54 protein-coding genes, 1 tRNA gene and 2 pseudogenes are annotated in these 56,049 nt (G+C 59.6%); 29 read left to right on the forward strand and 28 right to left on the reverse strand.

From position 1 onward, the window contains the following. The first annotated feature begins 79 nt into the window (after positions 1-79). From trbF to HB860_RS07350, 4 genes are read left to right on the forward strand one after another with little or no spacing between them, the layout of a single operon-like run. Positions 80-397, forward strand: coding sequence for a conjugal transfer protein TrbF (trbF, locus tag HB860_RS07335; RefSeq protein WP_223177685.1), 318 nt, complete (start codon positions 80-82; stop codon positions 395-397). Beyond that, on the forward strand, positions 394-1,443 hold the full coding sequence (gene trbG, locus HB860_RS07340; protein WP_011191356.1) for a P-type conjugative transfer protein TrbG: 1,050 nt from the start codon (positions 394-396) through the stop codon (positions 1,441-1,443). Before trbF ends, trbG begins: the two co-directional genes overlap by 4 nt. Further along, the gene (locus tag HB860_RS07345; RefSeq protein WP_011191355.1) at positions 1,440-2,660 is read left to right on the forward strand and encodes a TrbI/VirB10 family protein; all 1,221 of its coding nucleotides are present in this window, start codon (positions 1,440-1,442) and stop codon (positions 2,658-2,660) included. The genes trbG and HB860_RS07345 overlap by 4 nt, the downstream gene beginning before the upstream one ends. Before the next feature lie 2 nt (positions 2,661-2,662). Next, positions 2,663-2,899 (forward strand): DUF2274 domain-containing protein, encoded by a 237-nt coding sequence (locus HB860_RS07350; RefSeq protein WP_026227538.1) that lies wholly within the window; start codon positions 2,663-2,665, stop codon positions 2,897-2,899. On the opposite strand, the gene HB860_RS07355 is transcribed toward HB860_RS07350, so the two are convergent. Then, positions 2,896-3,792: a LysR family transcriptional regulator gene (locus HB860_RS07355; RefSeq protein ID WP_011191354.1), complete on the reverse strand. Its 897-nt coding sequence runs from the start codon at positions 3,790-3,792 to the stop codon at positions 2,896-2,898. The genes HB860_RS07350 and HB860_RS07355 overlap by 4 nt on opposite strands. A gap of 364 nt (positions 3,793-4,156) precedes the next feature. Here HB860_RS07355 and HB860_RS07360 point away from each other — a divergent pair, with 364 nt between their 5' ends. Then, positions 4,157-4,582, forward strand: a complete 426-nt coding sequence (locus HB860_RS07360; RefSeq protein ID WP_223944064.1) for a MarR family winged helix-turn-helix transcriptional regulator — start codon at positions 4,157-4,159, stop codon at positions 4,580-4,582. A 26-nt stretch (positions 4,583-4,608) separates the two neighbouring features. After that, positions 4,609-5,568 carry a YeeE/YedE thiosulfate transporter family protein gene (locus HB860_RS07365; protein WP_004099025.1) on the forward strand — a complete coding sequence of 320 codons (960 nt, stop codon included), beginning with the start codon at positions 4,609-4,611 and terminating at the stop codon, positions 5,566-5,568. Positions 5,569-5,606: 38 nt separating this feature from the next. Here HB860_RS07365 and HB860_RS07370 read toward each other — a convergent pair whose 3' ends face one another. Continuing rightward, positions 5,607-5,966 carry a DUF6314 family protein gene (locus HB860_RS07370; protein ID WP_166479491.1) on the reverse strand — a complete coding sequence of 120 codons (360 nt, stop codon included), beginning with the start codon at positions 5,964-5,966 and terminating at the stop codon, positions 5,607-5,609. 290 nt (positions 5,967-6,256) lie between these two features. Between HB860_RS07370 and HB860_RS07375 the strand changes: the two genes are divergently transcribed. Together HB860_RS07375 and HB860_RS07380 are read left to right on the forward strand one after the other, a co-directional pair. Beyond that, positions 6,257-6,745 carry a YkgB family protein gene (locus HB860_RS07375; protein ID WP_004099027.1) on the forward strand — a complete coding sequence of 163 codons (489 nt, stop codon included), beginning with the start codon at positions 6,257-6,259 and terminating at the stop codon, positions 6,743-6,745. Between the two features lie 557 nt (positions 6,746-7,302). Then, on the forward strand, positions 7,303-7,797 hold the full coding sequence (locus HB860_RS07380) for a MarR family winged helix-turn-helix transcriptional regulator (RefSeq protein WP_004099028.1): 495 nt from the start codon (positions 7,303-7,305) through the stop codon (positions 7,795-7,797). Between the two features lie 396 nt (positions 7,798-8,193). On the opposite strand, the gene HB860_RS07385 is transcribed toward HB860_RS07380, so the two are convergent. From HB860_RS07385 to HB860_RS07395, 3 genes are read right to left on the reverse strand one after another with little or no spacing between them, the layout of a single operon-like run. Next, positions 8,194-9,216, reverse strand: coding sequence for a zinc-binding alcohol dehydrogenase family protein (locus HB860_RS07385; protein WP_004099029.1), 1,023 nt, complete (start codon positions 9,214-9,216; stop codon positions 8,194-8,196). A gap of 2 nt (positions 9,217-9,218) precedes the next feature. Continuing rightward, positions 9,219-9,908, reverse strand: coding sequence for a peptide-methionine (S)-S-oxide reductase MsrA (gene msrA / locus HB860_RS07390; RefSeq protein WP_425267728.1), 690 nt, complete (start codon positions 9,906-9,908; stop codon positions 9,219-9,221). Next, positions 9,815-11,047 carry a bifunctional alpha/beta hydrolase/OsmC family protein gene (locus HB860_RS07395; RefSeq protein WP_004357650.1) on the reverse strand — a complete coding sequence of 411 codons (1,233 nt, stop codon included), beginning with the start codon at positions 11,045-11,047 and terminating at the stop codon, positions 9,815-9,817. Before HB860_RS07395 ends, msrA (HB860_RS07390) begins: the two co-directional genes overlap by 94 nt. A gap of 228 nt (positions 11,048-11,275) precedes the next feature. Between HB860_RS07395 and HB860_RS07400 the strand changes: the two genes are divergently transcribed. The 8 genes from HB860_RS07400 (at position 11,276) to HB860_RS07435 (ending at position 16,793) form a co-directional block, all read left to right on the forward strand. Further along, positions 11,276-12,151, forward strand: coding sequence for a LysR family transcriptional regulator (locus HB860_RS07400; protein WP_011191349.1), 876 nt, complete (start codon positions 11,276-11,278; stop codon positions 12,149-12,151). A 146-nt stretch (positions 12,152-12,297) separates the two neighbouring features. Continuing rightward, positions 12,298-12,741, forward strand: a complete 444-nt coding sequence (gene msrB, locus HB860_RS07405) for a peptide-methionine (R)-S-oxide reductase MsrB (RefSeq protein WP_004099035.1) — start codon at positions 12,298-12,300, stop codon at positions 12,739-12,741. A 1-nt stretch (position 12,742) separates the two neighbouring features. Further along, the gene (gene msrA / locus HB860_RS07410) at positions 12,743-13,282 is read left to right on the forward strand and encodes a peptide-methionine (S)-S-oxide reductase MsrA (protein ID WP_004099036.1); all 540 of its coding nucleotides are present in this window, start codon (positions 12,743-12,745) and stop codon (positions 13,280-13,282) included. A gap of 132 nt (positions 13,283-13,414) precedes the next feature. Continuing rightward, entirely contained in the window at positions 13,415-14,119 is a 705-nt protein-coding gene (locus HB860_RS07415) for a glutathione S-transferase N-terminal domain-containing protein (RefSeq protein WP_004099038.1), read from the forward strand. Next, positions 14,116-15,084, forward strand: coding sequence for a magnesium and cobalt transport protein CorA (locus HB860_RS07420; protein ID WP_011191347.1), 969 nt, complete (start codon positions 14,116-14,118; stop codon positions 15,082-15,084). Before HB860_RS07415 ends, HB860_RS07420 begins: the two co-directional genes overlap by 4 nt. Positions 15,085-15,175: 91 nt before the next feature. Then, positions 15,176-15,748 (forward strand): hypothetical protein, encoded by a 573-nt coding sequence (locus HB860_RS07425; RefSeq protein WP_004099040.1) that lies wholly within the window; start codon positions 15,176-15,178, stop codon positions 15,746-15,748. A gap of 87 nt (positions 15,749-15,835) precedes the next feature. Continuing rightward, positions 15,836-16,285, forward strand: a complete 450-nt coding sequence (locus HB860_RS07430) for a hypothetical protein (RefSeq protein WP_004099042.1) — start codon at positions 15,836-15,838, stop codon at positions 16,283-16,285. 106 nt (positions 16,286-16,391) lie between these two features. Further along, the gene (locus HB860_RS07435) at positions 16,392-16,793 is read left to right on the forward strand and encodes a RidA family protein (RefSeq protein ID WP_004099044.1); all 402 of its coding nucleotides are present in this window, start codon (positions 16,392-16,394) and stop codon (positions 16,791-16,793) included. Between the two features lie 30 nt (positions 16,794-16,823). On the opposite strand, the gene HB860_RS07440 is transcribed toward HB860_RS07435, so the two are convergent. The 8 genes from HB860_RS07440 to HB860_RS07475 form a co-directional block, all read right to left on the reverse strand. After that, positions 16,824-18,095 (reverse strand): MFS transporter, encoded by a 1,272-nt coding sequence (locus HB860_RS07440; protein WP_004357638.1) that lies wholly within the window; start codon positions 18,093-18,095, stop codon positions 16,824-16,826. Continuing rightward, the gene (locus tag HB860_RS07445) at positions 18,083-18,595 is read right to left on the reverse strand and encodes a DM13 domain-containing protein (protein ID WP_004357637.1); all 513 of its coding nucleotides are present in this window, start codon (positions 18,593-18,595) and stop codon (positions 18,083-18,085) included. Before HB860_RS07445 ends, HB860_RS07440 begins: the two co-directional genes overlap by 13 nt. A 3-nt stretch (positions 18,596-18,598) precedes the next feature. Next, positions 18,599-19,069: a TlpA family protein disulfide reductase gene (locus HB860_RS07450; protein ID WP_011191345.1), complete on the reverse strand. Its 471-nt coding sequence runs from the start codon at positions 19,067-19,069 to the stop codon at positions 18,599-18,601. A gap of 151 nt (positions 19,070-19,220) precedes the next feature. Further along, complete coding sequence (locus tag HB860_RS07455) at positions 19,221-19,511, reverse strand: DUF1330 domain-containing protein (RefSeq protein ID WP_011191344.1); 291 nt, start codon at positions 19,509-19,511, stop codon at positions 19,221-19,223. Positions 19,512-19,573: 62 nt separating this feature from the next. Continuing rightward, complete coding sequence (locus tag HB860_RS07460) at positions 19,574-20,005, reverse strand: GlcG/HbpS family heme-binding protein (protein ID WP_004357630.1); 432 nt, start codon at positions 20,003-20,005, stop codon at positions 19,574-19,576. A 73-nt stretch (positions 20,006-20,078) separates the two neighbouring features. Continuing rightward, positions 20,079-21,089 carry a zinc-binding alcohol dehydrogenase family protein gene (locus HB860_RS07465; RefSeq protein ID WP_011191343.1) on the reverse strand — a complete coding sequence of 337 codons (1,011 nt, stop codon included), beginning with the start codon at positions 21,087-21,089 and terminating at the stop codon, positions 20,079-20,081. Between the two features lie 609 nt (positions 21,090-21,698). Continuing rightward, positions 21,699-22,967: an IS4-like element ISApu1 family transposase gene (locus HB860_RS07470; protein ID WP_011191342.1), complete on the reverse strand. Its 1,269-nt coding sequence runs from the start codon at positions 22,965-22,967 to the stop codon at positions 21,699-21,701. A 317-nt stretch (positions 22,968-23,284) separates the two neighbouring features. Continuing rightward, a complete protein-coding gene (locus HB860_RS07475; protein WP_004099020.1) occupies positions 23,285-23,656 on the reverse strand; it encodes a hypothetical protein in 372 nt (123 codons plus the stop codon). A gap of 156 nt (positions 23,657-23,812) precedes the next feature. Between HB860_RS07475 and HB860_RS07480 the strand changes: the two are divergent. From HB860_RS07480 to HB860_RS07490, 3 genes and pseudogenes are all read left to right on the forward strand, one after another. Continuing rightward, positions 23,813-24,769: pseudogene (locus HB860_RS07480) on the forward strand (IS4-like element ISApu2 family transposase); the annotation flags it as partial. Between the two features lie 76 nt (positions 24,770-24,845). Next, positions 24,846-25,796, forward strand: a complete 951-nt coding sequence (locus tag HB860_RS07485; RefSeq protein WP_005342491.1) for an IS1595-like element ISKpn3 family transposase — start codon at positions 24,846-24,848, stop codon at positions 25,794-25,796. Beyond that, positions 25,797-26,126, forward strand: a pseudogene (locus HB860_RS07490) (IS4 family transposase); the annotation flags it as partial. Here the strand turns inward: HB860_RS07490 and HB860_RS07495 are convergent. Both HB860_RS07495 and HB860_RS07500 read right to left on the reverse strand, forming a co-directional pair. Continuing rightward, complete coding sequence (locus tag HB860_RS07495) at positions 26,123-26,320, reverse strand: hypothetical protein (RefSeq protein WP_127904553.1); 198 nt, start codon at positions 26,318-26,320, stop codon at positions 26,123-26,125. The pseudogene HB860_RS07490 and the gene HB860_RS07495 overlap by 4 nt on opposite strands. 1,173 nt (positions 26,321-27,493) lie before the next feature. Next, on the reverse strand, positions 27,494-27,799 hold the full coding sequence (locus HB860_RS07500; protein WP_223943999.1) for a helix-turn-helix domain-containing protein: 306 nt from the start codon (positions 27,797-27,799) through the stop codon (positions 27,494-27,496). A 53-nt stretch (positions 27,800-27,852) separates the two neighbouring features. Here HB860_RS07500 and HB860_RS07505 point away from each other — a divergent pair, with 53 nt between their 5' ends. The 3 genes from HB860_RS07505 to HB860_RS07515 are packed head-to-tail and all read left to right on the forward strand — an operon-like array spanning position 27,853 to position 30,134. After that, positions 27,853-28,089 carry a hypothetical protein gene (locus tag HB860_RS07505; protein ID WP_053288475.1) on the forward strand — a complete coding sequence of 79 codons (237 nt, stop codon included), beginning with the start codon at positions 27,853-27,855 and terminating at the stop codon, positions 28,087-28,089. Continuing rightward, a complete protein-coding gene (locus tag HB860_RS22270) occupies positions 28,082-29,263 on the forward strand; it encodes an Arm DNA-binding domain-containing protein (RefSeq protein WP_053288476.1) in 1,182 nt (393 codons plus the stop codon). The genes HB860_RS07505 and HB860_RS22270 overlap by 8 nt, the downstream gene beginning before the upstream one ends. A 16-nt stretch (positions 29,264-29,279) precedes the next feature. Further along, positions 29,280-30,134: an HDIG domain-containing metalloprotein gene (locus tag HB860_RS07515; protein ID WP_160317946.1), complete on the forward strand. Its 855-nt coding sequence runs from the start codon at positions 29,280-29,282 to the stop codon at positions 30,132-30,134. A 44-nt stretch (positions 30,135-30,178) separates the two neighbouring features. Here HB860_RS07515 and HB860_RS07520 read toward each other — a convergent pair whose 3' ends face one another. Genes HB860_RS07520 through HB860_RS07530 form a run of 3 tightly spaced genes read right to left on the reverse strand, consistent with a single transcriptional unit; the run spans position 30,179 to position 36,263 of the window. Further along, the gene (locus tag HB860_RS07520) at positions 30,179-33,358 is read right to left on the reverse strand and encodes a tyrosine-type recombinase/integrase (protein WP_053288478.1); all 3,180 of its coding nucleotides are present in this window, start codon (positions 33,356-33,358) and stop codon (positions 30,179-30,181) included. Further along, on the reverse strand, positions 33,328-35,844 hold the full coding sequence (locus HB860_RS07525; protein ID WP_053288479.1) for a hypothetical protein: 2,517 nt from the start codon (positions 35,842-35,844) through the stop codon (positions 33,328-33,330). The genes HB860_RS07520 and HB860_RS07525 overlap by 31 nt, the downstream gene beginning before the upstream one ends. Next, complete coding sequence (locus tag HB860_RS07530; protein ID WP_053288480.1) at positions 35,844-36,263, reverse strand: hypothetical protein; 420 nt, start codon at positions 36,261-36,263, stop codon at positions 35,844-35,846. The genes HB860_RS07525 and HB860_RS07530 overlap by 1 nt, the downstream gene beginning before the upstream one ends. Positions 36,264-36,728: 465 nt before the next feature. Between HB860_RS07530 and HB860_RS07535 the strand changes: the two genes are divergently transcribed. Then, positions 36,729-36,805, forward strand: a tRNA-Val gene (locus HB860_RS07535). A gap of 104 nt (positions 36,806-36,909) precedes the next feature. Here HB860_RS07535 and HB860_RS07540 read toward each other — a convergent pair. Next, on the reverse strand, positions 36,910-39,339 hold the full coding sequence (locus tag HB860_RS07540) for a DNA polymerase II (RefSeq protein ID WP_247626212.1): 2,430 nt from the start codon (positions 39,337-39,339) through the stop codon (positions 36,910-36,912). Positions 39,340-39,528: 189 nt separating this feature from the next. On the opposite strand from HB860_RS07540, the gene HB860_RS07545 reads away from it, so the two are divergent. The 3 genes from HB860_RS07545 to HB860_RS07555 all read left to right on the forward strand — a co-directional run bounded on the left by HB860_RS07545 (position 39,529) and on the right by HB860_RS07555 (position 41,868). After that, entirely contained in the window at positions 39,529-40,023 is a 495-nt protein-coding gene (locus HB860_RS07545; RefSeq protein ID WP_247626213.1) for a prolyl-tRNA synthetase associated domain-containing protein, read from the forward strand. A gap of 272 nt (positions 40,024-40,295) precedes the next feature. Further along, positions 40,296-40,946: a hypothetical protein gene (locus HB860_RS07550; RefSeq protein WP_247626214.1), complete on the forward strand. Its 651-nt coding sequence runs from the start codon at positions 40,296-40,298 to the stop codon at positions 40,944-40,946. 43 nt (positions 40,947-40,989) lie between these two features. Next, entirely contained in the window at positions 40,990-41,868 is an 879-nt protein-coding gene (locus HB860_RS07555) for a pirin family protein (RefSeq protein WP_247626215.1), read from the forward strand. A 67-nt stretch (positions 41,869-41,935) separates the two neighbouring features. On the opposite strand, the gene HB860_RS07560 is transcribed toward HB860_RS07555, so the two are convergent. The 4 genes from HB860_RS07560 to HB860_RS07575 all read right to left on the reverse strand — a co-directional run bounded on the left by HB860_RS07560 (position 41,936) and on the right by HB860_RS07575 (position 46,323). After that, entirely contained in the window at positions 41,936-42,796 is an 861-nt protein-coding gene (locus HB860_RS07560) for a PA4780 family RIO1-like protein kinase (RefSeq protein ID WP_202045499.1), read from the reverse strand. Between the two features lie 174 nt (positions 42,797-42,970). Continuing rightward, a complete protein-coding gene (locus tag HB860_RS07565; RefSeq protein WP_247626354.1) occupies positions 42,971-43,966 on the reverse strand; it encodes a lauroyl-Kdo(2)-lipid IV(A) myristoyltransferase in 996 nt (331 codons plus the stop codon). 152 nt (positions 43,967-44,118) lie between these two features. Continuing rightward, a complete protein-coding gene (gene lpxM, locus HB860_RS07570) occupies positions 44,119-45,108 on the reverse strand; it encodes a lauroyl-Kdo(2)-lipid IV(A) myristoyltransferase (protein ID WP_247626216.1) in 990 nt (329 codons plus the stop codon). A 225-nt stretch (positions 45,109-45,333) separates the two neighbouring features. Next, positions 45,334-46,323, reverse strand: coding sequence for a TDT family transporter (locus HB860_RS07575; RefSeq protein ID WP_202045494.1), 990 nt, complete (start codon positions 46,321-46,323; stop codon positions 45,334-45,336). Positions 46,324-46,426: 103 nt separating this feature from the next. Between HB860_RS07575 and HB860_RS07580 the strand changes: the two genes are divergently transcribed. Beyond that, entirely contained in the window at positions 46,427-47,317 is an 891-nt protein-coding gene (locus tag HB860_RS07580) for a LysR substrate-binding domain-containing protein (protein ID WP_247626217.1), read from the forward strand. A gap of 97 nt (positions 47,318-47,414) precedes the next feature. Here HB860_RS07580 and HB860_RS07585 read toward each other — a convergent pair whose 3' ends face one another. From HB860_RS07585 to HB860_RS07600, 4 genes are all read right to left on the reverse strand, one after another. Further along, positions 47,415-48,401, reverse strand: a complete 987-nt coding sequence (locus tag HB860_RS07585; protein ID WP_247626218.1) for a Gfo/Idh/MocA family protein — start codon at positions 48,399-48,401, stop codon at positions 47,415-47,417. 81 nt (positions 48,402-48,482) lie between these two features. Next, the gene (gene nfo, locus HB860_RS07590; protein ID WP_202045490.1) at positions 48,483-49,328 is read right to left on the reverse strand and encodes a deoxyribonuclease IV; all 846 of its coding nucleotides are present in this window, start codon (positions 49,326-49,328) and stop codon (positions 48,483-48,485) included. Positions 49,329-49,506: 178 nt separating this feature from the next. Then, a complete protein-coding gene (locus HB860_RS07595; protein ID WP_247626219.1) occupies positions 49,507-50,556 on the reverse strand; it encodes a sensor domain-containing diguanylate cyclase in 1,050 nt (349 codons plus the stop codon). 353 nt (positions 50,557-50,909) lie between these two features. Further along, positions 50,910-52,946, reverse strand: a complete 2,037-nt coding sequence (locus tag HB860_RS07600; protein WP_247626220.1) for a glycoside hydrolase family 3 protein — start codon at positions 52,944-52,946, stop codon at positions 50,910-50,912. A gap of 231 nt (positions 52,947-53,177) precedes the next feature. Here HB860_RS07600 and HB860_RS07605 point away from each other — a divergent pair, with 231 nt between their 5' ends. Further along, entirely contained in the window at positions 53,178-54,188 is a 1,011-nt protein-coding gene (locus HB860_RS07605) for a helix-turn-helix transcriptional regulator (RefSeq protein WP_247626221.1), read from the forward strand. Here the strand turns inward: HB860_RS07605 and HB860_RS07610 are convergent. Then, complete coding sequence (locus HB860_RS07610; protein WP_247626222.1) at positions 54,168-55,091, reverse strand: LysR family transcriptional regulator; 924 nt, start codon at positions 55,089-55,091, stop codon at positions 54,168-54,170. The two genes, HB860_RS07605 and HB860_RS07610, sit on opposite strands and share 21 nt — an antisense overlap. Before the next feature lie 124 nt (positions 55,092-55,215). Between HB860_RS07610 and HB860_RS07615 the strand changes: the two genes are divergently transcribed. Next, positions 55,216-55,974 (forward strand): SDR family NAD(P)-dependent oxidoreductase, encoded by a 759-nt coding sequence (locus tag HB860_RS07615; RefSeq protein WP_247626223.1) that lies wholly within the window; start codon positions 55,216-55,218, stop codon positions 55,972-55,974. Positions 55,975-56,049 lie beyond the last annotated feature (75 nt).

Genomic DNA, 56,049 nt, shown 5'->3' on the forward strand with positions numbered 1-56,049 from the left:
AGCAAGCCAACTTGTCGTCAAAATCGGTGTTGCAAAAACGGGAGTGACCATAGATTCCGTTTTCTGAGACGACCCCTGGCTGCGCGCCTACGACTTCACGACTGACCGCGGCGCCATGGCGCTCAATGACTACGCCCGCTCCAACGACCCCTTTACACGGGTCGGCCGGCAGCAGGTCGCTGTCGACGTCTCCAGCGTCATCCGCGCGTCCCCGGACAGCTTCCGCGTCGCCTGGGTCGAGCGCCGATACGAAAATGGCCAGCTCGCCGAGACCACGCGCTGGACCGCGATCCTGACGATCGTCGTGCAGATCCCCCGAAACGCCGACCGGCTCAGGGCGAACCCGCTCGGCATCTACGTCAACGCCATCAACTGGTCACGGGAGCTTGGGCAATGAAGCCGTATTTCCGTAAAGCCGGAAACCCGGCTTCACACACACACGTACTCCCGGCTCTCCGTAGAGCCGCATTCCCGGTCGTTCTGCTAGCGGCGACCGCGCTCGCGGGCTGCGCGACCACCAATCCGCCGCCGGAGATTTCCTACGACAATGCGGCTCCGGCGGTGCAGACCGTCGATCCACCCGCGCCGGTCACCGTGGTCGAGCTGCCCCGGCCGCTGCCGCTGCCTGGCCAATTGCAGCGTGTGGAGGAGACGCGGCGTGCCCCGGAGCCTTCTAATCCGACCGCTCGCGTCAACCAGGCAAACGAGGCGGCACGAGTCCAGCCGGTGCGCGACGGCTTCATTAACTCGATGCAGGTCTACCCGTGGACTCAAGGGGCGCTTTATCAAGTCTATACCGCCGTCGGGCAGATCACCGACATCGCGCTCCAACCCGGGGAGCAGCTTGTCGGCGCAGGCCCGGTGGCCGCCGGCGACACAGTGCGCTGGATCATCGGCGACACCGAGAGCGGATCGGGGGCAACGCGCCAGATCCACATCCTAGTAAAGCCCACCCGCGCCGACCTGATGACAAACCTCGTCATCAACACCAACATGCGCACCTATCACATGGAGCTGCGCTCGACAGAGCGCACCTATATGGCGTCGGTCTCATGGCAGTATCCGCAAGACCAGCTCATTGCGCTGCGCCGTCAGAACGCCGAGGCGCAGGCGGCCCAGCCGGTGGCGAGCGGCGTCGATCTCGCGAACGTCAACTTCCGCTATGCGATCGAGGGCGACCGTGCGCCGTGGCGGCCGCTGCGCGCCTTCGACGACGGACGCCAGGTCTTTATCGAGTTTCCGCGCGGCATCGGTCAGGGCGAGATGCCGCCACTCTTCGTCGTCGGCCCCGAGGGCAACACCTCTGAGCTCGTGAACTATCGCGTTCGCGGCCACCACATGATCGTTGATCGTCTGTTCGCGGCTGCCGAACTTCGCTTCGGCTCCGGCCGCGAGCAGAAGCGCGTCAGGATCGTCCGCACAGACGGGAGGCCGACCTCGTGAGCGAGAACCCGCCCCGGATTGAGGAAGTGCCGGACGACGATGCGCAGCCCCTGACCGGCGAGCCGGTCGGGCCTGCGCCGATGCGGCTGCGGGCCGAACCGCCCCGCGTCACCCGGTTGTCGCGGAAGGTTCTCGCCGGCCTCGGTCTTGTCGCCAGCGTCGGGCTCGGAGGTGCGCTGATCTACGCGCTTCAGACCCGCGACGCCGGTCGGCCGAACGACGAACTCTATTCGACCGAGAACCGCTCGACCGCTGACGGACTGGCCGGCCTGCCGCGAGATTACAGTGGCGTGCCACAGCTCGGTCCCCCTCTTCCCGGTGACCTCGGCCGGCCGATCCTTAGTACCCAGGATCGCGGACAGCCGGTGCCCACACCCGGGACGGCCACGCCCAATCCCGGCATCAGCCCGGAAGAGCAGCGCCGCCTTCAGGAAATCGAGACCGCGCGCACCAGCCGTCTCTTCTCCGGATCGGAAAGCCGGGGCACACCCGCTGCTGCGGGAGCTGCCCCAGCGCTCGCGCCGGTGCCGGATTTGGCGAGCATTGGCCTCGCTCCGCCGCCCGCCACGCCCTCGGCGCAGGACCGGCAGAACGCGTTTCTGAACGCCGCGGCCGATCGCAGGACGGTTGCGCCCGATCGCGTCGCTGCGCCAGTATCGCCGAACGTCCTTCAGGCGGGAGCAGTGATATCCGCGGCGCTGATCACCGGCATCCGATCCGATCTACCCGGCCAGATCACCGCGCAGGTCACCGAAAACATCTACGACAGCCCAACCGGCCGTATCTTGCTTGTGCCGCAAGGCACTCGTGTGGTCGGGCAGTACGACAACAACGTGCAGTTCGGCCAGAGCCGAGTCCTGCTCGTCTGGACTCGGCTCGTCTTCCCGAACGGGCGCTCGATCGTTCTCGAGCGCCAGCCTGGTGCTGACGCTGAAGGGTTCGCCGGGCTGCAGGATGGCGTCGATTACCATTGGTGGGATCTGGCCAAGGCTGCGGGATTGTCGACACTGCTGAGCGTCGGCGCCGAACTCGCGGTCGACAACGACGATCAGCTCGTTCAGGCGATCCGGAACGGTGGGCAGGACACCATCAACGACGCAGGGCAGCAGATTGTGAGGCGTCAGCTCAACGTCGCGCCCACGATCACTATTCGGCCCGGATTTCCCGTGCGCGTTCTCGTGACGCGAGACTTGGTACTGGAGCCATATGGAGGGTGATGATGTCGAAGCTTAAGCTAGGCCCCATCGCGGACGACAAGCCGCTTAAGGTACAGGTCGAGCTACCTGCAGCTCTCCACCAGGACCTTGTTGACTACGCCCACCTATTGGGCCGAGAGCAAGGTCAGTCCGCTGTTGACCCAGCTCGGTTAATCGTCCCGATGTTACAACGGTTCATCGCGACAGACCGTGGCTTCGCCAAAGCCAGGCGAACGTTGACGCCGGGGAGCGCCGATTAATCCGTGGTCCCCGCTCTAGAGGGGGTGTCGAAACACTTCAGCAGCAGCGGCAGAGTCGGGTTGTCGTTGTCACTGGAAGAAATTATAGCGGCCGTCGGCGCCCGCGCCGATGGGAGCGGGATCAACGCGATATCCGGCCGGTAGATCACGCTGGTGATGGTCAAGCCGAAGCCCTGTTCGACCATCGTCAGCAGGGTTTCTCGGCTGACTTGTTGGATCGAGAGTTGAACCGCTCCGTCTCCGGCGCCCACCATGCGCCGGAGTATGCCAGCGAGCTCACGCCCAGCGCCATCCGAGCGAACGAGGAAGACTTCGTCACAAACGTCCTCCCACGACAGCTGTGGCCGTGCTGCCAACTCGTGAAGCGGGGACAATGCCACGAACAGATCTGGTTCGCAGAGACGTCGAACTTGGAACTGAGGGCTCTTGCTCGCACTCAGGCTGATTGCTGCGTCCAGTAATCCGCGCTTCACCCCCAAAGTGTTTTCTTCTGAAGTGCCTTCCTCAAGCTTTACCTCGATCGTCGGATGTCTATTTCTGAATGCCGAGAGAATGTTGATGATCGGGCACGCCGGGAACGCTTCAAGCATTCCAAACCTCACGAGCCCGGTCTTGAGTTTCCGCGCGGAGCGGATCTCCGTTGCGGCGTTACGAAGGTAGCGCGCTCCCACCACCGCTTGTTGAAGGAAGCGCTCACCTTCTGGAGTCAGCCCTGCCCCCGCTCGCGTACGCTTGAAGAGAGAAAAGCCAAGTTGGCGCTCAAACAGCTGCACACGTCGGCTGACGGTGGATTGCGATATCGATAGGCGCTCCGCCGCTCGGCGGAAGCTGCCGGCCTCGGCGACCTGAACGGCGTACTTCAGGTATCGGAGATCAAGAGTCAGGTCGGGCATGAGACCCGTCCGATCATACCGGCGGTCTCATCGGCGAACCGCCTGCGCCCGGTGAGCGGCACCCATGCACGTCCACTTTCATCGAGCCCACCCCCGCTAGCGCCTGGGGAACGAGCACGTCCGTTGATCTCAGATGTGGAATCCGAGCTGAGCCCCTCAATGAGCATGACCATGTCCGAATCTGTCATAGATGCATGCGGCGGTCATACATTTTCACACGCTTGAAGTCTATGCGCGAAGCATATATTCTTGCGGTATGGAGCCTGAGGTCGCCAAGTACCATTTAGGTGCACTCGCGTTGGCCGTTGCAGACAGCATCGCCAGTGTCTCGGCCTCGTTTTCACCAAGCGGCCCGGGGACCGCCGTGATCGTGTTACTCAGCATGGAGCCCGGACTGCCGATCAGCGTTTTGGCTACCTCGATCGGGCTTTCTCATGCCGGGACGGTGCGATTGATCGATAGGCTCGAGCGCGAACAGTTGGTGGAACGACGAAGACAAATCACCGACAGGCGGGCGCGCTTCATTCACCTCACCAATTCGGGGAAGAAGATAACGGACGCCTTGCTCAAGGCACGGGAGCAGGTGATCTCCGAATGTATTTCGCCCCTGTCGCCCAATGACCTCGACATTCTAGGCATGCTGTCGGAGCGGCTCCTTGTGGCAAACGGCTTCGACAAAGATGGCTCGGTCAGCCTTTGCCATCTGTGCGGCTACAGCAGGATCGCGCCTTCCCGTGGTAAAGCTAAGCCGGGGCGCTCGCCACGCTGGAACGTCGCATCAGAAGGCTGACGATATGATCAGGCAGGCTTGAAATAATGGGATCGTTTGCGCTCGAACTTCTTCTATGCGTACTTGCCTTCGGGTTCGGATATGCGGCGAACCAAGGCGGAACCTGTTTAGTGGTGGCCGCTCATGAGTTACACAGAAGACAGCCGCCGAAAATGTTCGTCGGATTTCTCGCAGCGTCGGCAGCGGCAGGCCTGGTTGCGGTCCCGATAGTCTGGACGGGAACACTGGGCGCAACACTCGCACCCTCGACCAGCATCAATTTCCTCCTGCTCATCGGCGCCATCGCCTTCGGCCTCGGCGCACTCATTAATGACACATGCCTGCTCGGATCGCTGGCGCGGCTTGGGGATGGGGAGATGCGACTTCTAGCTCTACCCTTGGGATTAACGATTGGTATCTTGGCTGCCGACCATGGCAGGTTCGGCTACGATTCAACATGGCCAAGCTTAATCTCCAAACCGAGCGCAACAGGCCTCGTTACTCTCCTAGCCTTCCTAGTTGTGCTCGTGCTGGCACTCGTTTTCGTTTCCACGAAGAGCGTTCTGCGAACAAAGCCGGGTTGGTCGTTCGGCGCTTCGATGATTGGACTCGGTATCACTGGCGGACTTCTATATGCACTCTCGCCGGCCTGGACCTTCGCAGACGTGATTCAACGCGCCCTTCCTCTCAGAATGTCCCCGGCCGGCGAGGTCGCGCTCACTGCGGTGATCTCTTCGATCGCAGGCGCCCTAACCGCCTCCTTTCGCCAAGGCAATCTGCGTCTCCAACTGCCGACAGCCAATGGCATTCTGCGATCTGTCGTCGGCGGCACATTGATGGGTATCGGCATCGCGCTCATACCCGGCGGGAATGATGGGTTGATCCTCGCAGCGGTTCCGACTCTTTCACCTGGTGGGATAGTCGCCTACCTTCTGATGACGACGACAATCGTCTTCGGATTTGCAGCGCGTGGTAAGTTATTCCGGCGCTGCCTTTCACGGCCATGATAAGGGCAACAGAGGACTTGCCCTCCTGACATGAGCATTTATCCCGACCGGGAATATCGGCTGACTAGCTCGTATGCCTTTGCAGGCCCTTGGACCATGATGACCACTTCAAAGGCCGCCGGCCCCAGAATCCTGTAGGTTGCATGGTAGGTGTCGTCTCCGCAGGCATAGACGCCACTCGCTTCCAACCCGGTATCCGTCCGCGAGAAACTCAAGCTGAGGAACTGCGTCCCGATATGAGGTCCGTCTGCGAACTCGACGACAACACTGTCCTCGCTCAAGCGATAGCGATACTGCCGGCACGCGGAGAATACTCTGCCATCTGCCAGTGAGAGAATGCCGCTCTCTCGATAAGCGAGCGCGCCTTCGCCGATCGCTGCTACGATTTCGGTGGGCATGGTTATCTCGTCCAGGGCCGCGTCCATCCGTACAGGCTGGACGTTTGCCAACGGGCTATAGGCCCACCCGGAGCGCCAGCCCCATCAAGTCAAAATCCCGCAAAGGTCGCGCGTTTGCTGGGTAAAGGCATCGCCGATGAGGATGGCTTCGTGAGGCAGCGAAGCGCGAGCCAGCCGCTCGACATATCTCGCTTATTAGTATATGCGTCGCGCATATACTGCAACGCCTGCCCGAAGCACGTAGACGACGTTCGTGACGTTCCCACGGGACCACTGTTGAGGAATTTTAGATGAGCATTTTCGACCGTTATGAATTTCTTGTCCCCGAGCACGGTCGGAGGGATCTTGGCCTGCTTAGATGGGCTCTCGTGATCGTATTTCTGTGGTTCGGCGCGATGAAGTTCACAGCGTACGAGGCCTATGGTATCGCCCCGTTTATCGAACACAGCCCGATCATGAATTGGCTCGGCATGTTCGGGACGCAGGGGCAAAGCTATTTCATCGGCGTTATCGAGTTATCGACCGGTCTCGTTCTGATCCTTGGTGCATTTCGTCCACTCTTCTCTGCGCTAGGCGCACTAATGTCAGCAGCGACCTATCTGATCACGCTGACCTTTTTCATCACCACTCCAGGTGTCGCGGAGCAGACTGCCGGCGGCTTTCCTGCGATTTCGGCTGCACCAGGGCAGTTTCTACTGAAGGACGCAGTTCTGCTAGCGGCGTCCCTCGTGCTGCTGCGTGCTTCGGTCCGCCACAGAGGGGCGCTTGTGCTCTCGTGACTGTGGTCCTCTCGTGACGGCGGGCGTGCAAATCCTGCAGAACCTCCGCGGGGCATGGATGCTCCGTCGCGATATCGAGCCCGGAGGCGCTCAGCTGCATGGCGACGCGGTCTTCGCCCGTTTCGCCGCAATCCCCGACGTCGTGGAGCACGGACTGTTCCTCAATGGGATTGATACAATCGTGATCGCGCGCGGTGACACGATGGAAGTGCGACGCCGGGGGCAAGCTAGGTCTCGCTGATCTGCACCTGCGCGGCCTGGATGACAGCGCTGACGCGGAGTGATTCTCGGGCGCGACCTACGGCGATTCCGAGCGAAAAGGCTTGCCCTATAGCCGCCAGGTATCAACGGTTCCGCGGCCTTAACGAGCCGGACCCGTTTTTTTCGGCGCGCTCGATCAGTCGAAATCCTCCGAAACCCTTCTAAAACAGGACATTTTCCACAAGCCGCGCGGAGGAAGAGGACCACGGTATGGCTTGCTGTCTATGCTCCGCGCACATATAGATGTGGCAATGGATGGACCTCGAGATCGAAACATTTTCGGGGCGTTCGCACTCATGATCAGCGACGACATCGTTCGCGCTAGTTCATCGCGGGCGCCGGAAGCTGGACCCGCCGCCTCAGCGCTGGCGTTGCTCGCGCACAAGCCCGGGCTCTCGATCCGTATGCTTGCGATCGGGGTGGGCCTTTCACATGCTGGAACTGTTCGCCTGGTGGATAGATTGGTAAGCGAGGGATTGATCGAGCGTAGGGAGCATTCGACAGACGGGCGCGCGCGATCCCTCTATCTTACTCCAACTGGCAAGGTCGCGAGCGACGAGGTCCTGGCCTCGCGCGATCAAGTGATTGCCGAAGGGCTATCGATCCTTAATCCAGACGAACTGAAAACCTTATCGGACATCGCTGAACGCGTTCTCCGAAATCGCTTGGAAAACCTCGAGCAGTCATACCGCATCTGCCGCTTGTGCTGCTACGAGGGCTGCACGAACTGCCCCGTCGATGCCGAATTGCATGAGCGAGGTGTGGACCGCGAGAAGAACGACGACGCGTAGGAGACTCGCAATTGCGGCAGCTCAACGCTGCTCAGATGGCGGGGCTTCATAATGTCAGCGAGCCTACCATCAGCCGCATTCTTTTGGCTACGCGTCAAGCCGGCCGATCGGGCATGGCGGTCTCATTCTAATATGTCGGTGATCGCCCCACTTTTAGCCGCTCAATTGATCGGAACGCGGTTTCGGAAGCGGCCGTTCAAACCACTCGCTGCATTCCCATTTCTCTATGTCCGATAGGTAGTTTCGGGGAAAAGCAGTCGGGAACAGGTTTCGGGAACGCATGCTCCGGCAGGAGCGCAGCGCGCGTCCCAAACGCGTTTTCCCGGTAGAGCTTCCCAATCGGCAAAGTGCGGGCCACCTCAGACTGCGAACGCGAAAAACCGCCTGGCTGGTCACTCAAGGCAGGGTAACGACGATTTTCGCTGCGGATACACCCGCCTTCAGGGCTTCCAAGGCAGCCTGGAGCATTTCAAGGCCCTGGCCCACGATCTTCGCCGGAGGGGCGGGGACGAACGTGCGCGCCGCGAGAGCCTGCGGCAGGAATTCGCGGTAGATCATTGGACCAACCTCGTCATCCTTGAGGCTCGTCCCGGAGATGTGCGTCGCCTCGACTCCAAATGAACGCTCGTCGGGCGGGGCCAGCGTCGCTGCCACCCGGCGCGAGCCCTCGCATCTCGCAACTACGGCAAAACAGTCTTTCATGTGACCGGTCGCGTGAAGCGTTCCAGCGAGACTGCGCCCGCGCATTGCCTCAATCACGTCTTCCACGATGGCTGGACTCGAGTGGTCAAGAACCTCGCTTGCACCCAGCTCCTTCAACAGGCCGACGTTGCGCGCCGAAGCGGTGGCGACGCACCTGTAGCCCGACGCCACCGCGAGCTGGATGGCGTTGCAGCCAACGCTCGACGATCCACCCCAGACCAGAACGACCTCTGGACGCGCGGTCGGCGAGTGTAACGGTGGCGCGAGAGCCAACTGTGTCCGTCCGTAGAGCCCGCTTGCGGCGGTGCCAAGGCCAAGCGGGAGGACTGCCGCATCAGCGAAGGCAATGTTGTTGGGGATCGGCGCCGCCATGTGGTCCAGCACGATCGTGTGGTGCTGGAACGCACCCTGCGCAGGTTGATTTACGGTTGTCCCGACCGCCTGTCCGATGACTCGATCGCCGACCTTGAACCGCTCGACCGCGCCACCGACCGCCGCGACCTCACCGGAGACGTCGCTGCCGAGAATCGCGGGATAGTCGAGCCATGGCAAAAGCGCGACGTCCTGCAGAATCCAGTCGAGTGGGTTGATCGCGATGGCCGCGTTGCGGATCAATATCTCGTTCGCCGCCAGATGCGGCAGAGCGGTGACACCGATCCTCAGTGGCTGCCCCGGCGCTTTCTGCCAGGCGGCCTGATTAGTCACGGTTTCGGTCATCATCAACTCTTTCTGTCAAGTATTACAGCTGGGCGTTCGTCTGAGCGGTCCAACCGCCAGGTCGGGCGCACGAAGTGGCAGCTATAGCCCCCAGGATAGCGCACCAGGTATTCTTGGTGCTCTGGCTCCGCCTCCCAAAAGGGTTCTTCTGGGTTGATCTCCGACACGACCGGGCCTGGCCAGCTTCCTGATGCCTCGATTTCCGCGATGGTTGTGAGGGCGACTTCCTTCTGCACTTCGGTGGTGTAGAAAATCGCCGATCGATAGCTCGGACCGACATCGCTGCCTTGTTGCTCGTAGGTCGTGGGGTCATGTATCTGGAAGAAGAGTTCCAAGAGCGAGCGATAGGCGAGAACGGAAGGGTCGAAGGTCACTTCCACTGCTTCCGCATGGCCGTAATGTCTCGCGTAGGTCGGATCAGGCATTTCTCCGCCTGTGTAACCGACACGCGTCGAAATGACTCCCCTGGCTCGGCGCAGCAAATCCTCCATGCCCCAGAAGCAGCCGCCTGCGAGAATTGCTCGCTCTGTCGCGGCCGCCCTATTGCCGGTAGGCGATTGGCTCACAGTCCGTTCGCCCTCCTCCGTGTGCGCCACGGTCAAGCCAGCCTCGCGGGATCCGCAGCCTGACTGGCGCTCAAGAGCTCGGTCTGCACGTCCGAACCCCGGATGAGACTCAGATCGACGGGACACCGATCAGCGATCGCGAGGATCCGAGCGCGCTGATCATCACTCAGCGGCCCATCGAGGACAATGGTGCGGGTGAACCGGTCGGGTGGCATCATGTCCGGCACCTTCTCGTGCTGCACGGTCGTGCTCGCCCGTTCGAGCGGAAAGCCCTTGCGGTTCGCATAGAGACGCATCGTCATCACCGTGCAGGCTGCGAGGCCGGCAGATACGAGTTCGTAGGGAGATAGTCCGGTCCCGAGGCCACCGACCGATGCTGGCTCGTCGGCGAACAGAGTGTGCTCGCCGCTGCGGACCTTGAGCTGGAACGTCCCTGCAAGAGTTTCGGTGGAGACGACGCCCTCCGCAACCTCGACCTGCGGAAGATCCGCGCTGAGTGGTGGGAGAAAGCGGCTCGCCCAAACCGCCACCATGGCCGCGGCGTAGTTCGCGTCCGCGACGTCGGTGAGAAGGTGATCCGCGTTGTCGAGCGAGATGAAGCTTTTAGGGTGCCTGGACGCGACGAAGATGCGCGACGCGTGGTCGATGCCGACCACCTGATCCAGCGGAGAGTGCATGACCAGCACCGGCCGTCGCAGGGAGGCAATGGCCTTCTCGACGTCGATCCCCTCAACCGCCTCAAGGAACCCTCGGCGAATGAGGAAGGGCCTACCGGCAATCTCCACCGAGGCCTCGCCCTCGCTCGCGATGGTGTCCAGATCATTCGGTCCGAAGAGGCGCAAGATATGCTGAAGGTCGGCCGGCGCACCAATCGTCGCTACCGCCGCAATATCAGGCATGTCGGCGGCGGCTACGATCGCAGCGGTGCCACCCAGGCTGTGCCCGACGAGGAGGGACGGTGACATGCCCGCCGCCGCCATCGCATTTGCGGCGGCCCGAAGGTCCTCGACGTCCGACGCGAAGTTCACAGGTTCTCCCGTCCCACCGCCGATCCCGGTCCCGGCGAAATCGAACCTCAAGACCCCGATGCCCGCACGCGACAGCGCGCGCGAGATGTGAACAGCGGCGCGACTGTCTTTCCCGCACGTGAAGCAGTGGGCGAAGATCGCCCAGCCCCGCGGCGTCCCTTCCGGCGGTTCGAGGTGCCCGGACAGCGGAGAGCCAGCCCCACTGACAAACGTAAATGATCTTCCTGCCATGTCCATCAAACCTCCAGCACGCGGCTTGGCGGTTGCGCTCTCAGAACCTTCGACGGAGCTGAGCGGAGCGCACCGCCAACCGGTAATCGTCATCTCAGGCTATCATTTATATGTCTGGCGCATATAGACAAGCCCCTATACCATGATTATATGCGCCAAGCATACTTCTGCGACCTGCTTTCCAAAGGCGGTCTCACGGAAGAGGTATCAGTCAGGCGCGTGGGCCAAAGGACTATGGAACTCAATCAAGTCAGCTATTTCATCAACTTGGCCGAGACGCTGAATTTCACAGCGGCCGCTCGCTTGAGCGGTGTGTCACAGCCAAGTCTGACCCGCGCGATCCGCCGCTTGGAAGATGAGCTTGGCGGGCCGCTGATCTATCGCGACGGGAAGAACAGCCGCCTGACTGGCCTTGGCCATGACGTCGAGGCAGAATTCCGGCGCATGGTGGTCGCGATGAAGAGCGTTCGCAATCACTCGGAGCACTGGGCGATGGGGGGGCACCGCGTGCTGGATGTCGCCGTCGCGCCCACCGTCGGACCAAAGGAATTTACGGCATTCTTCGAGAGCGCATTGGCGGAGATGCCATCCATCGAAATCAAGCTGCACTCGCTCCAGTCGAACGAGGACACATCGGAGGTGCTTTCAGGAAAATACCACGCGTGCATCATGCCGCGTGAAACAAGACCGGAACGCAAGCTGGATGTGCATCCTCTATTTCGGGAGCGCTTCGTGCTCGGCTGTTCTGCAAACCATCCCTTGGCTGCCAACGAGATCGTGCGCGGCGAAGACCTGCTCGAGTTTCCTTTCGTCGATCGCCTGAAATGCGAGTTTCGCGATCGGATCCTCGATCACTTCGCGCGACGGGACTTGCTCATGCGACCTCGCTTTCGATCAGATCGCGAGGACTGGGTGCAACGGGTCGTCGCTGACGGCCACGCCATATGCATTCTTCCGGAACGATCGCCGACCGTGCAAGGCCTCGTCACTCGGCCGATCGACGGATTTGTCTTGGAGCGCGAAGTCGTGATCGCGACAGTATCCGGCTCCACGGCAACGGTCGAGATACGGAACATCGCGCAGCTGGCAGCCCGGTATGAGTGGAACTGAATCACGACGTGAAGAGCTTCGGCGCTATGGAAACTATACGCGCAGCGTATTGGATAAATCTGGGGCGCACTGCTATAGTCGGCGCAATGACTGCAAAGATAAATGACAGTGTGTCGAGCTCTCTAGATTAATTATTGGAGACTATCATGAAGTTTGAGAAGTCACAGGCAGCAGTTGACCGCCTGACCCCCGAGCAACGCCGGATTACCCAGGATTCGGGGACCGAAAGGCCCTTCACGGGTGAGCACAACGACAACAAGGAGCCTGGCATCTACGTCGACATAGTGTCGGGAGAGCCGCTGTTCGCTTCAACGGACAAGTTCGATTCGGGTACTGGCTGGCCCAGCTTCACCAAGCCGATCGTTCCGGCAAACGTGAACGAGGTGCGGGACAGTGCACACGGCATGGTCCGGACGGAGGTCAGGTCGGTACACGCCGACAGCCATCTGGGCCACGTTTTCCCGGACGGTCCTTCCGACCGCGGCGGTCTGCGCTACTGCATCAACTCTGCGTCCCTTCGCTTCATCCCGCGCGACGAGATGGAGTCCGAGGGATACGGTGAATATCTCGATCAAGTAGAGGAGGCTTAACATGCATCAGCGCGCTGTTCTCGCAGGAGGATGTTTCTGGGGCATGCAGGATCTGATCCGCAAGCGGCCCGGCATCATCTCGACCCGTGTGGGTTACACGGGCGGCGATATTCCGAACGCCACGTATCGTAATCACGGCACGCATGCCGAGGGGATCGAGATTGTCTTCGACCCGACAGTGACGAGCTACCGGCACATCCTGGAATTCTTCTTCCAGATCCACGATCCGACGACGCTGAACCGCCAGGGCAATGATCGTGGGCTCTCCTACCGGTCGGGCATCTATTATGTCGACGAGGAGCAGAAGCGCGTCGCCGAGGATACGATCGCCGATGTGGATGCCTCGGGGCTGTGGGATGGCAAAGTGGTGACCGAGGTCCAGCCGGTCGGCGAGTTCTGGGAGGCCGAGCCCGATCACCAGGATTATCTGGAGAAGCGGCCGGGCGGCTACACCTGCCACTTCGTCCGTCCCGACTGGGTTCTTCCAAAGCGGCATGAGGCCGGCGATGTGAGCCCTGCGGCCGGGGCTGCAGCGGAATAGGCTTCGCTGCCGTTAGTGCCGCGCCGATCCGGTTCGCAACCTCCGACGACCGCGTCAATCGACGCGGTCGTCGAACCCGGCCTTGAAGCAGATCATTCCATTCAGCCGCCGTCGCAGTGCCAGGATCCAGATATGACAGACCTCTCCTCCTTTCCCATCACGCAGCGCTGGCCAGCATCTTATCCGGATCGCTTGCAACTATACGCGGCCCCCACGCCCAACGGCGTCAAGGTCTCGATGATGCTGGAGGAGACTGGCCTGCCGTATGAGCCCCACTTCGTCGACATCTCGAACAACGAGTCGAAGGATCCAGCGTTCGTGTCGTTGAATCCCAACGGCCGCATACCCGCGATCATCGATCCGGCTGGCCCTGACGGCCAGCCCATTGGCATATGGGAAACCGGTGCGATCCTCATCTATCTGGCCGACAAGACGGGGCAGCTCATCTCAACAACACCCGCCCAGCGGTACGAGACTCTGGCCTGGGTGTTCTTTCAGGTGTCGGGCGTTGGGCCGACCTTCGGACAGCTAGGCTTTTTCCTGCGATTTGCCGGCAAGGACTATGAGGACAAGCGACCTCGGCAGCGCTTTGTTGATGAATCCAGGCGTCTTCTCGGGGTCCTGGATCACCGGCTGGAGGGCCGCGAATGGATTGTCGATGATTACTCGATCGCGGACATTGCGACGTTTGGCTGGGTGAATGCGCTGGTCGAATTCTACGCAGCGGGCGACATCCTCGGCCTAAGCAGCTATTCGAACGTGCAGGCATGGCTCGAACGCGGGCTGGCGCGACCGGCTGTACAGCGTGGCCTGCGAATTCCTGCGAGGCCTGCATGACCATTATCGCCGCATATTATTACAACGAAGGTAAGCGAGTCCGTGAAATCAGGCTCGATGAGCACGTCGAACTAAACGAGAATCGCTCGGGCTTCTGCTGGATCGCGCTTAGCGAGCCCACCGCAGACGAACTCAGCGCGATCCAGACGACGTATAACCTCCATCCTTTGGCGATCGACAACGCCATGCACCCGCTGTGCCCGCCCAAGCTCGAGGTCTACAACGATGAGTTGTACGTCGTCGCCCAGACCGCCGAGCTGGTCGGCGACCGGATCAGCTACGGCAAGATGGCGATCTTCACCGGTCACAATCACCTTATCACCGTGCGGCACGGCAATGCCGGAGCGCTGGGCAAACTTCGGGAGCAACTCGAGGCATCGCCGACGCAGTTCGGCAAGGGTGTCGACTATGTGCTGCACGCGATCTTGCACCGAGTGGTCGACCAGTATCTGCCCATCTTCGAAATGATCGAGGACGACGTCCTGGCGATGGAGCGACGGTCGCTGCACGATTTCCTCGGGCCAGAAGAGGTGGCGCGAATCTTCGAACTAAGGTCCGAACTCACGCGGTTCCAGCGCACGCTCGGGGCTATGGCCGAGCTGGTGCGAAAGCTCGTTCGCGGCCACTTTCCCTGCATCAGCGCCGAAATGACACCATATTTCCACGACGTCGCGGACCATGTCCACCGCGTGCAGTCCATGGTCGACGGCCTCCTGCTTATCCTGTCCACGGTCTTCGAGGCCAGCAGCCTTCTGGAAGCGCAAAGGATCGGTGTGGTCACTCGCCAGCTCGCGGCCTGGGCGGCGATCTTGGCGGTCCCGACGGCGATCGCCGGAATATATGGCATGAACTTCAAGCACATGCCGGAACTGGACACGCCATATGGCTACTTCGTCGTGCTCGGAGTGATAGCGGTGTTCTGCCTTCTCCTATTCATGCGCTTCAAGAAGGCCAAGTGGCTATGAGTAACGCACTTCGCGAGCTTCTCCGTCCGCCGAGTCACAGCGCGCTTTGTGCGCGAGCGTGTCCAATCCAGTTCAAGATGAAGGTGCTTCCATGACCTCCCAGGTGACCGACGTTCTAGAAGCAGTCCAGTCATTCATCGCCAAAGGCTATGACCGCGAATACCGCGTCAAGGACGGCAATCTCGTCGATCTCGAACTAGGGTCAACCCTCGATGCATGCAGCATTCGCGTCGATGCGGCGTTGCGCCTCGAGAGCGGGGACGACGGCGAAGATGCCTCCAACATCTACGCGATCACCGATCCGGCGACAGAGCATAAAGGCCTGTTGATCGACGCCTTCGACGTGTTCCACGAAATCTGCCCCCGCGACTTGTCCGAGCGCCTTGTGGCGCATCGGGAAACAGCACCGGCAGGTGACCAGGACGCGCCGAGCAAGCACGGACTACGGAAAGTCTACAAGAGCGAGTTTCACAGCGATCCCGAGCGTTACGTTCTGCGCGAGGGCTTTCCAGACTTCCCGCCATGCCCTTTCGGCCAATCCTTCAGCATCCTCGGCTTCGATACCGCCGAGCAGGAATATGTCTGGCTCGTCACGAGCATCATTCGAGATCCTCGGCTGATCAGGGTTCCATACCAGGGCGAAGACGTCATCAGCGACGAATAGCGGTGTCGCTTAGCCGGAAAGGCTGGCCTTCCTGGCCCACACATCTGCAGGCTGAACTTTAAGAACATCGAAAATTAGGAGGTGATTATGGACTGGAACAAGGACCACATACGAGAAACTATGCTCTTGCTGGAGACAGCAGCGTTGCACAGCGCTCGCGAAAACTACCTGGACTATGTCTCTACCGCTCGGCTCGATCGGAGCGAACCGATCGAAAACGACGAACTAGCTCAGGCCGAGGTCGCGAGCGACTTCGCTGAAGCGCTCGATGACACGCTCCATGACTACGCCAATAAACTCGAAAAGCTCAGGACGATCGATTTCGGCCCCAAGTTGGCCGTCAACGAAGGCGCTGTCGTCAAGCTGTCCGGCCGCCACTTTGTGATCGCGGTGTCAACGAGCAAGTTTACCTGTCAGGGGCGTGAGCTCATGGGCATTTCCACGATGGCGCCGATCTTCGAAGCGATCGAGGGTGCCCGAGCCGGGGAGACCGTGCAGTTCAACGGCCGGGACCTCACCGTAGAAGACGTGGAATAAAGCCCTCCACCGCAGCCGGCGCGCTAGTGCCGAACGCCCTGCATCTCTTTCTGCATGCATACGGTCACTTGCAGCCGCGTTGACCTGGCTCATCAAAGGCAAACTCATGACAACACCTTCATTCTTCATCACCCCCGGATACGGGACGCGCCTGCATGACGCGCTTCATTATTCTCAGGCAATGCGCATTGGTGACCGCGTGGAGATCTCCGGACAGGGCGGATGGAACGACGATCTCGTCATTCCGGAGTCGATTGAGGAAGAGATCGAGCAGGCGTTCAAGAACGTGGAACGGACGCTCGCGACCGCCGGAGCACGCTGGCCGCATGTGGTCCACGTCAATTCCTATCACGTCGGTGGATTCCCTCCCGTGATCAACGAAACAATGGCCAAGCTGTATCGCCACTACATGCCCGACCGCGCTCCAATCTGGACGCAGTTGGGAATCGAAGCGCTGGGGCTTCCAACCATGCGTATCGAAATTCGCGTAACAGCTATCATCGCCTGACCCCGCGGTTCGTGCAGGCGCCGTGCCGCGCTAATCCCGCACGCCCTGCGCCCGCTTCTCCATGCATATCATCGTATCGAGAGATCCGGTTATCATCGGCGTGCTCGGAGAACGGGGGGCCGCCTTGGCCTGGTTGGCGCGCCTCGGCTGCCTGCGGGCGATGGCCAGCACTGCCAGGAGCGTGAGCAACGCCGCCGCATAAAGGAACAGGCCGCCAGGGCCGACGATATTCATTGCAGCTGCTCCTATTAGGGGGCCAGCGGCTGTCCCGATCCCGTTGAGCAACAGAAGCCCGCGCGCGGTGCCGAGTAGCCGACCGGCCGGAAGATCGTCGTTTGCGACGGCGAGACACAACGAATAAATCGGGATGCCAAAGCCGCCGAACAGCGCACCTGCCGCAAGGAGCAGCGGCAGAGGCGCTTCCACCGCCAACGCTACGCCGATGGCAGACGCTGCGGACGCCAGCGCCGCACCGGCGATGACAAGATTCCGGGGCACTCGATCCGAAAGCCAACCGAGTGGCCAATGGAAGGCGAGCGTTCCACCAAGAACCGCAGCCATGAAGGCGGAGATACCGCCCACATCGAGGCCGATGCTCTGGGCGAAGTTCGCGCCCATGCCCCAGAAACCACCGATAGCCAGGCCGGCCAGGAAAGCGCCAGCCGCAGCGAGAGGTGATACGAGGACGAGGTCCCTGAACGCGACCCATTCCTGTTCCACCTGGGCCGGCGGATGACTGGGCAGCAAGGTGATCGGAACCACCGCCGCTGATATCAGCAGCGACACGATGAGGAACAATGTCACGTCGGCGGGCGGTGCGATGTTGAGTAACGCCTGCCCGATTGCCCATGAGCCCATAGAGACAACTCCGAATATCGACAGGAGCTGCCCGCGTGTGGATGGCAATGCGTGGGCGTTGAGCCAACTCTCCGTTGCGAGGATCATGCCCGCGTAGGCGAAGCCGGTAATCAGGCGAAGCGGCATCCAGGCGATCGGCTCCACGAACGCCACATGGAGAAGGGCGGTCATCGAGGCAATGGCCGCGAAGCCGGCGAAGGTTCTGACATGTCCCACGGAGACGATGATCGGTGGCAACACGAGCGCGCCGATCGTGAAACCCGCGAAATAGAAGGACATCATCGCGCTGATCGCGCCGGTCGAGAACCCCTTATGGCCGGCTCTCACGATCAGGAGCGTGCTCAGCAGGCCATTGCCCAGCAGCAGAGCGGCGACGCTCAGCAGCAGCGCCGCCACCGGCGCGAGAACGAGGCCGCGCTTGCCCGCCGACCTCATGGTATCCATCGCCGGGCTCGTTCTCGGGCCTGACTTGAGGGTTGATACTCTGCCGCACTGATGAACTGGTCGAATGCTTCGCACCAGATGACGACCGTGTTGTAGTCACGGACATCGATGCCGGCAGGCACCTCGACGATGAAGCCGTTGAACGTCTTCACATCGCCCACGCGGACTGATCTGTCCTTGATTAGGAGAAAGGCCTCCTTCGTGTCGACGAAACGTGGTGCGAGGTAGAGCTTGTAGTCGGGACCAGGGGCGAGGCGCCCGATATGGGCGATACGGTCGCGCGAGACCCGGATCTCGCCTTCCCCCCAGTGAAGCAGGTCGCTGCCTTTGAGATCGCGGGCCAGACGCCCTGCGTAGAGCGTCTCGGCTGAGATGGTCCGCAAGGCCGCCGCGTCCGGGGCCTGGGGGGCGGTCAGGATCGGCAGCGTGTAGACACCGCCCGCGAAGCCCATGGCGAGCATCGCGAGATGGGTGGCAATCAGGATGACCCAGCGCCGCATCGGTTACACCAGCTCCAGTCCCTTCACGAGCTGATCGGCGTCGAGATGGAAGTCCGAGAATACGATGCGGCCGCCAGCGTCCATCACGGAGAACCAGGGCGTTCCCCGCGTGCGGTAGTCCTCCATGAAGGTGGGAAGCGTCGCGCCGGCAGGTGGCTCGTCCTGACCGAACGCGACAGGAAGCGCATACTTGAGCTGGTTCACGCGCAGCTTCTCGAAGGTGTTCTCATCCGCTCCTTCGAAGACGGTCTGGATCACCGCGAAGCCCACGCCCTTGGCGCTCAATGCACCATGCAACCTTTGTAGCGTCGGAAATCCATGCAAATGGCAGCCACGGCACCAGTGCTGGAAGGCGAAGAGGACTTTCGGGCCGGTGCCGAGATCCGACAGCTTGAGCGGCGCGATGCTTTCTCCATCCGCGCCAATCCATCTCTGCACCCGCAGCTCGGGGGCTTGTCGTTCGTCGACGCTCATCTGATCCTCCAATTCCGATGCAGAAGTCCGATGAGTGGTCGCGTGTGGCGATGGCACGCGAACCTCACCGCCTTGATCCCCTACAGGTTGTAGGATGCGAGTTCGCCGACCGATACCTCGTGGCCAGCCCCGCCGTTCTTCCGTCGGTGTGTCACCGCCGCCCCTCAATGACAAAGGCGCGATAGCGGGAACCGGCAAAACGGTGCGCAGCGATGGTTTGGTAGGCGGGGCTATGATACCAATCACGGGCGGCCTGCATCGTCGGGAACCGCAAAATTACGGCCCCTTCGACGGGCGGCCCCTCCAAATGCTCCATCGCGCCATAAGCGGCGAGAAAGGTTACGTCGTGGCCATCGAACGATGGGCCGACGCCTGCAGAATAGGTTGCGAGTTCTTCCGGATCGGTGGTTTCTTCGCGGGTGAAGACGACGAACGCTTCCATCTTAAAGTCTTTCATAAGGTCGCATCTGCAGGCCACCGCCGCTGGCGATGGCCTTAAAGTCGTCAGGCTGGCAGCTCGAACCCGATTTTCGTGAGTGCCTCGACGCACGCATCCTGATCCTGCTGATAGTTGCCTCCGGAGATGCCGATCCCGCCGATCAACTTCCCGTCTTCCAGGATCGGATAGCCTCCGCCGACAGCGACCATCCGGGGGCGATAGGCCAGCGGCGCCACTTTTGGATCGTTCGAAACATAGTCGTTCCAGACATGGGTGGGGTACCCAAACGAGGCGGAACTCCAAGCCTTGTCGATGGCAACATCGACGGTGAGAAACGGCGCGTCATCAGTGCGCTCGAACGCGCGCAGGTTACCGGTGGCGTCGACGACGGCGACCGCAGCCGGGATGCCGATTGTACGTGCCGCGGCGATCGCCGCGTCGATGAGGGCGACGGCGGTTTCGCGGTTGATCGAGGCGGTGGCAATGGATTTCGTCATGAAATTTCCTTCGCCGTGGCGTAATCCGTCCGGCGTTCTTGAGGTTAGAAAAGACGTTCGGCGGTGGCAGTCATCAGAAGCCTTCGAGGACAATCTTGCCTCTTGCCGCGCCACTTTCGATCAGTGCGTGCACCGTCTTCAGATTGGCGGCATTAATTGGCGACAATTTTTCGGTTAGCGTCGTGCGAATTTTGCCGTCGTCCACCAGCACCGCCAGCGAATTGAGGATCTTGCCCTGCTCATCCATGTCGGGCGTGCCGTAGAGCGACCGTGTGAACATCAGCTCGTGGTGGATCGACACTGCCTTGCGCTTGAACAGCATGACGTCGAGCGCCTTGGGATCGTCGATGAATCCGAACCGTCCTTGCGGGGCGATCAGTTCGGCGATGTCGGATGCATGCTGCTCGGTATGCGTGGTCGAGAACACGAAAGCGGGAGCGCCGATGTTGAGCTCGGCAATCTGTGGCGCGAGCGGCCGAGAGTGGTCGATGACATGATGAGCCCCAAGCCCTTTAACCCACTCCTGGGTTTCCGGCCGAGAGGCGGTGGAGATGACGATGAGATCCGTGCGCTGTCGAGCGATCTGGATGGCGATCGACCCGACCCCACCCGCACCACCGATGATGAGGATCGCCGCCGCCCCGGGAACGGGCTTCGTCACGTCCAGGCGATCGAACATGGCTTCCCAGGCCGTCAACGTCGTGAGTGGCAGCGCCGCCGCTTCCGCCCAGTCGAGCGACGCGGGTTTACGACCGACGATCCGGGCGTCGACGAGATGGAACTCCGCATTGGTGCCAGGCCTTATGAGCGATCCGGCATAATAGACCTCGTCGCCTACCGCGAACTGCGTCACGTCGGGGCCGACCTCTTGCACGATCCCGGCCGCATCCCATCCCAGCACTTTCCAATCGCCATCAGCGGGCGGCGTGCTGCTGCGGATTTTGTAGTCGACCGGGTTGACCGAGACAGCCTTCACCTCAACCAGGATATCGCCTCCTTCAGCGACAGGCCGAGGCAGATCAATGTCGACCAGAGAGGCGTCCTCGGCGATGGGTCCCGGAACCTTGTAACCAACGGCTTTCATCGGTGTCTCCAGCTTGCTGTATCCTGAAGTCTTATCGATCAGATCGAAATTTCTTCCGAAATATACTCAGGATTTAAAGATTTCGCGTGTCAGACTATGAAGGTATGCGCGCAACATATCCAATAGCGGTACGACATAGTTTCCATACCTCGGAGCCGGATTCAGAAGTTTATCGAAAATAGCGGTTTATTGCTGTTCGGCGGGTGAGCATCCGGATGGAGGCGATAAGCGCCCAAGCGGTTGAGGAGTCGACCTCTCAGCGGTCGCGTTGGCAGGGGCGATCTCGCCCGCCGGTCTCACACCAACGTTGGCAAGCGACGGCGTCCGCTCGAAATCCGCTGACGGGGATACGCCTGCAATGCCGATTCGAAGCTATCGAAACTATAGCTACAGGGTATTGGGAAATCATACTGGACTGACGCTATAGTCTTCACGCATAACCACGACTCAAAATGGTCCAACACTTTTCTCTACGCTAATAGGGGAGCCCGCAGAATTCGGAAAAAATCGTACGCTAAGGTTTTCCGGGCATCCGTAAGGGCCGAAACTTCCCGTCTTCCAGTCTGCGGCTCTGCCGCCAGACGTAATCGCCGGTTCATGTACAGGACCTTAAGCGGCGAGTCCATTTAAAACGCCTTCCAAGGTCCTGTTCTGTATCGACTTTCTCTGCTTGGTTCGGCAGGCGTTCTTGGCCAAATAATCGGCAGCCCATTCCAATCTTTCCCTTATTTCTGTCAGCGCCCTATGGGCCACTGCTTCCAATAGCGGTAGCCACCACGTCGCACTGTTCTTCGACGCTTTCAGCATCGATAGCGCCCCACTCATCACACTCTGCGCGACCCGTCTCTTCATCACCAGCGACAGCAGGCTCGTCCACACCAACCCCTCGGCAATCGCTTTCTCGCCCGTCACAAACCCCTTGAGCCGGTTGTGCGATTTCCACTCTTTAAATAACAACTCCACCTGCCAACGGCAGCGATACAGGCTCATCACCTGCTCTGCTGACCATGCTGCTCGCGGTAGGTTCGTCATCCACAGACAGAACCGCTTTTCCTCAGCAAACCAGCGCCGGATCAACCGGTACTCGACCTGGCCGGACTTCACCACCATATCCAGTACCTCGGCCCGACAGCGTCGCCGTCCGGCCTCTCTCAGAGATAGTCCCGCCAGCTTGGGTACTTCCCGTCCATCACCGCGCCAGGCTTGGATTATCTTGGGGTTCAGGCTTTTCGTGCCGCGCACCAGATAAAATCCGCCAGCGTCGTTCACCTGCTCAAACCAAGCCCTGTCAATGTAACCTGCGTCAGCCAGCAGCAGGCAGTTGGTCAGCGTGTGGGCTTCAGGCAGAAATTGCCGTTCCCCTGCGGTATCGGCAGACACACTCATGCACAACGGGCTCTGCTCCGACAGTGACATGGTCATATGGCACTCGATAGCTGCCGGACTGATGGTCTTGAACCGGCCGGGAAAATCAGCAGCAAGGCGCCGATGCACCGCAAAGGAGGTGCCATCGTGCAGTAACACCTGCTTGAACGCGCCGAGGGAGGCTGCTTTGAGTTGATGGTCGATACGCAAGGCGATGGCCCGCTCGACCAGGGCTTTCATAAACAGGGCAAAGCTCTCTTTGCGCAGCTGATTGTGAAACGGTTTGTAAGAAACCTGATGGGTGTTTACCAGTTGCAAGGCATTGAAATGGCGGTGTAAACCGGCAATGTCATTGACCTGGTCGCCTCCCATGGCCCGCAGCAGTGCAGGTACGAGCATGGCTGGGGTAATGGCACGCTGACGCAGACAAAACTTGCAGAGCCGAGCAATGCGCTCGAGTGCGGCGGGAGCCAAGAGTTGCTCCAGATAGTAATTAGCGTTGATAATAGTCATAGGCTTCGCGCGTGTTGATTTTGTTTGGCGATAAAATCAGATCACAAACGAAGCCTTTTTTATATCTATTTCAATTGGTTGCCGCTAAAGATCCTGTACATGAGTGAGGGTTATGGTGGCTATATGCTGGATATTGCTATTCAGATGACAGCCATATGGGGAAGATTACAGGCGCCTGAAATAACAGCAGAGTATGGAGTGACTACCACGGCTGGAGGTTGGCACGGGCTGATCCCCTCTCCCTTTGGGAGAGGGTTAGGGTGAGGGGAGCTGGCTGACCGGGTGTAGCAACCAGGCGGCATTACACCGCTGAATCTTCAGTTATTGAAATTCCACGCGATCGGCAGTTCGACGTCGAAGATAAGTGCATCCCCGTCGAGGCGAAAGGCCAGGCTGGTCTGGTGCTGGTCGTATTCGTTGATAATCAGGCAGCTCTCGGCGAAGTTGGACTCGTAGTTGATATGGGCCACTCCTTCACGGCCGTCAGCGAGTTCGATGCTGAGCACCCGCAGCGGGTTCTCCTGACTGAGGTTGACCCGGGTGTCCCCCACGTCCACCAGCCGTTCCAGCAGAGGGAAGAAATCTTGTCTGTGGGTCGTTATGGCCTGGGTGATGGCCTGCTCCAGCTCAGCCTGGGTGGCGAAGGGGCCGCCGAGTGGGTAGCGGGTCTGGATCCTTTCCTGAGTCATTGCGTTTCCTCCTGAACTGAGATGTGGCAACAGTTTGGCCGCTGCAGTGACCTGTCATGTACAGGATCTTTAGCTACAACCAATTGAAATAGATAGAAAAAAGGCTTCGTTTGTGATCTGATTTAATCGCAAAAAAAAACCGACACGCCCGAAGCCATGACTATTATCAATGCAACCCAGTACCTCAAGCAACTTCTTAGCTCTTCTGAACTCAACCGGATCGGTAAATTTACCGGTTTTTGTCAGCGACTCCGGGATATCCAGCCTGCGAGACTACTCCCGGCTCTGCTCTCAGGGCTTGGTTGCGACAAGGTGGATGGTATTGCTGGTTTGCATCGCCATTTCAATGCGTTGCAGCTCCATGATACTGACCAAATAGCGTATAAACCCTTTCACAACCAGTTACGCAAGCAGGGTTTTCCCTTGTTCATGCGCGCACTGGTTGAACGAGCCATCGCCTTACGCCTCAAGGAGTGTCTACCGGACGCCCACGGACTGGCAGGCTTTGAGCAGGTACTGCTGCAGGACGGGTCGTCATTCGCGTTACATCCGCAATTGGCAGAACATTTCCCGGGCCGATTCAATAAGCACAGCCCCGCTGCGGTAGAGTGTCATATGACCATGTCCTTGCTGGACCAGTCGCCGATATCGATGAGTATCACGGCGGATACCGAATCGGAGCGCAAGCATCTTCCGGCCGCAAATTCGTTAAATAACAAACTGTTATTGGCGGATGCCGGTTACATCAGCCGCGAGTACTTTGCTGATGTGACCAAAGCCAAAGGAAGCTATCTGGTCAGAGGGAGTCAAAATCTCAATCCCAAAGTACAGGCAGCTTACCGACAGGACGGCAGGGAAATGCCCAAGTTACTCGGAAAAAAGCTCAAGGATATCGATCGGAGAAGCTGCAGAGCCGAGGTTCTGGATCTGGATGTGAGTTCGGGAAAGTATAAATATCGACTCATAAGACGTTGGTTTGCAGAGGAAAAACGGTTCTGTATATGGATGACCAATCTTCCGCGTGAGCGATGGCCAGCCGAGAAGGTGATGGCATTGTATCGTTGCCGTTGGCAGATCGAACTGTTGTTCAAAGAGCTGAAATCACATAACCGGTCCTGATTACCCATGATTAGCAGTCAGTTACCACGAACTATACTGATCTTACGTACAGTTATCGAGGTGCGAGATCATGGCCAAAAGCAAAATCCAATTCCAGAAAGGCTACAGCCTGTTTGAGTTTCTCAAGGACTATGGCACTGAGGCTCAGTGCGAAAACGCGCTGTTCACTTGGCGTTTTCCTAACGGCTTTGTCTGCCCTGAATGTGCCAACAAGACCTGTTGTCGCCTGAGAAGGCGGCCACGTGTGTGGCAATGCAATCACTGCCGTCACCAGATGTCATTGACTGGAAACACGATTTTCGCAAACACCAAGCTCCCACTGACCAAGTGGTTTCTGGCAATGCACCTGTTGTCACAAACCAAAACAGGCTTGTCAGCGATGGAGCTAAAGCGCCAGTTGGGCGTCAAATATGACACCGCCTGGATGCTCAAGCACAAGCTGCTGCAAGCCATGAAAGAGTCCGATGACAAGCAGCCCATCAGCGGCATCATTCAGCTCGATGATGTCTACTGGGGTGGCGAGCGCCGTGGTGGCAAACGGGGTCGGGGCGCGGCAGGCAAGACGCCGTTTGTGGCAGCAGTGGCCCTGAACAAGGAAGGACATCCAATCAAGATGCGGATGACGGTGGTCGATGGTTTCAAAACCAAGTCCGTTGCTGATTGGGCAAAACGGCATATTGCCAGTGGTAGCGCGGTGATATCCGATGGATTGGCCTGTTTCAAAGCGGTCAAGGAGGCCAATTGTGAGCACCTGGGTGTTGTCACCGGGGGCAACCTGGACTGGCTGGATCATCCGGCATTCAACTGGGTAAACACGATGATAGGAAATGTGAAAAACTCGCTGCGGGGCAGTTGCCATACGCTCGGAGCGAAGCATTTACCAAGGCATCTTGCGGAATACTGCTTCCGGTTTAATCATCGTTTTGACCTCAAGAGCATGTTGGTTGAATTGGGGCATGCAGTCGTGGCAAGCCCTCCGATGCCATATCGGCTCTTGAAGCTGGCTGAGGGTCATGGGTAATCAGGTAACCGGTTGAAGGCGTTCGCGACACGACAAAAAGCGATAGCGGAAGGCTTGATCTGGGCTAGTTTGCTGGCCTTGCTGGTCAAACGTCGGCTGGCGCTGACGCTGATTGGCAGCGCGGAGTTATCGATGCTGAAGATTGCCAAAAACAGCGCGCTTTGGTTAATGCCGATATTGGCGAGCATCATCCATGGTGCGTGGCAGGAAATAACAGAGAAGTTGGAGTGGGCAATGGTGTATTTATCCAAAAACGGCAAAAAGAGTAGGCAGAGAAAATCCAAGCAAAACAACACGTTAGACGGTATTATTAATTCGCTTGCCGCTTAAGGTTCTGTACATGAGGCAAATTTAGGATAAAGAACAACTTCATATGGCAGAATAGAAAAGATTTTTCCTGTTTCCTCAGCCTTGCGTAGCTCATCCGTTTCACACGGCGTTTCCCGTGCCTCGACAAAGAGACCGCTACGAACAACAGATTGGCGAATTGAAATATCCATTCTCATCTCGATATCAGATCGCATCATCGCCTCCTTGTCGGTTTACTGTTTCTTTTTACCTGTCTGCAGTTTGGCATGCCGCCCGGGCTCCATGATATGGCTTGGCTTGCCTTACCCTATTAAGCAGGCGTTGCATGGATCACCTATCGCCATCAGATACGAGACCCTGTAGAGTATCAGTGGGCGAGAAGCCAACTGCGCCAGAGCGCTATGGTTGGTGGAAGGACCCTGCAGCGGCTCTGGTAGCTGTATTGGGTGAGACCCCAGCAAGGCCCCGTTTTCGGGGCCTTGCGCTATCTGAACATCAAAGGATGGTCTGAGTTAGTGCCGTGTCAGACAGGCATCATTGCTCGCTACCTGCCAACCGACAAAATCAATGCCACTCCTATGGTCGCTGCAAGCACAATGTGGGGAGAAAAATTCATAACACCGTACCGAGTTACGGATTTTCTCTGCTTAGCTATTCCCACGCACGCCGGTAACAACTTGATATCGAGAGGGTATAGAACATGAAAAACACCCACAAGGAACAAGATCTCAACAAGATCGAAGTCCTCGATCTCAGCAAACTATCGCAGCACTGCGCCATTTATCCGATGCAACCGACCAGTTAAATGCATTGCTGCCATCCAACAACATGGAAGAGCATGACGAAGATAACGAAGCAGTAAAACGGTGGTTTTTACTTAGCGATCACCAGCAAGGCAATCATGAATGAAGAGAAGGCTAGCTGACATCAAAACGCCGTAATGTAATCCGCCATCCGAGATGAAATCCCGCGCTACGCCTAGTGCAGGCCCATCGCTAGTCCCTGATCAATGCAAGGAGTGAGTTCAAGTTAACGGCATAAGCACAAGATGACGATTGGGCTGAGGCACTCACGTCGTTGGCTAGTTCAACTTACCAACTGTGTAATGAATTCGACCTGGACATGGCAGTGATCACAGACTGACATGATACCCTTAACACCACAGTGGTTTTCCCAAGTCCACGGAGGACTTGAAAATTCGAACCAGGTCAATTTTTCGCAAGAACAACCACAACAGGGGCAACAGAGACCTTTTCCGCCCATCAACTGGGCACTGTCCAAGCTCATCTTGATCCTTCGCCTAGGATGATTGCGCGCCTTATCCACGTCACGCCATGGATACATTTCCTTTTGCTGCTCATTCTTAGCCATATTGCCCTTAGGTCACATTAAGCAGGATCTTGCGGCTCCGGTACATGAACCATCAACTCCCCCACCGAACAGCCAAAGTAGTTACACAAGGCATCGACTGCGGCAGTGGTGGTGGAGTGACGGTTGGCCGGATTCTGCATTTTTGACAGTGATGTTCTGTTGACGCCGGTTTTCTCTGCGACCTCGATGAGCGTGATCTTGCGTTGCTCCCGAAACTCCTTCTCCGCGATCAGTTCCTTTAGCCGAAATCGGATCATAAAACCCCTAAAGAAATATATTTCAAAAATAACAGCAAATGTTCTTTGACAGAACAGTAAAACCACCCTAAAGTTCCCTCAAAGAACATTACATCCACATGGGAACGATGAGGTGCTCTATGAACAAAACCTTACTTACTGCTGACGAACTTGCCGAACGGATCAAGTTTAGCGCAGCTTACATCAATCATGGACTCAAAAACACGGTGTTCTTGGAGGGGACCCACTACATCCGGCCGTTTGGGGGACGGAAAGTCTTCTACATCTGGGAAGCGATCGAGCAGGAGATGTACAAGCCGAGTAACCGTCAGCTGTCGGTGATCCCGATGGCCAACGGAGGTATATGCCGTGGGTAGCATCCGAAGCCGTGACGGCAAACTCTTTTTCGATTTCCACTATCAGCAGGTGCGCTGTCGTGAGCAAACCATGCTGAAGGACACCAAGCTTAACCGCAGCCGACTAGAAAAAGTCATGGAGGAGATAGAAAGCGCCATCCGTCTAGGACGCTTCGTCTATCGTGACTACTTTCCCAGTAGCAAGCGATGTGCAGAATTCGAGCAACTAGACCAAGCAACACAAGACGTGATCACCCATGCACCTGACGCACCAAGGCTCATCAGCAATATGCCAAGCTTTGCCTCTTTCAGTCGGCAGTGGCTATCAGAAAATGAGGCCTTCTGGAAAACAAGTCATTGTCTCAACATCAACTCGATTTTTGAGCGCTACCTGCTGCCAGCATTCGGCTCTCAGCCCATCGATACTATTACAAGGGCTGACATACTGAATTTTCGCGGGCGGCTCGGCAAAGGTTACACAGCCAGCAAACGCAGCATAACCAATGACCGTATTAATCACATCATGACGCCCTTGCGCTGCGTGTTTAGTGAGGCGGCGATGCGTTGTGACTTCGAGAATCCATTCCAGAACATCCGCCCACTGAAGATCAGCAGAGGATCAATCGAGCCATTTTCCCTGGCCGAGGTGCGTACTTTTCTTGCTGGGGTACGAGCAGATTACGAACCTTACTATACGGTTCGTTTTTTCACCGGTATGCGTACTGCCGAGATAGATGGTCTGCTCTGGCGCTATGTAGACTTCGGCAAACGGCAGATCCTGATCGAGCAGGCATTGGTCAACGGAAAAGTTGAAACGCCGAAAACTCAGTCTTCATATCGAGCTATTCAGATGTCGGAGCCTGTCTATCAGGCATTACGCAAACAGCATGAGGCAACACGCCACTGTGACTATGTCTTTTGCAATGACGCCGGCAACCCGCTGGATCATCGCAATGTCACCAAACGGATCTGGTACCCCACCCTCCTCATACTGGGATTGAGCCGTCGACGGCCCTACCAAACCCGCCACACCACGGCAACGCTCTGGCTGGCCGCAGGGGAAAGCCCCGAGTGGATAGCCCAACAACTCGGGCACAGCACCACCAAGATGCTGTTTGAGGTCTACAGCCGTTTTATACCTAATGCGACACGACAGGACGGCAGCGCCTTCAACTCGCTGATTGCATCAACATGAGCATTGGAGAATGACGATGAAACAACTCTGCTGGCTAACCAGGATAGAACGCAGCGGGCACTTGCCCATCACGGTCTGCGAGCTACTTTACGGCAACGAGCCCATACAGGCCCTTGTGACGGCCGATACCGCATCTAGATATCCCTACGAGAGTGGGCTTGTCGAAATCAGCTATGAGACCAACCAACAAGGGCTCATCATTATTGATGCGCTGGTAGCTGTTCCTGCCATGATCAGCTATGAACTGTATTACAACGCTATCAGCCGACTCAACAAAGGCCGCTTGCCGCTACTGACCCGATTCGTTGGGTTACTGGGTTTTATCACCGATCCTTGCCTGCATCGGTTTGTCTCCTACTGGTCGACACACCCCGAGCAATTTAACGCCTTCATTACCATGCCGGCCAGTTACCAGGATCATCATGCCTTCCCTCACGGTCTGTTGGTCCACAGTCTCGAGGTGGCTGAATTGGCATATAGCAATGCATTGCGCTTGCATCATCCGACCAAGGAGTGTCAGCTGGCACTTGTTGCTGGCTTGTTCCATGACCTGGGCAAGATCTATAGCCAAACAGAAGCTGGGATCCATAGCTACCAAACAGGTGCACACGAATGCTTGAATTTTGCGTTGCTTGCCGCCCCCATGGAGGAATTGGCGCGTGAGGATTGGGATTGTCACCGTATGCTATCAAGCATGTTGGCTCCATATTCCAAGCATCGGAGCGAACAATATGCCATTGAGGGCATATTGAGGAATGCTGACCACAACTCATGCCAATCGGCCCGTTCGCACATGCTGTTTGAGGATAAACCGGCACATTTTCGTTTCATCAAGCATGGGAACCGCATGCTCAGGAGACTCCCGACATGATCCGCCAGCTCCCCGGGGCAGTACTGATTCTTGCAGGCCAGTGATTACAGAGGCTTCAAGGTTGCAGACAGAATGAGCATGAGCTGCATCATCGACAAAAATGCCCGTTGTCTGCGTCCCCGCCCCCCCAGCTTACTATTGAGCAGACGCACTTCCATGACCCCTAAACCATCATGCTTGGGCAAATATGGCCAGTCTTGCTGCTTTCCCTCCTCTATCGGCACACCAGCAAGACCAGCGCATTGTAGCAAGCCATTCCATTGCCCCAAGATATCCGTTTTTTGCATGACATCTGCACCGGGTAACTGAAGCGTCAACTGAATATGACGCGCCTTAAAACCCAGAGCTCTACATAGGGTCAAAAACTGTATGACACGCCTACTACTTGGACTACGGATCAAATACCCCTTTCCGGGGACCAGATACCTCAAGATCTGACAACCATCCTGGATCATCGGCCAAGTCAATGACCCGTCATCCAAACCTGTTTGCAGCTGTCTGAATAAAAAGTTCAGGATCTGTAAGGAGTAGGAATCCCGCTTCACCTTGCTTAGCTGTTGCTCTTCAATCGCTTGGGGAGCTTGCCTCTGTTCACCCTGGCGCCTCTCACGCTCTACCAACCGATGGATCCAAGGCGATAACGCAGGGATAAGGGGGAGACGTTTGCCCTGCCGTGGACAATGCTTCTGCACTATGGCTGCATGATCAAGCAACGCCCTTACCATCGCAGGCGAGACCCCCTCTTGATAGGCAACCTGTTCTGCTGAGCTCACCTGACAAGCCATCAAGATGGCAGCCCAGTCCAAAACCTGTAGCTGCCGGCAACAACTGGAAACCTCAAAACAGTGTTGAAGTGTTTTAACGGACGCTAGGCTGGAATTCGCGAGAACAGGCGGACTCACAGGTGCAACCAGCCGCTCTATTTCTCGGTTTTCATATGTGAGTCGCTCCGCGAGGTTTTCCCCCACGTCCTTTCGGACGACAAGACTACTGCGGCCCAATGTATGGTTCAGCAATTTTTTAGGGGATAACTCTCGAGCCCCCAAAGCAAGATAGCCAGCAATATCCTTCAGATGAAGATAGCTACCTATCGTTGTCGTCGGCTCCTCGTGCCCCAGTAGATGACAAAGCACATACTGCCCCTTTCGGCTATATCCCCGGAACCCTAACCGCCGGTAGAGGTGCTGCAGCGCAGCGTCTGAGAAAAACTCCCCCTGAAACATCCCCAGTTGACGTCTACCGACCTGTAAAAGGTCGCTGTTGAGTCGAAACCATGTCCAATTCGCAAAGCTGTGCCGTAAATGATGCACCCTGAGTGTTCGATCACCTGTGTACTGGTGCATCAAATCTGTAATGAGCCGATAGGCCTGTTCTGTTCTATCGAGTGACTCAAACACTGGCGCAGTAGGGGAATCCCCCCTCGCCCGCAGATATTGAACCCGAGCCCGGAGTTTAGATAGATGGGGCGCTGGCCACAACGCATCTAGAGGAAGCACCCGGTTTGCTGCCGTAGACTTTAGACCCCGTTTTTGATTACGACGAATGTGAAGGTCAATGTAGTCATAGGTATTGTGAGAAGGCTCCATCGCTAGGAAATCAAGATCAGCCAGTTGTAGGAACGCCGCCTCACTACGTCGTAAGCCGCTAAAAAAACACAAGCAAAACAGAAGATGAGCATCCCGAGCGACAAGATCCTGCTGCTCATTCAACCATCCCAGGATGGCCTCAGCATGCGATACAGACATGAGGTTGGCATCTACCTCACCGTGACTGACCGCAATATCCAACTCGGCGACAGGAAGCTCAGGAACCAACTCGGCGTCTCGTAAAAAGGTGGCGAAATAGAGCACAAACCCTTTTCTGGATGGCGACTTCACCTCGTCACTGGTTCGATTGAGTAGCTCCACCCAGTCAACCCCATCGAGTTCACTTAAGCGATAGCCGTTAAAATTCCCCAGAAATGCCGCACCGATGGTGGATACATAATCGACAATGGTCCCAGGTTTGAGTGACCGCTTTACCCGCCCGCCATGCTTAAATAGAGAACGAGCCCACGCAACTAAAAACCAAAGGTAAGGGGCATCACTCGTAGCGTGTTGCTCCAACCAATCGGTAAAGCCATTTACCAGCGAACTGCGACTAATTGCCAACGGAGCATTAGCAGACTTGCCGGGAGGCGGACGAAGCACACTCATTATCCGCTTCAGCTCGCTCAATTGCGCTGTCACTGTACTGTAGCGCTCTTGGTGCAGTCGGCATTTCCAGGCTCGTTTCTCTCGGACTGTCAGAAGATCTTGGTTGACTGACTCTATAACGCCACCACTGGGCACACACCTGTCCGTAACTAGCCGAACAAAGGTTTCCGGGTTGAGCAGTTGGCTTGGCAGATATCCTGTGTAGAGCCCGTAGGCAATAGGGCTATAGCGAAGCGTATAGTCGATCTTACGAAGTAAACGCAGTTTAGATACACCGATGGCGTCATGGCGCCAATCAGACAGTCCCGATAGATAAAGGTTGACGTAGAAGATTGCGGGCCTGGCACCCGATACCGCCCCCCTAGGCTGAGCGCGTAGCCATTGCATCCAGAGAAGAGCCGCAGGATCAGGAAGAACATAGCGACACAGCTGCCCCTTGTACTCAAACTCAAGATAAACCAGCCCTTCGGCGTAGAGCAATGGGGGAGCAGCAGCCAGAACGTGTATTGCCTGCTCCAAGGTCTCGACTCTGGCAAGGAAAAAGAGATAAAGCAGCAATCTGCCACGGAGATGGTCATTTGAGGGAAGCGAGCTAGGCCGATTCACTTCTCTCTGCAAGATGTCACATAATTTGGCGGCAGCATTTCCCAGAAGCAGGGTGTCAGGTCGTAAGATAGGCTTATCACGACGGATCCGGATGATCGCAGGGACCTTTGCCGATGTGAAACCACACATCTTTTGCCCATGCACCAAAATAGCATCGAGGATCTGCAGCTCAAGCGTTTGGACCTCTGGATCCGTTCTGAACTTAGCCACTACGCGTTTTAAAAAACCAGGCTCAAAATGAGTTGTCGATTGATTGAACTGTATCGTCTTGAACAAGCTCTTTAGGACATAGCTAAATTCTTCTGTTACCCGTTCTGCAAGTGGCGACTTATCCAGTTGTTGCGCAATAAGAAAGCATAACTCATCACGCTGTTCACTCTCATACAGATCCGTCAGGAAATCGACGATGGTATGGCTTGCCATCCGACCTCCGATAACATCTCATCCAAAATAGGAGCCAGATAACGGCTGGCCTCTACATGACTTAATGCCGAGTAGTATCCCAAAGGTGTCTGCCCGGTCATCCAATGCCCCATCTGCCAATCGATCAACTCTGGCTCCACCTGCCGCTTGATCAACTGGCTCTTCATCCAATGGCGACCCGCATTAGAAGGCAGCCTCAGTTCCTCAGGAAGAAAGCTCGTCAGCGCTTTGGGAAATAGATTCACCGCATGCCATTGTCGATTGACCTGCTTGAAATGAAATAAGGGCCCCAGTTCACGCCGAGAGTTGCGAACAGACTGATACCACACAGAGGAGTCAGAAAGCCCTAACGCCAATAACACCTCATCCGCCTTGAGTAGCTGGTCAATAGTGTTAGCTAAGGCCGGCTCGATGCAACGCAGTAGCTCGGCAAGTGCGGCTAGGTGGGCAGCATAGAAGCACAGTTGTTTTTCCAACAATTCCGGCATGCAGACCAAACGGGCATGAGTAAAGTCGCTGTCGTCCTTGTCACTGATCCCTAACAAACGATACGCCTGTAAATGCAACGACAAGGATGGCAGCGGGTTATATACAGCCCGATAGCCAGTCGAAAACATCAACAAATATGTTGTATAGGCCACATATGCATTGTGATAACGGATGATGTCCTCAAGCGGAAACGTCAAGAACGGCTGAGACTGATCCACCCATCCAAGAAGATGCCGAACCAATGCTCTACATGTGTCCTGGGAGGGAGTAAATGTTGATCCAACCACCATTGGCTCATGCCAATACCGCACCTCAAAGAGAGTTGGACAATCAATTGTCGGATCTGCTGCCCGTATGTATTGAGAGATCTCCAGCCATAACCTGTGCAGCGTTCCAACTCGCTGCTCATCCTCGAGACAGGCATAACTCCTAGATACACGAGTGCGACTCAGCGCAAGCTGATAGCTGAAGTCGAGCACAACCGGGTCGACCGTGCCCATAGCGAAACAAAAGCGGTCTAAGAAGGAAGAAATTTTATCGAGGCTGATCCTGCTTCCACGTTGCAGATGATCAGAATATTTCTTTAAACGCTTTGCCAGCAGTTCGGCTGTCAAGGTATCCGGCAATAAGGGGGCAAGCCCCCCATTGTAGTGCCCAGACAGCAACGAGATGAAGAATCGTGGACAGGCAGTGAACACATGATCAGCTGTGACTATCAGACCACGCCTTTGATCATCTAGCCCGCGTTTTGCGGAATAGGAAACAGGGAAGCTCCACCAACCATTTCCTTCTGGATCCAGGTAGAGACCAGATGTCACATCATGCAAATCATCAAATACATACAGTTGAGCCAACTCCCCAAGGGGTTTACCCAACAGCAACATGGCCCAAAATGCTAACGTGGTGGCATGCTGGCTACTCTGTAGAAATCGGATGAAACGTGCCAGGTCACCAGCTTTAAGCAGCTCTGTATTTTGCAGACAGACATTCTGCCCTCGACGCACTTTATTGGTGACATCGATATTTTTCTTCCGATTCAGCGCCCGGTCAAACACCCTCTCAATATCTGGGATCTCCTTTGTATCCCGCTCTTCAGTAAACTGACCTTCGACTTCTATAAATGTCTGCAGCGGAAAAAAATCATCCGTCTCAACACCCTCTGGATCCAGCACGTCTAGCAGACTCGGCAGCAGTTCTTGCAAAGCGCCGTCACATCCTTGAACAACGGACTTCTGAGTACGATTGAAACGTCTGGCTATCATTTTGTTATAGCGATGGATCCGGTTACCCCTTCGACCTCCCCCCCAGTCACCAAGAAAAAAATGCACCAGACTTCGCATATAATTGCTGTTTTTTTGTTCAATTTTATTGTTTTCATCTTTGCAGTAACTTTCTATCCGCAACGCAAGCCTCTTGATACACGAGAGATCATCCAAGGTTAAATGTGCCACTAATCCTTGAAAATCTTGGTTCCTAGCATCAAAAACCAAACGGCCAGCGGCACAAACCTGCTGCTCTCGTGTTTGGCTGTTTGTGCTGAATGCGGGATCGGTCAGTTCAACCAATGTCTTATAGTAATGCTCAATGAAAATGAGCTGCACGGACCTAGCTTTGGTGTCTTTACTGTATTGAGCAAGACGAAATAACCAAGCATAGAAGGGGGCGAATTCACACCAACCACTACCCATTTTATGATCCATAAAGAGCGGAACTTGCTTGGGATCCGCGAGCGAGATCTGAAAACCCAAACCGGGTAAAAACCAAGAAGGCAATTCAAAGACTCGCTCGAGCCAAATTCTTGCGGTGGTGTCCTGTGAAAAATCATTCAACGCCCGTAGTACACGACCCAGCCCACGCATATTGGCAGGAGTCTGTATCCTTTCCAGCCAAGGGAGCAGTACTTCTTCGATTTCAAACTCCTCAAGTTCAAAACCGTTCTGACTAGCGTACCGGCTAAAATGCTGGACCAAGTCTGATAACAGCTCCCAGCCTGACATCACTTATCACCCTGCCTGGTCGGGATAAATGTTTTGCTACTGATCTCTAACCATCCGCACAGATCGGCCTTAGTACGCAATTGCGGAAACAGTTGCTGCCACTTATCCGATCCAAACAGGCTGGACTCAGCTCTGCAGTCAAACCAGGCGTGGAGATAATCTGCAATTGTCGCGGTGGAGTGAGTAAAGCATTCCCGCAGCAGAGACCTACTGAGTTCATGCAGCAGAAGCAATTCACGCAAATCCGGTTTGGGTGCTTTATCCAACAAAAATATCTGCACCGCTGCTATTGGTTTACTGGTTGCTTGTTGCTGTAGCAGCCGGTGATACGTGAAAATGCCGGCGACCACAGCAACCTTTTCACTCCCTTTTGGACGGTATCCCATAATTGGACTCTGTATGCTATCGAGAACAGCCATGCCATGATCCTCTGCAGTGCAGGGTAAAGACCGCCCCCTTAACGCCGCGACAATAGCTCCACGAGCGAGCACCTTCTCGCATACACGATCCAGTATTAATGTTGATAACGGTACTAACTCGAACTGCCCTCTCTCCCGCAATCGCTCGCAGTACTGTGCAAACTCAGAACGCCCCATATGAAGCTCTCCTCAGCCGAGGTGGTGGTCACTTTGGAAACATCGTATTTGTGCCTATCTTGTGCCAATATTGTTCATGAATCCAATAAAAAGGCCACATAAACTCGCATAGCCCGAGCCGAAGCCCGAGCTCATCCTATTGATTTATTGGGTTTTATATTGATTTACTATGATTTTGATGTTATTGGTACACTTAGGTGAATCGTCTTGACATGGTAGGGGTCGTTGGTTCGAATCCAATTAAACCCACCACTCCCCTGCAAAAGAAAAAGCCGCATTGCGCACCCTGCGTCCTTAGCTCAGCTGGTTAGAGCATCACCTTGACATGGTGGGGGTCGGTGGTTCGAATCCACTAGGACGCACCAAATCGGAAAAGCCCGCTCCTTGAGCGGGCTTTTTTCATTCTGACGTTGCCTCCCCTCCCCGGTCATCCTGATCCGGATCAGCCCCGGCTGCGGGGGCTGGCTCGCTAGAAGAGATCCAGCTGCTGGCCGCAGATCCGATCGAACGACTCGCCGATGAAGGGGAGGATGGCGTCGGCGATGGGCCTGAGCTGCTTGTCGATGTAGTGCTCGTAGTCGATGGCACTGCGCCTGTACTCCAGCGGCTCTGGGCCGTTCAGGGTCATCAGATAGGCGATGGTGCCCCTGTGCTGATAGCGCTGGGGCAAGCCGCGGCGCAGGTTCTCCTCGTCCGCCAGGCGCGCCGCCCGCACGTGGGGGGGCACGTTCTTCTGGTACTCCTCAAGTTTTTGGCGCAGCCGCTTGCGGTAGATGAGCAGATCGTCGTGCAAGCCGGCCCGGGTCTCGTCCACCATGGTGCGCAGATAGCCGCTGGGATCTTCATCGTGAAACACCAGCTCATAGAGGCGGGTCTGAAACTGCTTGGCCAACATGGTCCAGTCGGTGCGTACCGATTCGAGCCCCTTGAACACCAGCTGTTCACTCCCCTCCTGCCCCTCGCCGCCGACCAGGCCGGCATAGCGCTTCTTGCTCCCCTTCTCCAGCCCGCGGATGGTGGGCATCAGGAAGCGGCGGTAGTGGGTCTCGTATTCGATCTCGAGATAACAGGGCAGATCGAACTCGCGCCTGATCAGCGCCGTCCAGTTGTCGTTGATCATGGTGGCCAGCTCGCGGCCTGTCTGTTCGGCCTGCTGCGGGCTGGTCTCCCTGTTCAGGTGAACGAAGGTGGAGTCGGTGTCGCCATAGATCACCTCGAACCCCTTGGCCTCTATCCACTCCCGGGTCTGCTGCATGATGCTGTGACCGCGCAGGGTGATGGATGACGCCAGCCTGGGATCGTAGAAGCGGCAGCCCCCCGAGCCCAGCACCCCGTAGAAGGAGTTCATGATGATCTTGATGGCCTGGGAGAGCGCCTTGTTGCTGGCCGCCTTGGCTCTATCCCGCGCCGCCCACAGGGTGGCGATGAGATCCGGCAGGAAGTGCCGGCTGCGGGAGAAGAGGGCGCCGCGAAAGCCGGGAATGGCCTGTTCGGGGTGCTGCAACCCCTCCACCAGTCCCATGGGATCGATGCAGAAGGTACGGATGATGCTGGGGTACAGGCTCTTGAAGTCGAGCACCAGCACGTGGCGATAGAGGCCGGGCTTGGAGTCCATCACATAGCCACCCGGGCTCGCCAGCCCGCCATCGGCAGGCAGATTGGGGGCCACGTAGCCGCCGCGATGCAGCCGCGGCAGGTAGAGGTTGGTAAAGGCCGCCACAGATCCCCCCACCCTGTCGAGTTCCAGCCCGGTGAGGGAGGCCCGCTCTATGGCGAAGGGGATGAGGTGGCAGTAGTCGAAGATCTCCCACACCAGCTTGCAATCTTCCAGGTTGTAGCGGGCCAGCGCCTCCTTGTCGGAGTGGAACAGCTCGGTGATCTTCTCCCCCCGGTTTGCCACGTCCTCGATGTCCTTGCCGCGCCCGAGCAACTCGCTCGCCACCGCATCCAGGCTGTAGCTGGCAAACTGCCAGGTGGCGCTCTTGAGGGTGTCGATGCCATCGAGCACCATGCGCCCCGGGATGATGACGTTGCCGGTCTGGGGATCCCCCCGCGACGAGCGCCAGAAGCAGAGCTCGCGCCCTCGCCCCAGCCGCAGACGGCGCTTGCCCAGCTCGGCGCGGCGCAGCAGCAGGCGAAAGTCGAAGTTCACCACATTCCAGCCGATCACCAGATCCGGGTCGTGCCGTTGGAACCAGATCTCCAGCGCGCCGAGCAGGGCGTTCTCGTCCGCCACCCACTCGACCCGGGTACCCCAGCTGTCGGCATCCGCCTCCGGGGTGCCTATCATGATGACCCGCGCATCCTGCTCGCTGTAAAGACCAACCGAGAAGAGGGCCCCGTCCATGGCGCACTCCACGTCGAGGGATACCCAGGAGAGGGTCGGCGTCACCGCCTGGGGGGCGCAACGTGCCTCGTTCACCTCCCAGTAGCCCTGCCTGCCCCCCTTCTTCACCGCCCGGCCATCGAAGCGCACCCCGGCGGTGATGAAGCGCTCCATCAGGAAGCGCTCCGGCAGCCGGATATCCGCCTCGAAGTGCTCCAGCCCGCGAATGAGCAGCAGCTCGATGGCCCGGTGAAAGGCGCTCAGGGTGGCAAAATAGCAGCCCACCACGGGGCGGCCATCGAAGGTGTGCATGGGCAGGCGGCGAAACCGTCCCCTCACCCCGGCGCCCTTGAATAACTCGGCGGCTTCGGCCATGTGGCTCTGTGGCAGGAAGAAGACCGGCTCCTGCCCCGGCACCACCAGCCGCACCGGCCCCTGGGCGCTCCAGAGCCACATCACGATTTCGGTCGTGGCAGCCTGCCCGTTGCGGCCCTGCACGTCCCGACCGTGGCGGGTCAGGATAAAGCCGTCGAGGGGCGGGGTGGCGGGAACGGGGGGCTGGGTCGCAGTCATGAAGAATAGGGGGTCGGCCTTGGGATGGGACTATTGTACGTTCATACAGTGCCTGCTCGCAATCGTCACGCCAGGCTGCGGGGCGGGAGTCAAACTGGTAAGCTCGATCCCGTCGTCATCCCCATCAACCCTTTTATTACCGCGCTTCTTATTACCGCGCGTCGCCGACGAAAGACGAAAGGAGTCACTGTGGCAATCTATTCCCTGCTGGATCGGCTCGCCATCCCCTACCAGCGTATCGATCATCCCCCCGTTTTCACCTGCGAGGAGGCGAGCAGGTTGCTGCCCGACCTGCCCGCCGCCAAGACCAAGAACCTCTTTTTGCGCGATCCGAAAAGCGAGCGGCTGTTTCTGGTGGTGAGTCCGGAGGAGAGCCGGGTCGACCTCAAGGCGCTGGCGGCACGGCTCGGGGTCAAGCGGCTGAGCTTTGGCTCCCCCGAGCGGCTCGAGGCAGTGCTCGGCCTCACCCCGGGTTCGGTCACCCTGCTCGCCATGGTGTGCGATAGCGAACATGCCGTGGAGCTGGTGGTGGACGAGCGTATCTGGCAGGCCGAGCAGGTGCAGTGCCACCCGCTGGTCAATACCGCCACCCTGATCATCCGGCTCGACGATGTGCGCCGTCTGCTGACCCATCTGGGCCGAGAGGCCTGCGTCATGGCATTGCCGAGCGTGGCAGCCGATTAGATGGCCGGCACCTCCCTCAAGATGCCGCACCAACCAGAGCCGACCCCTTTCGAATGCCGCCTGGCGCCGTCATCTGGTCGAGTGTGCCGAGGCGGGATAGTCGCTCTATCCGGCTCCTGGGCGCTCCAGAGCCACATCGCGATGTCGGTCGTGGCGGCGTGTCCGTTGCGGCCCGGCGCCTGATGGGGGTCGAGTCTGCCATCTGGGGCCGGATTGGTGCATAGTCAGGTTATCATCCGTCCATTGCGTCCTTTCATGGCACCGGGAGCATCATGCGCATCACCCTCCTCATTCCCCTGCTGGCCCTGGGCCTTGCAGGCTGCAGTAACACCTCCTCGTCAGGGGGCGATGCGGGGGCCGGCACTGGTGGCGTCTATGGCGCCTCTTACTGGTGGTATGACGACTATTACGGCTATTGGGATGACTACTACCCCTGGTGCTGCGACAACCAGGGGGAGTTCGACGAGCTGATCAAGAAGTGGTGGAGCGGGCTCGATCCGGAGCGCCAGCAAGAGATCAAGGAGAAGTATCAGGATTGGCAGGAGAACCCTGGCCAGCCAGACGTGGCCGCCCTGCGAGGGGATCTGGCGACCCGCTGGAATGCCATGACGCCGGAGCAGCAACAGGCGCTGCGTGACAACCGGCAGAACCGACCCAGCATCAGCAACCCGGACAAGGGCCCGCGCTCGGTGCTGGACGACAGAGGCGGCACTCTCCCCAGGGCCGAGAACGGCCTGCTGGCCCCCGGGGCGCTGCCCAAGGCCGACAGCGGTTTGCTGACACCCACCACTCAGCCCAGGGTGGATGCCAGACCCCACCTCCCCCGCACCATGACCACGCCGGTGCGTCCCCCCACCGTCAGACCGGCGATAAGACCCGGCTTCACCCCCATGAGAAGCTTCCCGGCGATCCGCCGCCGTTAGGGCGAAAGCCCGTACGCCATCAACCCATTGCAAGGAGCACGACATGACGCAACAGTGGCAACGCATTTCCTCCCGCCTCACCGACGTGGGCGGGATCCCGGTGGCCCGCGCCCTCCCGGTCAAGGAGCGGCGCACCATAGGGCCCTGGTGCTTTCTCGATCACATAGGGCCGACCCGCTTCGCCCCCGGCGCCCCCGGGCTGGACGTGGGGCCCCATCCCCATATCGCCCTGCAGACCTTCACCTGGATGCTGGAAGGGGAAATCCTCCACCGGGACAGTCTCGGCAGCGAGCAGGTGATCCGCCCGGGCCAGGTCAACCTGATGACGGCAGGACGGGGCATAGCCCACACCGAGGAGTCCCTGGCGGGCCACCCCGACTTGCACGCCGCCCAGCTCTGGATTGCACTGCCCGAGCACGATCAGGACACCCGGCCGCGCTTTGATCACTACCCTGAACTGCCGCGCTGGCAGGAGGGCGAGACCACCCTGACCCTGCTCATCGGCGACCATGCCGGGCGCCGGGCCCCCACCCTGCACTTCTCCCCTATCCTCGGGCTGGACTTGCACTCGATCCAAAGCGGGCACATGGTGCTGCCGCTGGACCCGGCCTTCGAGCACGGGCTCTTCCCCTTGCAGGGAGAGGCGACCATAGCAGGGGAAGCACTCGCCCCCGAGCAGCTCCTCTATCTGCCGCCTGGCACCCGGGAGCTGGCGGTGACACTAAGTCCTGGTACTCGCCTGCTGCTCATCGGCGGCGAGCCCCTGGCCAAGCCGCTGCAGATCTGGTGGAACTTCGTGAGCTTCAGCCCAGAGGCCATTCGCACCGCCGCCGCGGATTGGGAGAGCGGTCATCCCCGCTTCGGCGAGGTCAAGGGCTACCCCGGCCCCCGCCTCAAGGCCCCGCCCCTGACGGGGCGCTGAGGCGGTGCCGCCCCCATGAAAAAGAGCGCCTGGGCGCTCTTTTTCATTGACGGGATCCGGGCTCTCGTCAGAACTCTTCTTCCTGCTCGGCCTTCAGCCTGGCGCGACGGGCCATGGCCTCTTCCTGGGCACTCTCGATCTCGTGCAGCACCCCGTCCAGATCGATGGCCTCGGCACTCTCCTCGAACAGGCCGGTCAGCTCGGTTTCCGGGCCGAGCTTGCCATCTTCGAACAGGGCCCACATCTCCCTGGCATAACGGGTCTTGAGCAGCTCGGGGGCATAGATGCCGTAGTAGTTGCGCATGTTGTTGACGTCCCGCTCCAGCATGGCCCTGGCCTGGTTGTTGGCGGCGGCATTCACCACCTGGGGCAGGTCGATGATGACGGGGCCCTGCTCGTCCACCAGCACGTTGAACTCGGAGAGATCCCCGTGGATGAGGCCGGCGCAGAGCATGCGCACCACGTAGCGGATCACCTTGCCGTGATCGATGAGGGCCTGCTCGGGCGAGAGCGCCACGTCGTTGAGGCGGGGCGCCACGTTGCCGTCGGCATCGGTGATGAGCTCCATCAGGAGCACGCCGTCCAGGCAGACATAGGGGGTGGGCACCCGCACTCCGGCGGCGGCCAGCTTGAACAGGGCATCCACCTCGGTGTTCTGCCACACCTCTTCGTGCTGCTTGCGACCGTACTTGGAGCCCTTCTCCATGGCGCGGGCATCGCGGCTGCCCCGCACCTTGCGCCCTTCCTGATAGACCACGGCCTGCTTGAAGCTGCGTTTGGAGGCTTCCTTATAGACTTTGGCGCAGCGGATCTCGTCGCCGCAGCGCACCACATAGACGTCGGCTTCTTTGCCGCTCATCAGCCGGCTGATGACATCGTCGACCAGGCCGTCATCAACCAGAGGTTGGATTCGATTTGGAATTTTCATGACCGCCCTTTTACCTTATTTGCACCTTGTTTGCACCTTGTTTGCGCGTGGCGGGAAGCCAGACAGTGCCCCGCTTTGCTCCCCCACCTGCCCCTTGCCGGGGGTGGCCTGGTGTGCCCCGCGCCAGCCGCCTCTCCCTGGCTGTCACAACGGCCCGCAAGCAGGCCCTGTCCATCAAGGCTCGGGGGGCAGCCCCTGGCGGATGCGCCGGATCCCCTCCTCGTAGAGGCCATCCTCCCCTTCGTTATCCGCCTGGGTCTCGAAAATCTTGAGAAACCACATGTACTGCTCGGGGAAGCGGCCGAGCTGCTGCTCCACGGTGCGGTTCATGGCGTTGACGTCCGCCTCCAGATCCGCGGTGGGATAAGGGTCGAACGGCGGCTCCACCTCGAGCCGGTAGCAGCCCAGATCCTCGTCATAGCAGGCCAGGATGGGCACCGCCCGGGCGCCGGTCAGCTTGACCAGCTTGGGCAGGGCCGGCAGGGTCGCCTTGGGGTGGCCGAAGAAGGGCACGAAGATGCTCGCCTCCCGGCCGTGATCCTGATCCGGCAGATAGAAGAAGCTGTCGCCGCTGCGCAGGGCCTTGATGGCCGGCTTGATGCCGACGCTGCGCTCATAGACACGCCCGCCCTTGCTGCGCTCGCGGTTGATGTACCAGTCGAACACCGCATCCTTGGGGCTCTTCATCATGGTGCACAGGGGCACCCCCTCATCGGTCAGGTAGCGGCCTATCATGTCCACCGCCCAGGTGTGGGGCACCACGAAGATCATGGGGCGCCCGGCGGCCAGCTCGGCTTCGATATGCTCCCAGCCACGCACCTTGATGCGCCCTTTCAGGAAGGCGGGACTGCGCCAGGTGAGCTCGCCAAAGCCCATGAAGGTCTTGAGGCCGACCCGGATGGATTTGAGCAACAGCCGCTCGCGCCCGGCCGCGTCAAGGGCGGGGAAGCAGATCTTGAGGTTGGTCTCGGCGATGTAGGCCTGCTTCCTGGAGAAGCGCAGCAACAGGGGGGCCAGGGCATCGGCCAGCTTGTCTCTGTAGCTGGCCGGGATCCAGGCCAGCAGGGAGAGCAGGGCAAGCGCCAGCCAGCTGCCCCACAGACGGGGGTGCAGCAGACGCAGATGAAAGGAGGTGTCAAACACCGGATCTTGTGCGGACATGGTCGCCATCGAATCATCAAAACAGACCGTCATTTTAGTGATCCTGACAATTTTTTCTACCCGGTATCCCCCAAGCGGGGTTTCCAAGTCACTGATCCGACTAGTTAGAAATAAAAAGTGGCCCACATGGGGCCACGTATGAATGCGCATCAAGCTGCGGTTCAGGAATGGGGGCTGAGTCCCTTGCGGATGCGACGTATCCCCTCTTCGTAGAGGCCGTCTTCCCCCTCCTGATCCTCGCGGGTATCGAAGATCTTGAGGAACCACATGTACTGGCCCGGGTGGCGGGTCAGCTGCCGCTCCACGCAATCGTTCATGCGGCAGGTGTCGGCCACCAGATCCTCGCTCGGGTAGTCGGCGAAGGGGGCCTCTATCTCCAGCCGGTAGCAGTGCGCCGCCTCGTCATAGCAGGCCAGCACCGGCACGGCGCGGGCACCGGTCAGCTTGACCAGCCGTGGCAGGGCCGGCAGGGTCGCCTTGGGATGCTTGAAGAAGGGCACGAACAGGCTGGCCTCGCGACCATGATCCTGATCCGGCAGGTAGAAGAAGCTCAGGCCGGACTTCACCGCCTTGATCACCGGCTTGATGCCGGCGCTGCGCTCATAGACGCGGCAGCCATTCTTGGCCCGCTCGCGGTTGATGTGCCAGTCGAACAAAGGGTTGCGGGCGCTCTTCATCATGGTGCACATGGGCAGGCCCCGCTGGGAGAAGTAGTAGCCCGCCGCATCGATGGGCCAGCTGTGGGGCACCACCAGGATCACCGGACGGCCGGCGGCTTGCTCGGCCTCGATGTGCTCCCATCCGCTCACCTGGATGCGCTTCATCAGGTACTCGGGGCTGCGCACCGTGAACTCGCCAAACCCCAGCAGGCTCTTGAGGCCGACCCGGATCGAGGTCATCAGTATGGCGTCCCGCTCTGCCTCGCTCAGCGCCTTGAAGCAGATGGCGAGGTTGGTTCTGGCGATATAGACCTGCTTTTTCGAGATCTTGAGCACCAGGGGCGCCAGGGCGTCCGCCAGCTTGTCGCGCCAACGGGGCGGCACATAGGCGAGCACGCCGAGCACGGCGAGGGCAAGCCAGCTAACCCAGTAACGCGGGTGCAGCAAACGGGTCTGGAACGCGGAGTCAAACACGGGATCTTGGGAGGACATGGGTACTATCAAAAGGTAGAAGTGGGCAATTGCGGCAATCCTGACAGGTATTACCAGTTAAAGCTAACTTAATGTCACCTGAATCAGTGACAATTTGAGCCTTTTCACGGATTGACAGCGCCCCCTGACACCCGGGCTGTGCCCCCTGCTCACCCCTTGTGCCGATCCCGCATGCAGCAGACCCCGCCAGGCGGGGTCTGCTCTTGTTCGAGGCGGGTTGCGATCTTAGCGGCGCAGGGGCTGCTGGGGCTGCTCCCGCATGCCGATCTGGCCCAGCGGCAGGAAGAACATCAGGTAGCGCAGCGCCACATAGCCGACGATCAGGGTCGCCGCACCGAGTTCCAGATAGGCCAGCTGATTGATCTGCGCCGCATAGTGGGCCGCCTCTGGCCACTGCGACAGCAGCTGACCCACCTTGAACAGGGCGGTGGCCCCGATCACCAGGGGGAAGGTGAAGGCGGCATAACCCGGCGAGAACGGCAGGCGCAGCAGCTTGATGAAGGCCAGGTAGATGATGCCTGTCATCAGCACGGCTATCCCCAGCAGCACGGCCACCAGCAGCAGGGAGGGATCCTGGCTCACGGTCAGGTAGCCGGCCAGCGACAGGCTGGCAGGGGCCGCCAGGATGGCGATGGTGGGCTTGGCGGCATCCGGCACCTCGTGGCTGAAGATGAGGCGATAGAGCATCAGCGGCAGCATCAGGCCGTAGCAGGCCATGCCGAACCAGAGCAGGCCATTGGCCAGGGCCGCGAAGGGGCCGCCCGGATAGGCGACGTCGGCCACTATGATCCCCACCGGCGGCACGAACCAGCTCGGCACCATGTGGTGAATCTCAAACGCCTTGGCCCTGTGCCAGACGAAGGTGGCGAGGAACACCAGGTGAATGGCCACCGCAAACAGCCAGAGCCCCTGCCCAAGGGTCGGGGCCAGCAGCCCCACCGCCTTGGAGACCACCATGGTCCCCATGGCATAGGTGGGCACCACGCTGCCCACCACGGGGTGGGCGAGATCCTGCCACAGCAGACGCGGGTGCAGCAGGAACTTGAAGGTGAGAACGAGGAGCAGCACGGCGGCGATGGCGGCCCCCAGCAGTTGCAGGCGGCCATCGAACTGACCGGCATTTTCCCAACACCAGCCGAGGCTGGCGATCCCGAGAGCCAGCCCGGCCATGGGGGTCGGGGCGGCGGCAAGGGAGCGACGGGTGCGTGCGATCATGAGTGGTACCCTCTTGTTGATGACGATGTGTATAGGATAAAGAGGGTCTATCGTTTACGATATCTAAATGAATTGAACTAAGCGTTTAGGAAAATCAAACGACATGAAGCTGACCCTGCAACAACTCAAGGTGTTCGCCACCATAGCCCGCCACGGCAACCTGGGGGGCGCGGCCAGCGAGCTCTGCCTCAGCAAGGGGGCCGTCTCCCAGTCGTTGCAGGAGCTGGAGCGCCAGCTCGCCACCCCGCTGTTCGATAGGGTGCATCCGAGACTCCAGCTCAACAGCGAGGGGCGGCTGCTGCAACCGGCCGCCGAGGAGCTGCTGACCCGGATGCAGGAGATAGAGCAGCTGTTTTGTCCGGACGCCGAGCCGAGCGGCCAGCTGCGCCTGGGGGCCAGCCAGACCATAGGCAACTACCTGTTGCCCGCCCTGCTGGCGGGGGGCGCCCAGGCGCTGGGATCCGCTCCCAGGGTGACCATCGCCAACACCCACCTGCTGTGTCACTCCCTCGCCCACTTCGAGCTGGATCTGGCCCTCATCGAGGGGGAGAACCATCACCCGGATCTGGTGAGCGAGCCCTGGCTCGAAGACGAGATGCTGATCGTCGCCCCCCCCCACCACCCCCTGGCGGGGCAGCTGGAGCTGCCTCTTCGTCTGCTCGCAGGCGAAACCTGGGTGCTGCGCGAGCCCCAGTCAGGGAGCCGCGAGCAGTTCGAGCAGCAGATCCAGCCCCACCTGCCGCGCTGGCAGGCGGGGCTCGAGCTCAACACCCTGGAGGCGGTGATGCTGGCGGTGGAGAAGGGGCTCGGCCTCTCCTTCATCTCCCGCCTCGCGGTCTCCGATCGGCTGCACAGCGGCCGCCTGGTGGCGCTCACCCCGAGCCAGAGCTTCCCCCGCCAGCTCTCCCTCGTCTGGCACAAGCAGAAGTTCCACTCCGCGGCCCTGCGCCGCTTCCTCGCCTTCTGCCGCGCCCAGACCCTGCCCGCCCCCTGAGCGCTGATCAGGGTCAAACAACAGAGGGCGCCGTGGCGCCCTCTGTTGTTTAAGGAAGATGTGGCAAGGAGCTCTTGCAGGATGACATGCAACGCCATCAGCCCCCCAGGTGCAGCCCCGCCTCCACCCAGCCCAGCACCCGCCGCGTCAGGGCATGGGGCACCCAGGGGGAGTCCAGCAGCCGGTGGCGCAGACAATCGGCGAAGTGATCCGCCTCGTGCTGCATGCCGCCCCCCTGCACCGGCAGGTAGATGTCCGCCGGCCAGGCCGCAGGGGGCGTATCCCCCTGCCAATGAATGTGCTGGGGGTTCCACCACTTGCCCTCGATGACCAGGGTCCACGCCTCTCCCGAGAGCCAGGCGTCCCGATCGAGATCCTCGATGATGGAGGCGCCAAGCTCGGCCGAGAAGGGGCCGCCGAAGCGGAAGCGGGCCGCGAGATCCACCTCCCCCGGCGCCCGGTCCAGCGCCACCTCGGGAGCCAGGGTCGCAAGCCCCAGCCGCTCGCAGAGGGCGGCATAGAGCCACAGCGGATAGACCCCCACATCCCAGGCGGCGCCGCCGTCGAGGGCGGGATCGAACAGCTTGCCGACCCGGGGCGGGGCCGAGCCGAACGCCGCGCGCAGGCTGCGAGGCGCAGGCAGCAGGGGCAGTCGCTGCAACAGGGCCCGCATGGCGGGGAAGCACATCACCTTCATGGCTTCGAGCAGCAACAGGCCGCGCTCATGGGCGAGCGCCACCAGGGCGTCCCAATCCGCCACCCGGGTCACCGCCGGTTTCTCTACCAGCACGTGCTTGCCCGCCAGCAGCATCTGCCTGATCAGGGCGGCGTGCTCTGGGTGGATCACCGCCACATAGACGGCATCCACCTCGGGGCTCTCGGCCAGGGCCTGATAGCTGCCATAGGCCAGCCCCAGCCCCAGCTCACCGGCGAACTCGTCGGCCCGCCCCTGATCCCGGGCGGCGATCGCCACCACGCGCCCGCCCCTGGCGTGCTGATTGACGTCGCGGCAAAAACGCCTGGCGATGGCTCCCGCCCCGGCTATCCCCCAGCGCAGCAGTGGCGCGTTTCCCTGTGATTGCATCTCGTCTCCTCGTATGAATGCCCTTCCCCCTTATGGCGAGGGAAGGCGCGGCACCGGCCTCTGTTCAGGCTGCCCGGCGGATCAGGTCCTGGCCAGGCTGCGCAGCCAGCTTATCTCGTCACCCCAGATCGTCTCGTCTATGGTCTCGAGGATCAGCGGAATGCCGTCGAAACGGTGATCGTTCATGATGTGATGGAAGACCGCCTCGCCGAGGTTCCCCTCCCGCAGGCTGTGGTGGCGATCGACCCGGCTACCGAAGGTACACTTGGCACCATTGATATGCATCCCCTTGAGGTACTCGAAGCCGACGATGCGGTCAAAGTCGGCAAACACCGCCGCGCACCCCTCGGGGGTGCGCAGATCGTAACCGGCGGCGAAGGCGTGACAGGTGTCGAAACAGACCCCGACCCGGCGCTTGTCCTCCACCCCGTCGATCAGGGTGGCCAGGTGCTCGAACGACCAGCCGAGGTTGGTGCCCTGGCCGGCGGTGTTCTCGATCACCGCCGTGACCCCCTCGCTTCGCTCCAGCGCCCAGTTGATGGACTCGCTCACCAGTTTGAGGCTTGCCGCCTCGGGGATCTGCTTCAGGTGGCTGCCGGGGTGGAAGTTCAGGTAGCAGAGCCCGAGCTGCTCGCAGCGCCTGATCTCGTCCAGGAAGGCATCCCGGGACTTGGCCAGGGCGTCGGGGTCGGGATGGCCCAGGTTGATGAGGTAGCTGTCGTGGGGCAGGATCTGCTCGGGGCGAAAGCCCCCCTTGTCGCAGGCCGCCTTGAAGGCGCGGATGCTGGCATCCGACAGGGGCGCCGCCTGCCACTGGCGCTGGTTCTTGGTGAACAGGGCGAAGGCGTTGGCCCCGATAGCCTGGGCACGGGCTATGGTGTTCTCCACCCCGCCGGCCGCACTGACGTGGGCTCCGATAAATTTCATCTCATCTCCTCTGCGCGCTTGCTGGGTGCGCCCGCCTTGCGAGGCGCGGCAACCCTTGATGGGGCGCCATTATGCCCAAGCCCGCCCCTTGCGCCAAACCGGGATTGTCGATGGCGGCAATGGAAAAGGCGCCCGCAGGCTCATCCCTGCTCTTGCTCCCCATCGGCAGCCAAGGGTGCTACCCATGGTTGCATTCAACCCGGTTGCGGCCGTTTCGCTTCGCGGCATAGAGGGCAGCGTCTGCCCGCTTGAGTATTGAACTGAGCTCCGTATCCTGACGTGAGGACGCCGAGAACCCGATGCTGGCAGTCAGCCTTATTATTTCCCCTTCGTACTCTATGATCTGCTGCTCGATGAGCGCGCGAATATTGTCAAATATGGATGAATCATTTTCAGGATGACAATCATTCACAATAATTGCGAACTCCTCTCCACCTATTCTGGCGAATATATCGTCTGTCCTGATTTCTCTTTTTACCAGCTTGGCAATCGCCTTCAGCACATAATCACCCGCATCATGACCATATTTATCATTCAGATTTTTAAAGTGATCCAGATCCAATATACCGACAAAAATTGGCGCATCAGCCAATCTCGACATGATTAATCTGCGTTCACCCTCGTTCATGAATGCTCTTCTATTGGCGGTTTCCGTCAGATAGTCCGTTGATGCCTGCAGCTCCATTTCCGTCACCTGCAGGTGCAGCTGTATATTGAGGGCAAGCCAGTTGGCGAGACATTGCAACAAGATGGCATGTTCGGCGGTGTAATAGGCTCTCTGGTGGTGTGCAACATTCAGGGTCCCTATACAGACCGAACCCTGCATCATGGGCGCATCCATGCAACACCCCATGCCGTGCCGGGACAAGATCTTGCAGTCCAGATCGGGGGACTGGCTCAAGTCGTCACAGATCGTCAGCATGCTGGTCGAAAAGACCCGACCCACCATGGAGCCATGAATGGGAACCAGAGACTCCATGGGAATCGCATTATTCCCCATCACCGAATAGAGCTTCAAGGAGGCATCATTCTCTTTGATGGTGATGCTGGCCCTCTCGGCAGAAAAAAGATAAAAAATCCAATTCGCCATCACATTCAATACATCTTGAAGCGAGGCCGCCTGGGTCAGATCCTGAATAAAGGAGACGGGAATGGTGATCTTCTGACCTGGACCGATATTGGATAAAAAGTTTGGATCAAAACTTCTTTCATTATTTTGATTGTGCATGGCGACCTCGCACTATTTTATTATGAGAGCCTGGCCTTGCTCTGATCCGCAGCAGCCAAGAGTCCAGATAACCATTTTCTATGTATCCATATTTTCTTGCTCAAGAGTATAACAACCATGTGGGAACTGGAACGCTTGTTCTGTGGGACATCATTTTTCGGATAAATAACGACCCAATAAAAGCAACGTCAACACTAGAGGTCGATGCAATGGTTATCGCATGCCATTGCAAAGGGGCGACGCTTTCACTTCTTCCTTGATGGCCGCGACCTCATGGTGAGCAGACCGTCGCCGAGCCCTCACCATGGAAAAGGCGCCCGCAGGCGCCTTGATGATGGATGCAGGGCTCGCCCTCAATAGGCCAGGCCGGCGCCATAGGGGTAGAGCGGGTTCGCGGAGTCCTTCGCCACGTCCGGGTGCTGGTCTTGCACCGCCTGCCAGCTGGAGGGCAGCTCGAAGGGCAGCTTGCCGCTGGCCTTGGCCTTGCCGCTGATGACGTCGAACAGCGCCTGATCCAGGGCTCCGAAGTTGGCGAGCAGTACCTGGGCCGCCGGTGCCACCTCGGTCAGGATGGCGGGCCTGTCCAGATAGACGGAGAGCACCATGGGCACCCCGGCCTGCGCTATGGCCTGGATGGCGGCGTACTCGTCCGCCCCGCGGTAGACCCCCTCATGGGCCGTCTCCTGCACCACCTGATCGGCACTGGCAAAGCCGAGCTGACCGAAGTGGATGCTGCCAAACGGGAAGCGGGGATCCTGCTCACCCGGGGCGTTGACCCGCACTATGGCGAGATCGGCCTGGGCCAGCTCAGTCACTACCGTATAGCCGTTGGCCGCGGCCACCTCGGCGTTGACGTTATGCAGGTAGACCCGCTTGCCGTCCGCCTTGAGCGGCAGCAGGGATCCCTCGTTCTTCAGCAACACGTGGGACGCCGCCTGGGCGGCCTGGGCCTCCTGCTGGAACTCGGCCTTGCCCACCAGGGCCACCGCAGCCTGGGTATCCACATAGGGGTTCTCGAACAGCCCCAGGGCGAACTTCTGCTCCAGGATCCGCTCGGCCGAGGTGGTGATGGCCGCCTCGGTCACCAGGCCGCTCTGCACCGCCGCCAGCAAGGGGGCGGGATCTTCCACGCCGCCGAACTGATCCACCCCGGCGTCGATGGCCTTGGCGTAGCGCTCGGCCTTGGTGAGCTTCTCCACCCCCCAGGACATGCCAAAGGGCACTGTCCAGGGGCTGACACCCGCCGTCACCTCATCCTGGGTCAGCCCCTGCTCGCAGCGGCTGTCGCAGTCGTTGACTATGCCCCAGTCGCTCAGCACCACGCCGTCGAACTTGAAGTGGCCCCGCAGCAAGTCGGTGAGGATCTGGCGGTTGAAGCCAAAGCCCACCTCCTCGATAGCCTGGCCTTCATAGGTCAGCCCCTCGGGCAGGGCGTAATAGGGCATCACGGCCCCCACCCTGGCCTCAAAGGCCCCCTCGAAGGGCACCAGGTGATAGGCGAACTGGCCGCCCGGGTAGACCTGCTCCTTGCCCCAGGGGTTGTGGGCATCCAGGCCGTTTTTCTGGGGACCGGCTCCGGCGAAGTGCTTGACCACGGTGACCACGCTCTCCGGGCCGATCCCGTCGCTCCCCTGCTGGAAGCCCTCGATGTAGGCCTTGACCAGGGATTTGGCGAGCAGGTTGTCTTCACCGAAGGTGCCGTTGATGCGGCCCCAGCGCGGCTCGGTCGCGAGATCCGCCTGGGGAGAGAGGGCCTCGTGAATGCCGACGGCCCTGTACTCCTGGCGGGCGATATCGCCAAAGCGCTGCACCAGGGCGGCATCGCCGATGGCGGCGAGCCCCAGGGTCTCCGGCCACTGGGAGAAGGCCCCGGCGCCTATGCTGGTGGCGTTGGGATCATGGGTGAAGTGGTTGCGGGGATCCGTGCTCACCGTCATGGGGATGCCTAGCCCCACCCCCTCCAGCAGGGCCTGCAGCCGGTTGTTGTCGTCGGCGATGGCCGCCGGATCCCCCGCCATGCGGGTGATAAAGGTATTGACGCCGTCTTCCCGCAGCATCTTGTCCATGGCGGTGAGGTTGACCCGCCCGTCTGCGTCCAGCACCAGGGTGCCGTGCATCATCAGGCCCGCCTTCTGGGCCAGGGAGAGCCTGCCCACCAGATCCCGGGCCCGCTCGGCGGCGCCAAGGCGCCAGTCTTCATAAGGAGTCAGGGTGCCGCTGCCATCGAGATCCTTGAATTGCAGGCCATCCTGCTCGATCAGGCTGACGGTGCGGTGGCCCAGAGTGGGCTGCTCCGGCTTGGGGGTGGAGTCGTTGTCATTGCACCCTGCCAGCAGCAGGGCCCCTATGCCGAGGGCGACGCGGGTTCGGGAGAGCGAGTGGTATTTCATTATTGTTATCTTCCTTGTGTGTGTAGGAGTGGCCACTGTATGCAAAATCGGCCCGCCTCACTTGCCCTGCGGGTGCAGGGAATTGCCGGTTGGGAGCAAGTTCGAAAAGTGTGAAAAGGGTTGCAGGGTTACCCTTGGTTACATTTCTGAAACATGAAGCCGAACCTGGCTCACGGCAATTCATGGCCGTTGGCGGATGATGGTGGGCCACCGCCGACAAGGATTTTCGCCGTGAAGACAGTCTCCAACCGGATAGCCCTGCACTGCCTCAACCACTGGCAGAGAGAGGGTCGGGATCCGGCCCAGCTCCTGCAAGCTGCCGGGATTGCCAGAGAAGAGCTGCTGATCCCCCAGGGGCGGATCGACGCCCAGCGCCACTTCCGGCTGCTGACCCAGGTCGCCCCCCATCTTGACATGACCCACAAGTGGTCGCCCCCCTCGCTCTCGGGGCTCTTTGCCGACTACCTGCCGCTGGCTAGCCTGTGCTGCAACGCCGCCACCCTGCGCCAGGCCCTGCACTTCTTCCTCGCCTACCGCCCCCTCATCGGCGAGTGCGATCGGATAGTGCTGCGGGAGGAAGAGGGGCAGGCCAGGCTCAGTTACCATTCGGAGTCCGATCACCCGGACGTGATCGCCATGAGCAGCCTGGCCAACCTCGGCCACCTCTATGCCCTGCTGCAGTTCTACCACCCCGGCCAGGGCCAGCTGGTGCTGCCCACCCCGGTGCGCCCCAGGCTGTGGCGCGAGCTGGGGGCCTGGCTGGGGGAGCGGCTGCAACGGGGAGAGGGCTTTGAGCTGCGCTTCCCCGCGGCCTTGCTCGATCTCGCCCACGGCGGCTGCAACGGCCCCCTGCAACCCCTGCTGCTGGGGGAGCTCGACGGCCAGATGCGGCTGCTGCGCCCGAGCAGCCACTACAGGGAGCGGGTGCTCGGGCTCATCCGCCAGCGGCTCTGGCAGGAGAGCGTCGACTCCCCCACCCTGCTGGCGGGGATCTGCGAGGCCCTCAGGCTGACCCGCTGGACCCTCAACCGCCACCTGCGCGAGGAGGGGTGCCACTTCTCGGCCCTGCTGGAGCAGGTGAGAAGGGAGGAGGCCTGCAGGCTGCTGCAGGATCCCGGCCTCCAGCTGCAGGAGGTGGGCGGGCGCCTCGGGTTTGCCAGCCAGAGCAGCTTCACCCGCTTCTTCAAGGAGGCGTTCGCCCTCTCCCCCAGCGAATACCGCTCAAGGCGCTGCCGGCTCTGACTCCCCGGCCAGGGCCCGGGCGAGCAGCGCCGCCAGCCAGTGGATGAAGAGCTGGACCCTGGGCGCCAGCTGGCGGCGATGGGCATAGAGGGCGTGGATGGGAAGCGGCGGCGCCTGCCATTGGGGCAGCAGGCTTATCAGCTCGCCGCGCCCGAGCAACGCCTCCACCCCCACCCTCGGCATCTGGATGATGCCAAGCCCCGCCAGCGCCGCCGCCAGGTAGGTCTCGCTGTCGTTGACCATCAGGGCCCCCGCCATCGGCAGGAGGGCGCGGCTGCCATCCTCCCGCTGGTACTCGAACCCCGGCTCGCTGCGCCCCTGCCCGGAGCCATAATGGACCAGCCGGTGCCCGGCCAGATCCGCCAGGGTCTGCGGTACCCCGTGACGGGCCAGGTAGGCGGCGCTGGCGCAGTTGATCTGGCGATAGTGGCCAAGGGGCCGCGCCACCAGGCTGGAGGGCTCCAGCGCCCCCACCCGCACCACGCAGTCGAAGCCGTCGCGCACCAGATCCACCCGCCTGTCCGTGCTGCTCAGCATCAGCTGCAAGTCGGGGTGCTGTGCCAGGAAGGCGGGCAGCGCCGGGATCACCAGATGGCGCGCCATCCGGCTTGGCATGTCTACCCGCAACTGCCCCGAGATCTGGCCGCCCTGGCGAAACAGACCGTCAAACTCCTCCATGTCCGCCAGCAGATCCCGGCACCTGGCGTAGCAGAGCTGACCATCCGTGGTGAGCTGCACCCGCCGGGTGGTGCGCAGCAGGAGCCGGGTGCCCATGCGCTCCTCCAGCCGGCGGATGGCGGCGGAGAGGGTCGCCTTGGGGATGCCCAGCTGCTCGGCGCAGCGGGTAAAGCTCTCGAGTTCGGCGACCCGCACGAACAATTTCATCGCATCCAGTTGATCCATGAGCTGATTGTCTCTTCAAGCGGAACAGTGATTTCATTATCACGCTATTTATCCGGCAATAAAGGAACAATACAGTGATCCGGTCGGCTCGCACCGAGCCCTTGCCACCCACAGGAGTCACACCATGACCAGACCCATAGCCCTCATCACCGGCGCCAGCCGTGGCCTTGGCAAACACAGCGCCCTCGCCCTCGCGGCCAAGGGGGTGGATCTCATCATCACCTACCGCAGCCAGGCCGACGAGGCTGCCGCCGTGGTGGCCGAGGCCAGGGCGCTAGGGGTCCAGGCCCATGCCCTGGCACTGGATGTGGGGGTGAGCGCCTCCTTTGTCGCCTTCGCAGAGGAGGTGACGCAACTGCTCGCCCGGGAGTGGCAACGGCCGCAGTTCGACTACCTGGTCAACAACGCCGGCATCGGCATTCACGCCAGCTTCGAGCAGACCACGGAGGAGCAGTTCGACACCCTGCTCAACATCCACCTCAAGGGGACCTTCTTCCTGACCCAGAAACTGCTGCCGCTGCTTCGTGATGGCGGGCGCATCATCAACCTCTCCACCGGCCTCACCCGCTTCGCCATGCCGGGTTACGCCGCCTATGCCGCCATGAAGGGGGGCGTGGAGGTGCTGACCCACTATCTGGCCAAGGAGCTGGGCCCTCGCGGCATCGCCGTCAACGTGGTGGCCCCCGGCGCCATCGAGACCGACTTTGGCGGCGGCGTGGTGCGCGACGACAAGGGGGTCAACGCCTTCCTCGCGAGCCAGACGGCGCTCGGCCGGGTCGGCCAGCCCGACGACATCGGCGGTGTCATCGCCGCCCTGCTCTCCGACGACAACCGCTGGATCACCGCCCAGCGCATCGAGGCCTCTGGGGGCATGTTTATCTAGGCCGCCTTGCCCCAACAACACAAAACAGAAGGCCCCCTCGGTTGAGGGGGCCTTCTGTCATTTGGCAGAACATGC

The organism is Aeromonas genomosp. paramedia (genome assembly GCF_023093515.1).
Lineage (GTDB): Bacteria > Pseudomonadota > Gammaproteobacteria > Enterobacterales > Aeromonadaceae > Aeromonas.

Excerpts from the sequence above, each read along its gene's own strand:
- trbG (WP_011191356.1), top strand. The coding sequence starts at position 394 with ATGAAGCCGTATTTCCGTAAAGCCGGAAACCCGGCTTCACACACACAC.
- HB860_RS07350 (WP_026227538.1), top strand. The coding sequence starts at position 2,663 with ATGTCGAAGCTTAAGCTAGGCCCCATCGCGGACGACAAGCCGCTTAAG.
- HB860_RS07355 (WP_011191354.1), bottom strand. The coding sequence starts at position 3,792 with ATGCCCGACCTGACTCTTGATCTCCGATACCTGAAGTACGCCGTTCAG.
- HB860_RS07365 (WP_004099025.1), top strand. The coding sequence starts at position 4,609 with ATGGGATCGTTTGCGCTCGAACTTCTTCTATGCGTACTTGCCTTCGGG.
- HB860_RS07370 (WP_166479491.1), bottom strand. The coding sequence starts at position 5,966 with ATGCCCACCGAAATCGTAGCAGCGATCGGCGAAGGCGCGCTCGCTTAT.
- HB860_RS07375 (WP_004099027.1), top strand. The coding sequence starts at position 6,257 with ATGAGCATTTTCGACCGTTATGAATTTCTTGTCCCCGAGCACGGTCGG.
- HB860_RS07380 (WP_004099028.1), top strand. The coding sequence starts at position 7,303 with ATGATCAGCGACGACATCGTTCGCGCTAGTTCATCGCGGGCGCCGGAA.
- HB860_RS07385 (WP_004099029.1), bottom strand. The coding sequence starts at position 9,216 with ATGACCGAAACCGTGACTAATCAGGCCGCCTGGCAGAAAGCGCCGGGG.
- HB860_RS07395 (WP_004357650.1), bottom strand. The coding sequence starts at position 11,047 with ATGGACATGGCAGGAAGATCATTTACGTTTGTCAGTGGGGCTGGCTCT.
- HB860_RS07400 (WP_011191349.1), top strand. The coding sequence starts at position 11,276 with ATGGAACTCAATCAAGTCAGCTATTTCATCAACTTGGCCGAGACGCTG.
- msrB (WP_004099035.1), top strand. The coding sequence starts at position 12,298 with ATGAAGTTTGAGAAGTCACAGGCAGCAGTTGACCGCCTGACCCCCGAG.
- msrA (WP_004099036.1), top strand. The coding sequence starts at position 12,743 with ATGCATCAGCGCGCTGTTCTCGCAGGAGGATGTTTCTGGGGCATGCAG.
- HB860_RS07415 (WP_004099038.1), top strand. The coding sequence starts at position 13,415 with ATGACAGACCTCTCCTCCTTTCCCATCACGCAGCGCTGGCCAGCATCT.
- HB860_RS07420 (WP_011191347.1), top strand. The coding sequence starts at position 14,116 with ATGACCATTATCGCCGCATATTATTACAACGAAGGTAAGCGAGTCCGT.
- HB860_RS07425 (WP_004099040.1), top strand. The coding sequence starts at position 15,176 with ATGACCTCCCAGGTGACCGACGTTCTAGAAGCAGTCCAGTCATTCATC.
- HB860_RS07430 (WP_004099042.1), top strand. The coding sequence starts at position 15,836 with ATGGACTGGAACAAGGACCACATACGAGAAACTATGCTCTTGCTGGAG.
- HB860_RS07435 (WP_004099044.1), top strand. The coding sequence starts at position 16,392 with ATGACAACACCTTCATTCTTCATCACCCCCGGATACGGGACGCGCCTG.
- HB860_RS07440 (WP_004357638.1), bottom strand. The coding sequence starts at position 18,095 with ATGGATACCATGAGGTCGGCGGGCAAGCGCGGCCTCGTTCTCGCGCCG.
- HB860_RS07445 (WP_004357637.1), bottom strand. The coding sequence starts at position 18,595 with ATGCGGCGCTGGGTCATCCTGATTGCCACCCATCTCGCGATGCTCGCC.
- HB860_RS07450 (WP_011191345.1), bottom strand. The coding sequence starts at position 19,069 with ATGAGCGTCGACGAACGACAAGCCCCCGAGCTGCGGGTGCAGAGATGG.
- HB860_RS07455 (WP_011191344.1), bottom strand. The coding sequence starts at position 19,511 with ATGGAAGCGTTCGTCGTCTTCACCCGCGAAGAAACCACCGATCCGGAA.
- HB860_RS07460 (WP_004357630.1), bottom strand. The coding sequence starts at position 20,005 with ATGACGAAATCCATTGCCACCGCCTCGATCAACCGCGAAACCGCCGTC.
- HB860_RS07465 (WP_011191343.1), bottom strand. The coding sequence starts at position 21,089 with ATGAAAGCCGTTGGTTACAAGGTTCCGGGACCCATCGCCGAGGACGCC.
- HB860_RS07470 (WP_011191342.1), bottom strand. The coding sequence starts at position 22,967 with ATGACTATTATCAACGCTAATTACTATCTGGAGCAACTCTTGGCTCCC.
- HB860_RS07475 (WP_004099020.1), bottom strand. The coding sequence starts at position 23,656 with ATGACTCAGGAAAGGATCCAGACCCGCTACCCACTCGGCGGCCCCTTC.
- HB860_RS07485 (WP_005342491.1), top strand. The coding sequence starts at position 24,846 with ATGGCCAAAAGCAAAATCCAATTCCAGAAAGGCTACAGCCTGTTTGAG.
- HB860_RS07495 (WP_127904553.1), bottom strand. The coding sequence starts at position 26,320 with ATGCGATCTGATATCGAGATGAGAATGGATATTTCAATTCGCCAATCT.
- HB860_RS07505 (WP_053288475.1), top strand. The coding sequence starts at position 27,853 with ATGAACAAAACCTTACTTACTGCTGACGAACTTGCCGAACGGATCAAG.
- HB860_RS07515 (WP_160317946.1), top strand. The coding sequence starts at position 29,280 with ATGAAACAACTCTGCTGGCTAACCAGGATAGAACGCAGCGGGCACTTG.
- HB860_RS07520 (WP_053288478.1), bottom strand. The coding sequence starts at position 33,358 with ATGGCAAGCCATACCATCGTCGATTTCCTGACGGATCTGTATGAGAGT.
- HB860_RS07525 (WP_053288479.1), bottom strand. The coding sequence starts at position 35,844 with ATGTCAGGCTGGGAGCTGTTATCAGACTTGGTCCAGCATTTTAGCCGG.
- HB860_RS07530 (WP_053288480.1), bottom strand. The coding sequence starts at position 36,263 with ATGGCTGTTCTCGATAGCATACAGAGTCCAATTATGGGATACCGTCCA.
- HB860_RS07540 (WP_247626212.1), bottom strand. The coding sequence starts at position 39,339 with ATGACTGCGACCCAGCCCCCCGTTCCCGCCACCCCGCCCCTCGACGGC.
- HB860_RS07550 (WP_247626214.1), top strand. The coding sequence starts at position 40,296 with ATGCGCATCACCCTCCTCATTCCCCTGCTGGCCCTGGGCCTTGCAGGC.
- HB860_RS07555 (WP_247626215.1), top strand. The coding sequence starts at position 40,990 with ATGACGCAACAGTGGCAACGCATTTCCTCCCGCCTCACCGACGTGGGC.
- HB860_RS07560 (WP_202045499.1), bottom strand. The coding sequence starts at position 42,796 with ATGAAAATTCCAAATCGAATCCAACCTCTGGTTGATGACGGCCTGGTC.
- HB860_RS07565 (WP_247626354.1), bottom strand. The coding sequence starts at position 43,966 with ATGGCGACCATGTCCGCACAAGATCCGGTGTTTGACACCTCCTTTCAT.
- lpxM (WP_247626216.1), bottom strand. The coding sequence starts at position 45,108 with ATGTCCTCCCAAGATCCCGTGTTTGACTCCGCGTTCCAGACCCGTTTG.
- HB860_RS07575 (WP_202045494.1), bottom strand. The coding sequence starts at position 46,323 with ATGATCGCACGCACCCGTCGCTCCCTTGCCGCCGCCCCGACCCCCATG.
- HB860_RS07580 (WP_247626217.1), top strand. The coding sequence starts at position 46,427 with ATGAAGCTGACCCTGCAACAACTCAAGGTGTTCGCCACCATAGCCCGC.
- HB860_RS07585 (WP_247626218.1), bottom strand. The coding sequence starts at position 48,401 with ATGCAATCACAGGGAAACGCGCCACTGCTGCGCTGGGGGATAGCCGGG.
- nfo (WP_202045490.1), bottom strand. The coding sequence starts at position 49,328 with ATGAAATTTATCGGAGCCCACGTCAGTGCGGCCGGCGGGGTGGAGAAC.
- HB860_RS07595 (WP_247626219.1), bottom strand. The coding sequence starts at position 50,556 with ATGCACAATCAAAATAATGAAAGAAGTTTTGATCCAAACTTTTTATCC.
- HB860_RS07600 (WP_247626220.1), bottom strand. The coding sequence starts at position 52,946 with ATGAAATACCACTCGCTCTCCCGAACCCGCGTCGCCCTCGGCATAGGG.
- HB860_RS07610 (WP_247626222.1), bottom strand. The coding sequence starts at position 55,091 with ATGGATCAACTGGATGCGATGAAATTGTTCGTGCGGGTCGCCGAACTC.
- HB860_RS07615 (WP_247626223.1), top strand. The coding sequence starts at position 55,216 with ATGACCAGACCCATAGCCCTCATCACCGGCGCCAGCCGTGGCCTTGGC.